Genomic DNA, 56,863 nt, shown 5'->3' on the forward strand with positions numbered 1-56,863 from the left:
GTCGCCGTGCGCGGGCTGAACCTGGGTGTCGAGTTCACCGGCGGCCGGCTCGTCGAATACGCCGCCACCGCCGGGTTGAATGCCGACACCGCCCGTGACGCGGTCGAGCAGGCCGGGCTGCAACGCGCGGTCGTCACCACCTCCGGTGACGGCGCCATCAGCGTCCGCGCCGGCACCTTCAGCGACGACACCGAGGCTGAGGTCCGCTCCGCGCTGGCCCAGGCCGCCGGCGGCGACGTCCAACGGCTCCGGGACGAGAAGGTCGGCCCGACCCTCGGAGCCGAGCTGCGCCGCAATGCCCTGATCGCCCTCGCCGTGGCGCTCACGGCACAGCTGATCTACCTGGCCATCCGGTTCCGCCGGCAATGGGCGGCGGCCGCGGTGCTGGCCATGCTCCATGACGTCCTGCTGGTGGTGGGGGTGTTCGCCTGGCTCGGCCGGCCCGTCGACGGCATCTTCCTGGCCGCCCTACTGACCGTCATCGGTTATTCGATCAACGACTCGGTGGTCAACTTCGACCGGATCCGGGAGTTGGTGAAGGCTGACCGGAACGTTCCGTTCGCACGGCTGGTCAACACCGGAAGCCTGCAGACCGTGCCCCGAACCGTGAACACCGGCCTGGGGGCGATCTTCATCCTGACCGCCCTCGCCGTGCTGGGCGAGGCGTCCCTGGTCGACTTCGCCCTCGTCCTGCTCATCGGGATCGTCGTAGGCACGTACTCCACGGTGTTCCTCGCCGCGCCGTTGGCGGTCACCTTCGAGTCCCGCCCCGGCGGCCTCGCCGCCCGGCGTGAACCGGTCACGGGCCGATCGCTGCGCGCAGGGCCGCGAACTCCACCGCGAGATCCGCCAGCTGGAAGTGGGCGTTGAGGCCGCTCGGGTTCGGCAGCACCCACACCGGCACGCCACCGATGGTCTCCTCCTGCGGCCCGATCTTCGCTGACCGTCGCCCGAACGCGGCACGATAGGCCGTCACCCCGAGCACCGCGACGAAACGGGGCTCGATCCGGCGTACCAGATCGGCCAGCAGTTTGCCGCCCTCGACCAGCTCTTCCGCCGCCAGCTCGTCGGCGCGGGCAGTGGCCCGCGCGACGACGTTGGTGATGCCGAGGCCCAGGGCCGGCAGCAGATGCTGTTCGGACGGGTGCAACAGCCGGTCGGTGAAACCGCTCGCATGCAGCGTCGGCCAGAACCGGTTGCCGGGCCGGGCGAAGTGGTGGCCGGTCGCGGCCGAGTACAGGCTCGGGTTGATCCCGGAGAAGAGCACCCGCAGACCGGGTCCGATCAGGTCAGGGATGGTCCGATCGGCGGCCGCCGCCACCTCGTCCGGCGTCGGCTTACGAAACCCGGCGACCGCAACCGCCACCTGCCGCCGGGCCGGCGCCACCTGCCGCCGGCCCGGCGCAGGCTCGGTGGACGGGTCGCTCACAGCGTGCGCAGCGACCCGCCGTCGACCGCCACCGCCGCCCCCGTCACATAACTGGCCGCCGGGGAGAGCAGGAACGCCGCCACCCGCCCGTACTCCGGCGGCTCCCCGATCCGCCGCAGCGGAATCGCCCCGGCCACCTCGGCCATCGCCGTCGCCGGGTCGCCGGAGGCCGCGAACAGCTCCCGGTTGCGGTCGGTCATGAACCGGCCCGGCAGGATGCTCAGCACCCGGATGCCGCGCGGACCGAACTCATCCGCCATGTCCTTGGCGGCCATCGCCAGCCCGGGCCGCAGGCCGTTGGACAGACCGAGACCGTTCAGCGGCATCTTCACCGACGTCGACAGCACCAGCCCGATCGCGCCGCCCTCCGGCAGGGCCGACGCGAACGTCCGCGCCGCCCGGACCGACCCCAGGAAGACCGTGTCGAACGCTTCCCGCCACTGATCGTCGGTCATGCTCGCCGCGCTGCCCGGGGCCGGCCCGCCGACCGAGACCAGCGCGCCGTCGAGCCGCCCGAACCGCTCCTGCGCGACGTCGACCAGCTCGCGCGGTGTGGCCGGGTCGCTGAGGTCGGCTGCCACGCCGACCGCGTGGTCCGCGCCCAGCTCGGCGACGGCCTCGTCGACCCGCTCCGCCGACCGGGACGAGATCACCACCCGGGCGCCGTCGGCGACGAGGGCCTGCGCGGTGGCGAAGCCGAGCCCGCGGGAAGCCCCGGTGAGGATGTAGACGCGATCAGCCAGCCCGAGATCCATGCGTCGATCCTGCCATCTCCGGCCGGTGCTCGTCCGCCTCCGCCCGGCCGGGCGGCACCCCCCACCGCAGGGCCTCCGCCGTCGCCGCGTCCGCCGGCAGGAACGCTTCGATCGCCAGCTCGGACAGGGTCACGTCGCGGGGTGTGCCCAGCACCGACGTGATGCTGAAGAAACTGAGACCGGCGAAACGCAGCGGCACCACCAGTCCGTCCGGCTCCGCCGCGACCAGGCCGCCGGGATATCCGGCCAGCTCCGCGCGCAGCTCCCGCAGAACCGGGTCGCCGGTCGCCGCCGCCTGCCGGTCCAGGCGGTGCAGGACGTGCGTGCGCCACTCCGCCAGATTCTCGATCCGCGGCGCCATCCCGTCCGGGTGCAGGGCCAGCCGCAGCACGTTGACCGGCGGTTCCAGCAGCGACGCGGCGCAGCCCGCGGTGAGCCCGCCCACCGCGGCGTTGGCATCCACCATGGTCCAGTGCCGGTCCACCAGCACCGCCGGACACGGTTCGTGCCCCGCGAGCACCCTGCGCAGCGCCGTGAGCACCGCGGACAGCGGCGGCGCGTCCAGTTCGGACTGCGGGAACGCCGGCGCGAACCCGCCCGCCAGCAGCAACTCGTTGCGGGCCCGCAACGGAACCTCCAGCTCCTCGGCCAGCCGCAGGATCATCGCGCTGGTCGGCCGGGACCGCCCCGTCTCCACGAACGACAGATGCCGGGTGGAGACGCCTACCCGCGTGCAGAGGTCGAGCTGGCTCATCCGCCGCTGGTCGCGCCAGTGCCGGAGCAGTCGTCCCACGTCGCTACGTCGATCACCCATGGCATGTGCCTTACCGCACCCTTCGCGCACTTCACAACCCCGCGGGAGTACGCGCCATCCGAAGTCCCGTGGCATCAAGCCGATCCAGGCGACGGGTCACGCTCCGCGAGGGTCCGCCGGGCAGGGCTGCCCACTCCCGCTCACCCCGCTCCAGGCGCCCCGCCCACCAGCCCCTCCCACAGCAGTGTGGTGATTTGCGGCGCGCAGCGAACCCGAACTCACCACAGTCCAGTGCCACGGGTGCTGTGTGTGAAGTTGGGGTGCGGAGCGGGGCCGAACTTCACACGCACGTCAGCGGCGGACGGCCTCTTCGACGACGTCGAGCACGCGGGCCAGCTCACCGGCCGGGCGGCCCGTCGCCAGGTGCAGCACGAGTCCGTCGTACGCCAGCTCGAGGAACTGGGTCAGCACCTCCACCGGCACGTCTTGGCGCAGCACCCCTGCGTCACGCTGGCGCTGCAGGCGCTCGCGGGTGGCGTCGGCGATCGCGGCCGACCGCTGCGCCCACCGTTTGGCGAACGCCGGGTCGGTGCGCAGCCGGTGTGACACCTCCAGTTGGGTGCCGAGCCATCCGGCCGTGTCGCCCTCGCTGTTGCCGGCGCGGGCCAGCAGGTCGCGCATCACCTGGACGAGACCGTTGCGGGTGACCGTCTCGACCATCGCGGCGGCGTCGTCCTCGGCCACGGCCAGGAACAGCGACTCCTTGTCGCGAAAATGGTGGAAAATCGCTCCGCGGGACATGCCCGTCGCTTCTTCGAGCCGGCGGACCGTGGCCCCCTCGTACCCGAACCGGGCGAAGCACGCGCGAGCCGCGGTGAGAATCTCGTGGCGGCGCGCGTCCAGCTGGTCCTGACTTACCCGGGGCACGAGCTGATCGTGTCACGGTGCCCCACGCGGTTGCAATCCGTACGTACGGCTTCGTAAGCGTGGCAGTCCCTCGATCGGATGATGCGAATTTCCTCATCGTGTCCCGGTTTTGTTAACACTCCTGGACTGTTCGCTTCTGTCGCCGCTCACGTAAAGTGCCCGCGTGCCTTTAGTCCTGCTCGCCCTGGATGACACCCTGCTCGACCGCAGCGGTGCCTTCCGGCTGTGGGCGAAAGGATTCCTGGACGAGATCGCCGCCCCGCAGGAGGACCTCGACTGGCTGGTCTCGGTGGACGCCGACGGGCTGACCTCCCGCTGGGACCTCGCCGATCTGATCCGCGACCGCTACCAGCTGCGCATTCCGGCGATCGACATGGTCGAGGAGCTGAAGGAGGGCCCGCTCGCCTTCGAGCGGCTGGACCCGATGGTCAGCTGCGCGCTGGAGATCGCCGGGGACGCCGGGCTGGTGCCGGTCGTGGTGACCAACGGCCCGGCCGAGCACCAGGAGGCGCGAATCCGGCGCACCGGCCTGGACCGCTATGTGGCCGACTGGGTGATCTCCGAGCAGTGCGGGGTCAGCAAACCCAACCCGCGGATCTTCGCGCTGGCCGCGCAGCGGGTGCGGATGCGCCTGGCCGGGGCCTGGGTCGTGGGCGACAGCCCGGAGGCCGACATCGGCGGCGCGGCCGCGATGGGCCTGCCCAGCGTCTGGCTGCACCGCGGACGGGAGTGGGTGGACAACCGGTTCGCGCCGACCCGTGTCGTCGGGAACGTGATCCAGGGCATCTCGGCCATCATGGCCGCCCGATAAATCAGTTGCGCCGTCCCGGCTGATCCGAGAGAGTCGTCCCGCACGAGCGAGAGACCTGACGAGAGAGAAGGGGGTGGACTCCATGGCCGTCTTTGTGATGCCTGCTGTCCGGCTTCCCCTGTCTGCTTCTTTCTCTGAGGAGATCCTCCAGTGCGCGAGCACGAGTCCTACAGCTCTACCATGCGCCGCGGGCGCCGCAAGTTCGACGACGACGAATCAGACTTTCTGAAGCGCGGCCGGCCCGAGCCGGCTCTCCAGACCGACCCGGATCTGCCCGACGAGGGCGACCGCTGGTCGACCTGGGACGGCGCTCTGCACGGCCCGGAGCCGCGCCCCGACTGGATCCGCACCGAGTACGGTGCGGTCGACACCGAGCTGGGCATGCTCAAGACCGGCAAGGAAGCCGACGTCTTCCTGGTCCGCCGGGCCGTCCCGGGCACCGACAAGATCAGCATGCTGGCCGCGAAGCGGTACCGCGACGGCGACCACCGGCTCTTCCACCGCGACGCGGGTTACCTGGAGGGCCGCCGGGTCCGCCGGTCCCGGGAGATGCGGGCGATGACCAACCGCACCTCCTTCGGCAAGGAACTGATCGCCGGGCAGTGGGCGGTTGCCGAGTTCGGCGCGCTCAGCCGGCTGTGGCAGATCGCTCAGGAGGGCGGGCTGGTCTGCGTGCCGTACCCGGTGCAGCTGATCGGCACCGAGTTGATGATGGAGTTCATCGGCGACTGGGAGACCGGCGAGGCCGCGCCCCGGCTCGCGCAGGTGCGCGCCGATCCGGACGAACTCGCCGACCTGTGGCGGCAGATGACCGACGCGCTGTCGGTGCTGGCCAGGGCGCAGGTGGCGCACGGCGACCTCTCGCCGTACAACCTGCTGGTGCACGACGGGCGGCTGGTCCTGATCGACCTGCCGCAGATCGTCGACGTGATCGGCAACCCGCGCGGCGGTGAGTTCATCGCCCGTGATGTGCACAACGTCGCGAACTGGTTCCGTTCCCGGGGCCTGACCGTCGACGCCGACGAGGTGGTCGAGCGTCTGCTTTACGAGGCGGGTCTGCTCTGATCACCCGCCCACGGCACGGCCCGCGGCCGCCGCGACCACGGCGGCCGCGACCGCGGCCGGTCAGGCTGCCTTACTGCAGGTAGCCCTCCACCTCGCCGACGCCGTGCGCCTGCTCGGCATCCGGGTCGTTCCCGGCCGCGCGGGCCGCACGGCGACGACGCAGCAGATCCCAGCACTGGTCCAGCGACTCCTCGAGATCCTTGAGCCGGGCGTGCTCCTCGTCCGACGAGATCTTGCCCTCGGCCAGCTGCCGGCGCAGCGTGTGCTCCTCTTCGACCAAGCCGTTGATCCGGCTCAGCACCGTCTTGTCATCCATTCCCGAAGCCTATTCACCCACGGCCGGTGTGTCCGCGCCGACCCGTGCGAGGATCTTCCGGTGACGCTCGAGGCGCAGCGGCAGCACATGCTCGCCGGCCGGATGTACAACGACCTCACGACCGAACTGGTCGAGGCGCGGCAGCGGACGGTGCTGCTGACCGACGAGTACAACGCGAGCTTCGGCCGGCCGCAGGCGGAACGCGAGGCGATCCTGCGGCGCCTGCTCCAGCAGGCCGGGCGGGACTGCCACTTCGAGCCGACGTTCCGCTGCGAGTTCGGCTTCAACATCAGCATCGGCGACCACTTCTACGCCAACTTCGACTGCGTCCTGCTCGACGGTGGCGGCATCACCATCGGTGACCACGTCCTGTTCGGGCCGCGCGTCGGCATCTACACCTCCAACCACGCCATCGACCCCGCCGAGCGGGCTGCCGGCGCCTGCTACGCCAAGCCGGTCACCATCGGTGACCACGTCTGGATCGGCGGGGGCGTCACTGTCAACCAGGGCGTGACCATCGGCGCGAACACCGTCGTCGGCTCCGGCAGCGTGGTCACCCGCAACCTCCCGGCCGGCGTCGTCGCCACCGGCGTCCCGGCCCGCGTCCTCCGCGAGATCACCGACGCCGACCGGACCGGCTATCGTCCCTGATCCGCCGGCCGCACGGCCGAGCCGGAAGGGGAGCGCGCATGCACATCGACCTGGTCACCGTCATCGTCGAGGAGTACGACCCGGCGATCGCCTTCTTCACCGGCGTGCTCGGCTTCGAGCTGACCGAGGACTCCCCGTCGCTCACCAACGACGGCCGCCCCAAGCGCTGGGTGGTCGTGCGGCCCCCGGGCGGCGGCACCGGTCTGCTGCTGGCCCGCGCGGACGGCGACCGCCAGGCCGCCGCGATCGGTGACCAGGCCGCCGGCCGCGTCGGCTTCTTCCTGCGGGTGGACGACTTCGACGCCACCCACCGCCGGATGGTCGAACACGGCGTCCGGTTCGTCCGCGAGCCCCGCACCGAGCCCTACGGCCGGGTCGCCGTCTTCCTCGACATCGCCGGCAACAAGTGGGATCTGCTCGGCCCCGCCCGCACTGTGTGAAGTTGCGCCCACATAGCGACCGGAATTTCACACACAGCTCTAGCGCCGGAGGGCGGGACCCGCACTGTGTGAAGTTGCCCACATAGCGACCCGAACTTCACACACAGGTCTGGCGCCGGGGGTGCGGGCCTACTATGCGGCGGTGACGATCATGGATGAGCGGCAGCCGGTGCGCCGGTTGAAGGCCCGGCCGGTGACGGCGCTGGCTCTGGTGGTGCTGGTGGTCGCGGTGGGCGGCTGGTTCGGGTACCGCGAGCTGGTGCGGGACCGGGCGCCGTTCGAGGCCGGCGACGTGCGGGCGAGCGCCGTCGTGAAGTTCACCGAGTGGCCGCGCTTCGAGGTGGACGCGCGGTCGATCGGGGCGGAGGAGGAGGGGGCACGCCCGGCCGGGGCGCTCGAGGACCGGCTCTTCGTCGGGCGGCTGGAGCATCGCACCCCGGCGGTGGAGGACGGCGAGCCGCTCTTCTACCACGTGCTGGTGATCGACAAGCATCACGAGCGGGCCGCGGGGCTGGGCAACCTGGTGGGCAGCCGGCCGGCCTATCTGACGTCGCTGCCGGAGCGTTATCCGTGGCTGTCCGCGCTGTCCCGGGCGGGCGACGAGCCGCAGGGGTGGTTCGTGGAGGCGCCGGTGACGGAGTCGGGTGAGATCACCTTCGCCGGGAGCGTGCCGGACGGCAGCCCCATGACCGAGAAGGATCTGATGGTGGTGTTGGTCCTGGTCGCCCGGGACGGCACCGCGCACTGGGCGGAACCCGTCCCCGCCTGAAACCGGTCTTCTCAGCGGTGAACAGAAACGACGGACGCCCCGCCCGAAAGGGCGAGGCGTCCGCGGGCAACGCGATGATCAGCTGCGGAGCATCTTGCGCAGGACGTACTGCAGGATGCCACCGTTGCGGTAGTAGTCCGCCTCGCCGGGGGTGTCGATCCGGACGACGGCGTCGAACTCGACGCCGGTGTCCGTGGTGACCTTGACGGTGCGCGGGGTGGTGCCGTTGTTGAGCTCGGTGACCCCGGCGATGGCGAAGGTCTCGGTGCCGGCGAGGCCGAGCGACTCGGCGTTCTGGCCCTGCGGGAACTGCAGGGGGAGGACGCCCATGCCGATCAGGTTGGAGCGGTGGATGCGCTCGTAGCTCTCGGCGATGACGGCGCGGACGCCGAGGAGCATGGTGCCCTTGGCGGCCCAGTCACGGGAGGAGCCGGAGCCGTACTCCTTGCCGGCGAGGATGACCAGCGGGACGCCGGCCTCCTGGTACGCGACGCTGGCGTCGTAGATCGTGGTCTGGTCGCCGGTGAGGTGGTTGACGGTGAAGCCGCCCTCGACGCCCGGCACCAGCTGGTTGCGGAGCCGGATGTTGGCGAACGTGCCGCGGATCATGACCTCGTGGTTGCCGCGGCGCGAGCCGTAGCTGTTGAACTCGGCGCGCGGGACACCGTGCTCGGCGAGGTACTTGCCGGCGGGGGAGTCGGCCTTGATCGAGCTTGCCGGGGAGATGTGGTCGGTGGTGACCGAGTCTCCCAGCTTGGCCAGGACGCGGGCGCCGTCGATGTCCACCACCGGGGCCGGCTCGGGCGTCATGCCCTCGAAGTACGGGGGCTTGCGCACGTAGGTGGAGTCTTCCGCCCACGCGAACGTGTCGCCGGTCGGGGTGGGCAGCGACTGCCACTGCTCGTCGCCGGCGAAGACGTCGGCGTACGCGGTGCTGAAGCCCTCGGCGCCGATGGCGGAGGCGATGACCTCGTCGATCTCCTGCGCGGACGGCCAGATCTCGTTGAGGAAGACCGGCTTGCCGTCCGAGCCGGTGCCGAGCGGCTCGGTGGTGATGTCGATGTCCATCGAGCCGGCCAGCGCGTACGCCACCACGAGCGGCGGGGACGCCAGGTAGTTCATCTTGACGTCCGGGTTGATCCGGCCCTCGAAGTTGCGGTTGCCGGAGAGCACGCTGACCGCGGTCAGGTCGGCCTCGTTGATGGCGGCCGAGACCTCCTCGGGCAGCGGACCGGAGTTGCCGATGCAGGTGGTGCAGCCGTACCCGACCAGGTTGAAACCGATCTTGTCCAGGTACGGGGTGAGGCCGGACCGGTCGTAGTAGTCGGAGACGACCTTGGAGCCCGGAGCGAGGGTGGTCTTGACCCACGGCTTGCGGGTCAGGCCCCGCTCGACGGCCTTCTTGGCGAGCAGCGCTGCGCCGATCATGACCTGCGGGTTCGAGGTGTTCGTGCAGGACGTGATGGCGGCGATCACGACGGCGCCGTGGTCCAGTTCGTACTCCACGCCGTCCTCACCCTTGACCAGCGTGGGCTTGGTCGGGCGGCCGTTGCTGTTCTGCGCCGCGCTGAAGATGTGCGGCTTGTCGGCTTCGGAGTCGGTGTTGTTGGCGGGCGGGTCGCTGGCCGGGAACGACTCCTGGCTGGCCTCGTCCGCCGGGCCCTCGGCCTGCACGTAGTTCTTCAGCGCGTCGCGGAACATCGGCTTCGCGGCGCTCAGCAGGACACGGTCCTGGGGGCGCTTCGGGCCGGCGAGCGACGGGACGATCGTGGAGAGGTCCAGCTCGAGCTTCTCGGAGTAGTCCGGCTCGGCGTTCGGGTCCAGCCACAGGCCCTGGCGCTTCGCGTACGCCTCGACGAGCGCGACCTGCTGCTCGGTGCGGCCGGTCAGCTTGAGGTACTTGATGGTCTCGTCGTCGATCGGGAAGATCGCAACGGTGGAGCCGTACTCCGGCGACATGTTGCCGATGGTGGCCCGGTTCGCCAGCGGCACGGCGCTCACACCGGGCCCGTAGAACTCGACGAACTTGCTGACCACGCCGTGCTTGCGCAGCATCTCGGTGATGGTCAGCACCAGGTCGGTGGCGGTGGTGCCGGCCGGCGCCTCGCCGAACAGCTTGAAGCCGACGACCCGCGGGATCAGCATGCTGACCGGCTGGCCGAGCATGGCGGCCTCGGCCTCGATGCCGCCGACGCCCCAGCCGAGCACGCCGAGGCCGTTGACCATCGTGGTGTGCGAGTCGGTGCCGACGACGGTGTCCGGGTACGCCTGGCCGCCCCGCTCCATGATGGTGCGGGCCAGGTACTCGATGTTCACCTGGTGCACGATGCCGGTGCCCGGGGGGACGACCTTGAACTCGTTGAACGCGGTCTGGCCCCAGCGCAGGAACTGGTAGCGCTCGCGGTTGCGCTGGTACTCCAGCTCCACGTTGCGCTGGAACGCGTCCTCGCGGCCGAACAGGTCGGCGATCACCGAGTGGTCGATGACCAGCTCGGCCGGGGCCAGCGGGTTGACCTTGGAGGCGTCGCCGCCCAGGTCCTTGACGGCCTCGCGCATGGTGGCCAGGTCGACCACGCAGGGGACGCCGGTGAAGTCCTGCATCAGCACCCGTGCCGGGGTGAACTGGATCTCGACACTGGGGTCGGCGTTCTGGTCCCAGCTGCCGAGCGCGTTGATGTGGTCGGCAGTGATGTTCGCGCCGTCCTCCGTGCGGAGCAGGTTCTCCAGGAGGATCTTCAGCGAGTAGGGCAGGCGCTCATGCCCCTTCACCTTGTCGATCGTGAAAATCTCGTAGCTCGCGTCACCGACGCGCAGCTCGCTCTTCGCACCAAAGGTGTCGAGGCTGGCCACCGTCTTCTCCTTCACACCCAGCGACTGGAAGTCAAGTCTTTCGCACCGAGAGGGCGACCCTCTGGTTAGGTTTGCCTAACTCTCGGTTCACGTCTCTCGGTAAACCGTACGTCCGTCTTGCTAAGAACTGCAAGGCGGGGTCCACCTGCCGATCCTCTCAGCCCGGACCGGCGCGCTCGCCGTTTGTTTGCCGTCGTCGATAGATGGGCATACGCCGCGGCATGACGGCTCCGGCTGAACTGGACCAGCTCACCGACTTCTTCGGTCGTTACGGCTCCGCCCTCACGACGGGCGACGTGGCGGCGATCGCCGGGTGTCACACGCTGCCCGGGCTGGTGGTGTCCGACTCGTACAGCTTCACGTTCAGCTCGCCGGCCGCCGTGGCGCTCTCCTTCCTGGGCGCCGCCCCCGCGTACCGGGAGCACCGGATCGTGGCGGCGCACGCGCGGATCTTCGACGTCTTCCGCCTCTCCGCGGCCCTGGTCCTGGTGTCGGTGGAGTGGGAATACCTGGACTGCGACGGCCAGGCGGTGCCGGGAGAGAAATACCGGTACCTGATCCGGAGCGGCGCGGACGGACCGATGATCACCACGGTCATCGCGACGAAGTGATCGTCAGCTCGTTGGCCGCGGTGAACCAGGGCCGCAGCGCCGGCGTGGCCGGCAGTACGTAAGCGACCCGCTTGTCGATGATGTCGTCAGCGAGCTTCGCCAGGCGAACCGGGGGCTCGTCGCGGGCCGGGCGCACCCAGAGCGTCCAGTCGCCGGGGCCGAGATCGTCGACGGTGACCCTGCCCTGTTCCAACCGGACCTCATGCTCCTGCCCGTCCTTGCCGCGGGCCAGCAGGGCGGGATCGTCGGCCTTGGTGCCGACCAGCCGCACTCTCAGGTGCACGCCGTCCTCGTCGGCCCGGATCCCGTCCACCTCGGCCAGCGCCGGCGCATCGACGACCCGCAGGCCGAGCCCGCCGTCGTTCAGCTTGTAAGGCAGCTCGACGCGGGTCGCGTCGGGCATCTCCAGCAGGGCCCGGGTGTCGCGGCAGCCGGCCTGCACCGGGGTGCCGTCCTTCTTGAGCTGCCAGGAGCCGGTCGGCAGCGGCTCGCCGGCGGCCTCCCCGGTGGTGAGGTGATGCCATCGCGTCCCCTCGGCGTTCAGCAGCCGCACCCGGCCGTCGTCGCCCACCTCGCAGTCGACGGTCGGCATCGTCAGCGTGGGCGCCGGACCGAGAACGGTCATCGGCGGGCGTTGCCGGCGCCGGCCCCACTTGCGTTTCGCCAGCTCCTCGAAGAGCAGCTCGTAACGCTCCGCGATCGGGCCCGGGTCGTAGCGCTGCGAGCTCTGCAGCGCCCGCGCGGCCATCGCCCGCCGGCCGTCGTCGTCGTTGATCACCCGCAGCAGCGCGGCGCCCAGCGCCTCCGGGTCGCCGACCGGGCTGAGCACGCCGTCGGCGCCGTCGGTGATGATCTCCCCCGGGCCGTACGGCGCGTCGGTGCTGACCACCGGGAGGCCGGCCCGCATCGCCTCGACCAGCGTCATGCCGAACGGCTCCTGGTCGGCGGAGACAGCCGCGATCGAGCCCTTGGCCCACTCCGTCTCGATCGGCGAGTAGCCGCCCATCAGCCGCACGTGATCGGTCAGGCCGAGCTCCTGGACCAGGGCGCGCAGATTGTCCCGCTGCTCGCCCTCGCCGTAGAGCCGCAGGCCCCAGTCCGGCCGCTCGGCGACCACCTTCGCGAAGGCGCGGATCAGCACGTCGTAGCGCTTGCTGCCGACCAGCCGGCCGGCCGCGACGACCAGCTTGGCGCGGCCGTGCGAGGGCGGCACCCGGGGAGCGGGCACGCTGTTCGGGATGTGCAGCAGCCGGGTGCGCCAGAGGAGGCGCAGGTGCCGGCGGTAGTCCTCCGCGTCGCGCTCGCTCACCGTGACGAACGCGTCCAGTTTGCGGATGTGCTGCGGCATCAGCCAGCGCAGCTTCTTCCGGTGCCGGTCGCGGGTCAAATGCTCCTGACCGATCCGGACCATGTGCCGGGGCGCCAGCTGCGCGGCGTAGACGATCAGCCCCGGGCGGGTGGCGATCACCACGTCGGCGTCGCTGCCCTGCAGGTAGCGGCGATAGCGGTCCTCCACGTACTGGTCGTAGTCGGCGGACCGGAAGTCGGAGCGGGGGTAGAGCGCGGGTGGCGTGCCGCGGCCCGGAGCGTCCTTCTCGTAGTCGCGGTGTGCCGGGCGCTTCTCGGTCAGGGCCATCAGCCGGATCCGGGGATCCGCCCACAGCCGGGGCACGTCACGGCCGCGGAAGGTGCTGAGCACTTCCACGTCGTGTCCCCGCTCGGCCAGCGCCCCACCCAGGTTGAACGTCGTCTGGATGGTGCCGCCGATGCCGAAGGCGTTGTTGATCAAGAAGAGAATCTTCACGAGGTGACCACCGGAGAGCTACCGCACGGACATTGAGCCGCCACGCTAGAACGTATCCACAAATCGTGATCGCCCTGGTGACAAATCGGGCATGCGCACTTCTCCACACGCCATGAAAATGTCGTGGCCCGATGCAAGGATGGCCCGGTGACCACGATCGAGATCACTACGGCCGCTCCGCCCCGCCCCCGGACCAGTCCGCAATGGCTCATCGTGCACTATCAGCGACCCGACGAGGACTACGCCGACTGGGCGCTGCACGCCTGGGGTGATGTCGCCCCCGAGGGCGCGACCATCTATCCCGAGGGCGCGTCGTTCGCCGGGGAGGACGAGCACGGCCGCTTCGCCTGGGTCCGGCTCGCGCCCGGGGCGCGCGAGGTCGGTTTCCTGGTGGTGCACCGGTTCGGCGCCAAGGACGTGGAGATCGATCGCTGGGTCGACCTGTCCGAGACCTCGGAGGTCTGGCTGCGTGCCAACGACCGCCGGGTCGGCCTCGAGCCGCCGGCGCCGCCCCGGCCCGCGGACCCCGGCTTCGCCGTGATCCATTACCGCCGGCCGGACGGGGATTACGCCGGGTGGGGCCTGCACTGCTGGGAGGGCGTCCCGGTCAAGGACAAGACCCGCTGGGGTACGCCGGAGGCGCCCAGCCGCTTCGACGCGTTCGGCGCGGTGTTCGAGATCCCGGTGCGGCCGGACGCCGTGGGACTGCGGTTCGTGGTGCACCACGGCGACGTCAAGGACCTCCCCGACGATCAGCGCCTCGATCTGACCATCAGCCGCGAGGTGTGGATGGTCGCCGGTGTCGCCGCGCCGGTCCGCCCCGACCTGGGCACCCTCGGCCCGGAGCTGGACCCGGCCCGCTCGCACGCCGTCTTCGTGGACCGCGGCACGGTCGCGCTGCCCGAGTGGTTCGCCGCCCGCGCGGAGACCTTCACGCTGGTCACCTCGGCCGACGGCACGCTGCACCGGGACGGCGACGACCTGGCCGGCGAGGACCAGGAGCTGGCCCTGGTGCCCCGGCCCGGCGGGCTCTTCCAGGCGCAGAGCCGGCACTTCCCGCATCTGCGGGCCTACCACGCGTTCGCGGTCCGGGAGATGGCCGACGCGGCGCTGGGCGACCTGCTGCGCGGTCAGCTGCTGGTGGCCGGCCGGGACGCCGACGGCCGGGTGGTCGCCCTCACCGGCGTGCAGCTCGCCGGCGTCCTCGACGACCTCTACGCGGACGCCGCCGACGCCGAGCTCGGCCCGGTGGTGGCCGGCGACGAGCCGCCGCGCCTGGCAGTCTGGGCGCCGACCGCCCGGGACGTGCGGCTGGAGCTGTTCCGCGAGCCCGGCGACGAGCCGAAGGTGCTGCCGATGGACCGGGACGCGGTCACCGGCGTCTGGTCGATCATCGGCAAGCGCAAGTGGCTCGGCCGCTACTACCGATACCAGGTCGAGCTGTGGCATCCGGCCGCCCAGCGGGTGGTGACCACCAGCGTGACCGACCCCTACTCGCTCTCCCTGGCCACCGACTCCACGCACAGCCAGCTGGTCGACCTCGCCGATCCGCAGCTGTGCCCCCCGGGCTGGGACACGCCGGCCAAGCCACCGGCGACACCGGCCGCCCGGATGCAGATCACCGAGGTCTCGGTCCGCGACTACTCGATCTTCGACGCCACGGTCCCGGCCGCGGACCGCGGCACCTATCTGGCGTTCACCCACCCCGACTCGGACGGGATGCGGCACCTGCGCTCGCTCGCCGAGGCCGGCCTCACCCACGTGCACCTGCTGCCGGTCAACGACTTCGGCAGCATCCCGGACCGCCGGGCCGACCAGGCGACGCCCGCCTGCGACCTGGCCTCCTTCCCGCCGGACTCGCCCGAGCAGCAGCGCGCGGTGATGGCGGTCGCCGACGAGGACGGCTACAACTGGGGCTACGACCCGTGGCACTGGACCGTGCCGGAGGGCGGCTATAGCACCGACCCGGCGGGCGCCGCCCGGATCCTGCAGATGCGCTCGATGGTGGCCGCGCTCAACGGCGCCGGCCTGCGCGTGGTGCTGGACGTGGTCTACAACCACACCATGCGCGACGGGCTCGACGAGTTCAGCGTGCTCGACCGGATCGTCCCGGGCTATTACCACCGGCTGCTGCCGGACGGCAGCACCGCCGAGTCCACCTGCTGCCCGAACACCGCGACCGAGCACGCGATGATGAGCAAGCTGGTCATCGACTCGCTGGTCACCTGGGCCCGGGAGTACCGGATCGACGGCTTCCGCTTCGACCTGATGGGCCACCATCCCCGCGCCAACATCCTGGAGACCCGGATCGCGCTGGACCGGCTCGGCGAGCACGGGCGCGACATCTGCCTCTACGGCGAGGGGTGGAACTTCGGCGAGGTGGCGTACGACGCCAGGTTCGCCCAGGCCACCCAGGTCAACATGGCCGGAACCGGGGTCGGCACGTTCAACGACCGGCTACGCGACGCGGTCCGGGGCGGCGGCTCCGACCCGCGGACGCAGGGGTTCGCCACCGGGCTCGGCGGCCGGACCCCGCTGTGGCTGCACGACCAGATCAAGGTGGGCCTGGCCGGGGCCCTCGCCACCTATCGGTTCGTCACGCACACCGGGGCCGAGCACAGCGGCGCGCAGCTCGACTACAACGGCTCGCCCAGCGGGTACGCGCATTCCCCCGGCGAAGCGGTCAACTACGTCGACGCCCACGACAACGAGATCCTCTACGACGCGATGGCGTTCAAGCTGCCGCTCGGCACGCCGCCTCTGGACCGGGCCCGGATGCAGGTGCTGGCGCTCGCCCTGGTGGTGCTGAGCCAGGGCGCCGGCTTCGTGGCGCTCGGCACCGAGCGGCTGCGCTCGAAATCCCTCGACCGCAACTCGTTCAACTCCGGTGACTGGTTCAACCAGATCCGCTGGGACCCGTCGCTGGGCAACGGTTTCGGGGTGGGCCTGCCGCCGTTCGACGACAATCGCGACAACTGGGAGCACGCCCGGCCGCTGCTGGCCGAGCCGTCCCTGGTCCCCCCGCCGGACGCGATCACGCTGACCGCGGAGCGGTACCGCGAGCTGCTGCGGATCCGGCGGGACTCGCCGGTCTTCGGCCTGCCCACCGCCGACGAGGTGCAGCGGCGGGTGTCGTTCCCGCTGAGCGGGGCGGCGGAGACGCCCGGCGTGATCGTCATGTCCCTGGACGGGACCGGGCTGGACCCGCGGTGGCGCCGCGTGGTGGTGGTGTTCAACGCGACCGAGGCGGAGACCACGCAGTGGGTGCCGGGGCTCGGCGGGGCGGGTTGGCAGTTGCATCCCGAGCTGGTCGGGTCGGCCGACCCGGTGCTGCGCACCGCGGCGGTGTCGGTGCGGGACGAGGCCGTGGTGATGGAGGTGCCGGCCCGGTCGGTGGCGGTGTTCGTCAGCGACGGCGGGTGAGGCCGTTGTGTGACGATCCGGCGCCCGGGCGGCGTGGCCGCTGCCGCGCGTGCGGGGCTGCGCTACATTGCGCCGCGAAGGGCCCCGGGACGCGGTGGCCGCGGAGCGGAGGTCGTGGTGCGGTTCGTGCGGGCCCTGGGCGCGTTGGTCGTGATCGGGCTGGTCGGCGGGTGCACCTCCACGCCGGACGAGGACAGGCCGACGTTCACGCAGCCTTCCGGGGCGGCCTCGGCGGCGGCTTCGGCGCCCGCCTGGAACGAGCCCGCCTCCTACACCTACGAGATGGCGCGCGGCTGTGACGCCGCGGCGCCGCTCGGGCGATACAAAGCCACCGTGCAGGGCGGCGTGGTGACCAAGGCCGAGCGGGTCGGTGCGTCGGTGGCGTCGCCGGACGCGTCGGCGGAGGTGGATCTCGGGCCGATCACCGGCGCGGAGGGCGAGGAGATCGAGGTGCCGACGCTCGGGCAGCTGGTCACCATGGCGGAGACCGCGACCGAGGACGGCGCCGAGGTGGCGACGGAGTTCGACGCCACCGACGGGCACCCGGTGAAGGTGACCATCAACGTCACGGACACGGCGGCCGGCGCGGAGTGCTGGACCGTTTCGGCCTACCAACCGGGCGCCTGACTGCCGGCCTGGTTTCCGCCGGCCTCGTTCTCGCCGGCCTGGATCCCGTCGGCCCGGCTTTTGCGCACGCGGCCGGCCCGGCTTTTGCGCACGCGGCCGGCCCGCTTATACGCACGCGGGGCCGGCCCGGCTTACGGCTGCGGCCGGCTTCGCTTTCGCGCGGCCGGCCGCAGGTCCGTCGATGTGGGTCAGCCGGGCAGGCGCGGGCCGGCCTCACGCTGGGAAGCCAGCCACTGCTCGACCTCACCGGACGAGCGCGGCAGACCTGCCGACAGGTTGCGGCAGCCGTCGGCGGTGACCAGCACGTCGTCCTCGATCCGGACGCCGACGCCGCGCAGCTCGGCGGGGACCAGCTCGTCCTCCGCCTGGAAGTACAGCCCCGGCTCCACGGTGAGCACGTAGCCCTCCTGAAGCTTGCCGTCCCGGTACGCCTCGTTGCGCGCGTTCGCGCAGTCGTGCACGTCGATGCCGAGCATGTGCCCGAACCCGTGCAGCGTCCAGCGCCGGTAGACCGTGCTCTGCTCGCTCATCGCCTCGTCCACGCCGACCGGCAGCAGGCCCAGGTCGTGCAGGCCCTCGGCGAGCACCCGCATGCAGGTCCGGTGCACGTCGCGGAAGGCCACTCCCGGCCGGATCGCGTCCATGCCGGCCTGCTGCGAGGCGTGCACAATGTCGTACACCTGGCGCTGCAGCGGGGTGAACGTCCCGGAGACCGGCACCGTCCGCGTCACGTCGGCGGTGTAGAGGTTGTTGCCTTCGACGCCCATGTCCATCAGCAGCAGCTCGCCGGGCGTGGTGACGCCGGTGTTCCGGATCCAGTGCAGGATCGTCGCGTGCGGCCCGGAGCCGACGATCGAGCTGTACCCCACGTCGTTGCCGTCGTGCCGGGCCCGGAGCCCGAACACGCCCTCGAGCAGGCGCTCCTTGACCGGGCGGTCGGCCGGCAGGACCCGGGCCACGTCCTCGAAGCCGAGCACCGTGGCGTCGATCGCGGCCTGAAGCTGCGCGATCTCCCACTCGTCCTTGACCAGTTTCAGCTCGGAGATCACCCGGGCCAGCTCGCGGTCGCGCGGCTTCTCGCGGTTCGGCTCATATGCCAGGACGGCGCGGTCGACGTTGGCGTCCAGGCCCCGCAGCACCCGGGTGCGGCCCGGCGCCGAGTGGGCCAGCACCGGGCCCAGCTCGCCCAGCGACGCGGCCTGCACGCCCAGCTCGGCCGACTTCTCGGCGAGGGTGTGCGTGCGGCCGATCCACAGCTCGCCGTTGCGGTCCCGGAAGAACCGGTCGGTGTCCTTCGAGTTGCGCTGCCGGGTGAAGAGGATCGCGTCGTGCCCGGAACCGCTCGGGCGCAGCACCAGCACGCTGTCCGGGTCGCGGTCGCCGGTCAGATAGAAGAAGTCGCTGCCGGGGCGGAACGCGTAGTCGGTGTCGTTGGCGCGGACCTTCTCGTTGCCGCTCGGGATGATCAACGTCTCACCCGGGAAGGCCTCGGAGAGCGCCGCACGGCGCTTCTCGTAGTTCGGCGCCTCGGGCAGGGCCGTGACCGATAGCGGATCGTCCCGCCAGCCGCTGCGCATGAACGCCAGGAACGCCTCCGGGAAGTCGGGGTCGTGCGACTCCGTCTTGGCGGGCTGCGTGCCGCCGCTCTGCTCGGCCATGGGTGCCTCCGTTCTCCGGTCGTCCCGACGTTACAGCCTGCGCTGTGCGAACAGCAGAGCCCCCTTCTCCGGTCAGCCGCGACCGGGCCGGTTCCGGTAGGGCGCCTCCGCGGTCCGGGTCAGGCAGGCGAGCCGGGCGCCGGCCGTGCCCGCCGCGCCGGGCTCCGTGTGCGTGTGCTCGGCGTGCAGGACGAGCGACCACGGCGGGCGGGACTCGTCGAAATGCCACCTCTGCACGCTCGACGAGCGGCCCACGCCCTTGCCGTCCGCGGTGAGGTCGAGCCAGATCTCGTTGCGGGGGTTGGCATATGCGGGGTCGGTGGACGGCCGGTCCGGACCCGCGGCCGGGTCGATCCGGTGCTGATAGTGCGGGCCCGCCTCGGCCGGCTTGTCGGTGCAGGGCCGGGTGTGCAGGTGGGCGCCGTACGCCCGGCCGGGCACCAGCCCGGTGACCTTGAGGAGCACGCGGGTGCCGGTGGCGGTCCGCCCGACCGCGAGCCGGGCGGTCGCGCCCACCGGCACGGCTTCGGTGTCGTAGGTGACGGCGGGTGCGGCCTCGCTCCAGACACGGAACTTCCCCTGGGTGACCGGGACCGGCTCCGGCCCGGTCGCGGTCTGTGCCGCGGCGGGGGAGCCCGACAGCAGGACGAGTGGTGCGGCGGCGAACAGGATCAAGCGAGAAGTCATTCCACAATTTTCGCAAACAGGGGCATATGTGGTGTGGAAACCGCTGACCGGCTCATCAGTGGCAGGCTGATCGCCATGGGCTACGCGATGGTGATGGGTGAGGCGCTGATCGACCTGCTCGAAGCGGACGCCGACGGGGACCTGATCTACCGGCAGGCGATCGGCGGGGCGCCGCTCAACGTCGCCGTCGGGGTGGCCCGTCTCGGTGGCGAGGTGCAGTACACCGGCTCGCTCAGCGACGACGTGCTCGGCGACCGGATCGCGGCGTTCCTGCGGGAAGCCGGGGTCGGCCGGACCGGGGTGCGCCGGGTCCCGGTGCCGACCACGCTCGCGGTCACCACGTTCGAGGGCGCGGAGCCGGCCTTCACGTTCTACGGTGAGCCACCGTCGTACGCCATGCTCGGTCCGGGTGATCTGGATCCGTCGATGGTTGCCGGCGCCGCGGTGCTCTACACCGGTTCGATCTGCCTGCTGCGGGAGCCGTTCCTGTCGGCGGCGCGCGAGGCTTGGGCCACGTCCGGGCCGCTCCGGGTGTTCGATCCCAACGTCCGCCCCACCCTGCTGCCCACCGCGGCCGCCGTGGACGCGCTGCGCACCCTGGTCGAGGAGTTCTTCGCCACCGCCGACCTGGTCAAACTGAGCGCGGCCGACGCCGAGGTGCTCTACGGGACGCCCGATCCCGCCGAGGCTGCCGCCCGCATCCGTGGACGGGGCGCGGGGGCTGTCGTGGTGACCCGCGGTTCGCGGGGCGCCTACGTGGCGGCTGCCGACGGTGACGCGATGCTGCCCGCGCCTTCGGTCGCCGCCGTCGACGCGACCGGCGCGGGGGACTCGGTGATGGGTGCGCTGGTCCGGCGCCTGCTGGCGGAGGGACGGCCCGCGGGGGTCGCCGACTGGCAGCGGCACGTGCGGTTCGCGCTGGCGGTGGCGGGGCTGGTCTGCGAGCGGCAGGGTGGCGCCACCGCGATGCCGACGGCGGCGGAGCTGACCGACCGCTGGGGCGCCCTGGTCTGACCCTCCCGCGCCGACCCAACGGCACTGACTGCTGTGTGGGGACTTCGGGTGCGGAGCGCACCCGTAGTCCCCACGCTGAGCTTCGGTTGTGGTGATTTGGGGTGCGGAGCGCACCCGAAGTCCCCACGCTGGGTCGCGGTGGCTCAGACGTGGGCGGGGGACGGGGTGTCGGCGCGGCCCAGCCCGCGGACCGCCGGGAACAGCAGCAAGGCCACGCAGCCCAGCACCCCGACCACGACCGACGTCCCGAGCACCCGTTCCGCGCCGAACATTCCGGCCGCCGGTCCGGCCAGGCCCTGGCCGATCGGCAGGCTGCCGTTCGAGCCGAGCACCTCGTAGGACGTCATCCGGTTGAGCATGTCCGGCGGCACCTGGGTCTGCACACTGGTCTGCCACATGATCGACCAGAACGCCCAGACCAGCCCGTTGACCCCGGCCGCGGCCAGCAGCACCGGCAGCGTGGCGTGCAGCGCGATGGCCAGCGGCAGCAGCACGAAACCGAACATCGCCACGGCGCCGGCGGCGAGCGGGCGGCGCGGCTTGAGCCGGAGCGCGGCCAGGCCGCCGAGGACCGTGCCGGCGCCGATCGCGGACTGCATCCATCCGTACGCCGGCGCGCCCAGCTCCTCGCTGACCAGCACCGCGCCGAGCGGCACCAGCGGGCCGAACAGGAAGATCCCGTAGACCACCCAGACCAGGATCACGCTCCAGATCCACTGTCGCGCCCAGAACTCGTGCCAGCCCGCGGCCAGGTCCTTCAGCGTGGAGGAACCTGCCCGCTGCACCCTCTCCAGCCGCAGGCCGGCCAGGCAGGCGGCGCTGACCGCGAAGGTGGCGGCGTCCACGGCATAGACCGGGCCGGCGCCGAAGAACCCGAAGATCACACCGGCGGCGGCCGGCCCGAGCATCTCGGCGAGCGCGTTCGCCACCCGGATCGTGGCGTTGGCCCGGTGCGGGTCGCGGGCGACCTGCGGCACGATCCCGTTCACCCCGGGCTGGAACATCGCGGCTGCCGCGCCGCTCACCGCCGAGCAGCCGATCAGCAGCCACAGCGACGGCGTGCCGAGGAAGAAGGCGGCGGCGACACCGCCCTGGGTGATCAGGCGCACCAGGTCGGCGCCGAGCATCAGCGGGCGGGCGCCGATCCGGTCGGCGAAGACGCCGCCGAAGAGGATGAAGCCGAGGAACGGGATCATCCACGCGGCGAGCACCACGCCGACGCCGGTCGCGCCGTAGATCTGCCCGACCGCCAGCGCCGCCGCCACGGTGAGCATCGCGTCGCCGAAGACCGAGACCGCGCGGGCCACGAAGTACCGGGTGAAGTCGGCGGTCCACATGATTCGATCTTCACCCACCGGGCGGGGCACCGCTCAGCCGGGCGATTCACAAGCCGGCGCGCCGCCGGGCGGGCGGCTCAGTCCCCGAGCGCCCGCGCGATGAACTTCTGCCGGTCCAGCAGGACCCGCTCCACCCGGACCTCGGCCACCACCGCGTCCCCGTCCTTGATCTCCACCTCGAAGAGCAGTTTCCGCCCGTCCACCTTGGTCAGCGTGGCATGCGCGACCACCCGCCGCCCGACCGGTGTGGGCGCCCGGTGCTCGACCTCGGCCCGGCTGCCGACTGTGGTCACGCCGCCAGGGATGTGACGGGCCGTCGCGGCGACGGTGGCGGCCTCGGCGAGCGCGAGCACCCGGGGAGTGCCGAGCACCGGCACGTCGCCGGAGCCGAGGGACTGGGCGGTGTCGGCGTCGGTGACCGTCAACTCGACCCGGGCGTTGAGACCGGGTGCGAACTCCGGAAGCTGCATCGTCAAAGCTTACGGCTGCGGGGGCCGCTGCCAGTACGTCTCATTGTCCGGCACCGCCGGCGGAACGGCCTCCGGCGCAACGGCGTCCGGCGCAACGGTGGATGGCGCCGCGGAGGGCGGCGCGACAGCGGGCGGGCCGGACGCCGTTGCGGCAGGCCCCGCCGGCTCCCGGGCCTGCCGAGCCCGCACGGCCAACTGCTCGGCCAGCGCCCACGCCTCCGCCAGATCCCGGTCACGCGCCGTCCCGGCCCGGCCGCCGGCCGTGTCCGCATAGACCGTCGCCAGCCCGAGCATCCGCTGCAGCGGACCCTGCACGACCCGGACGCTCTGGATTCGCGCGTACGGCACCAGGCTCATCTCCCTGGTCACCCGCCCCCAGCGGGTCACGAAGACCTCCGGCGTGAGTCCCGCGCCGTAGAACCGCAGCGCGAACGGGTGCAGCCAGCGCGCCCGCAGCGGCGGCGGCGAGGTGGCCAGGGCGGTCAGGTCCACCCCGGGCAGCGTGGTCGCCACCAGGTGACGGGCGGTGGCGAGGTCACCGACCGGCATCAGCCGGTCAGAGCTCCTGTCGTCGCCGGCCTCCGGCATCGACACCCCGGCGATGTCGAGTCGCAGATAGAGCCAGTGGGCCTTGCGCCAGAGCAGCGGCCAGGTGACGCGGACGGTCTGCACCCGGTGCAGGGGCACCACCTGGCTGCGGGTCTCGACCAGGCCGAAGTGCAGCACCAGCCGGCGGTCCGGGTCGCTGGCCAGCCGGAAGTCCCAGTCGCGCAGCACACGCCGGATCGGCTGCAGGATGACGCCGGCCATCGCCGTCACGGTGCTGGCGATGCCGATGAAGGTCCACGATCCTTCCATCACGAACTGCGTGATCACCCAGGCGATACCGATCGGCAGGAAGAACGCCTGCGGCGTCAACAGCTGGCTGATCAGCAGGTCCTGGTTCCGGACCCGGAAGAGCGGGATCTCCGCGGGCGGCGCGGCCGGGTGCGGCGCCGCCGGGTCGCCGATGGTCACCGATGGAGAGGCCACGGAGGTACGACCGGAGAGCGCGAGCAGCCGCTCCCGCAGTCCCGCGGCGTTCTGCACCGTGAGGTAGGCCAGCGGCGCCTCGGTCTTGCCGCCGCCGACCACTTCCAGTCGCAGCTCGGCCAGCCCGGTCAGCTGGGCGAGCAGCGGCCGGCGCAGTTCCACGGCCTGGAGCCGGTCGAGCGGGATGGCCCGGTTGCGCCGCCAGATCAGCCCTTCGGCGATCCGCAGCTCACGGCCGACCACCTGGTAGCCGGTGTTGTACCAGCCGACCACCGAGAAGATCGCCACGGCGACCGCCAGGACGGCCACGACCATGGCGAAGTGGGCGGCGCCGAGCTGGTTGAACGTCTGCCAGGAGAGCGCGGCGACGATCACCACGATGCTCTTGGCGCCGTTGAGGAGCGGGCTGAGCGGGTGCAGCCGTTGCCGGCCCTCCGCCTCGGACACGGGCTCGGCCGGCGGCGGCCCACCCACGACGGCGGCGGGGTCCGGCTGCCCGATCTGAGGCGGCCCGACCTGAGGCGGCCCGACCTCAGGCGGCCCGACCTGGGGCGGTCCGGGGTGGGGCGGTCCGGGGTGGGGCGGCCCGGGCGGCAGTCCGGCGCTGCTCACAGGCCCTCGGCCCGGTCTTCGCCGAGAGCGGTCAGCCGGTCCCGCAGGCGGGACGCCTCGTCCGGCGGCAGCCCCGGGATCCGCGCGTCACTGGCGGCGGCCGCGGTGTGCAACTGGACGGTGGCCAGTCCGAACGAGCGCTCCAACGGACCGGCGGTGACGTCGACGTACTGCATCCGCGCATACGGCACGATGGACAGGTGCCGCACGAGCAGCCCGTGCCGCACGAGAAGGTCCTTGTCGCGTTCCGCGTACCCCCAGGCTCGCACCGCCCGCGTCGCGATGAGCGCGCGCCAGACGCCCAGAATGACCACTGCGATGATGGCGATCGGCCAGGCGGTCTGGCCGCCGAGGACCCAGCCGACGCTGAGGCCGGCCACCAGGACGGCCACCCAGACGGCCAGGCCGATGAGCTCGATGATGATCAGCTTGCTGGAGACCGGGCGCCACGCGACAGTGTCCGGCCACGGTTCCAGGGCATCGACGGTGGTGCGGGGCGGCTCGCTCACATCTCAAAGACTAGGAGATGACGGCATCCGATGCCGTGGTGAAAGGTGTGACCTCTCGCAGGAAGCCGCGCGCGTCCAGGAAGCCGCCCAGCGTGGAGCGGTGATCGGCGCAGGCCAGCCACGTTTTGCGACGGTCCGGGGTGTGCAGTTTGGGATTGTTCCACCGCAGCTGCCAGACCGCTTCCACCCGGCAGCCTTTCGCCGAACACTGCGGCTGGAGCACCTCGGGCTGAAAGAGTTCCATGCCTCCACCATAGGCAGCGCGCGAATGCGGCGCTGCGGGGGAGATTTAGCGCCGGGCGGCCACGGGGGAAGCCGCCCGGCGACGTGTCGAATGCTACACGCTTCACATCGCCGCGTATTCACCCGGTGACCGTGCCCGAACCGGCGGATCGCGCAGAAAGATCGACACGTCCGGCCCATGGCGGGACAGCTCCGTCGCCCGGCCTGCGGCGGACGGGTGCGGCCGGGATGATGGCTGGCGGAGCCTGTCGGACGCGGCATGTTTTGTCGTACGCGGCTCGTAGTCTGGCCGCAGCTCTTAGGAACCTCCCAGCCGTGTCAGGTTGGGTGTCGTGTAAGTCTTGAGCGTCGGCAGCGAACGTCGGCGGATCACGACCGTTGTGGAGGACCGGTGGCGCAGCCCAGCACGCCCGACAGCGAGACGAGTCCGGACGCCGGAGCGCCGGTGCCGCCCGCGCACGACGCGTCGCAGCTGGAACGCGCGATGTTCGAGGTCAAACGAGTCATCGTCGGGCAGGACCGGATGGTCGAGCGGATGTTCGTGGCCCTGCTGGCCCGCGGTCACTGCCTGCTCGAAGGTGTGCCGGGCGTGGCCAAGACGCTCGCCGTGGAGACCGTGGCGAAAGTCGTCGGCGGCACGTTCTCCCGGGTGCAGTTCACCCCGGACCTGGTGCCGGCCGACATCGTCGGCACCCGGATCTACCGGCAGTCCAGCGAGAACTTCGACGTCGAGCTCGGCCCGGTGTTCGTCAACTTCCTGCTCGCTGACGAGATCAACCGGGCGCCGGCCAAGGTGCAGTCGGCGCTTCTCGAGGTGATGGCCGAGCAGCAGGTGTCGATCGGCGGCAAGAGCTACGAGGTGCCGCACCCGTTCCTGGTGATGGCCACCCAGAACCCGATCGAGCAGGAGGGCGTCTATCCGCTGCCGGAGGCGCAGCGGGACCGCTTCCTCATGAAGATCCTGGTGGGCTATCCGACCGACAGCGAGGAACGCGAGATCGTCTACCGGATGGGAGTGAGCCCGCCGGAGCCGAAACAGGTCTTCACCACCGAGGACCTGATCGCCCTGCAGCGCCGCGCCGACCAGGTGTTCGTGCACAACGCGCTGGTCGACTACACGGTCCGGCTGGTGCTCGCCACCCGCGCTCCGGCCCAGCACGGCATGCCCGACGTGGCCCAGCTGATTCAGTACGGCGCCAGTCCGCGCGCCTCGCTCGGCATCGTCCGGGCCACCCGGGCGCTCGCCCTGCTCCGCGGCCGGGACTACGCGCTGCCGCAGGACGTGACCGACGTGGCGCCGGACATCCTGCGGCACCGGCTGGTGCTCAGCTACGACGCGCTTGCCGACGACATCCCGGCCGACCACGTTGTCGCCCGGATCATGCAGACCGTGCCGATGCCGTCGGTCGCCGCCCGGCAGGGCACCTCGCCGAACGGGCATCCCGCGGTCACGGTGCCCGGCGGGCCGCCGCCGAACGGCGCACAGCCGATCAGCGGCGTCCCGGCCGGCCCGTTCGACAGCCGCCAGGCCTATCCGCAGGCCGGCGGCGGATGGCCCGGCCAGCAGTGACCGGCCGCGCCGGCATCGGTCGCGCGGGCATCGGTCGCGCGGGCATCGGTCGCGCGGGCATCGGTCGCGGGAGCGGCGGCCGCGACACCTGGCCCGGGAGCTCGCCGTGACGACGGGCCCGGAGACCGCGATGCCGCTCGCAGCCGACGAGAACGCCCGGGCGGAGGCCGTGCTGGGCCGCCTCCAGCTGCTGGTCACCCGCAAGCTGGACGGCCTGCTCCAAGGCGATTACGCAGGTCTGCTGCCCGGTCCCGGATCCGAGGCCGGCGAGTCCCGGGAATACCGGCCGGGCGACGACGTGCGCCGGATGGACTGGCCGGTGACGGCCCGGACCACGCTGCCGCACGTGCGCCGCACCGTGGCCGACCGGGAGCTGGAGACCTGGATGGCGGTGGACCTGTCGGCCAGCCTCGACTTCGGCACCGCACGCTGGCTGAAACGAGACCTGGTGACCGCCGCCGCCACCGCGATCGCTCACCTCACCGTCCGGGGCGGCAACCGGATCGGGGCGGTGGTCGGCACCGGCTCGGGCATGCCGGAAAAGGGCGCGGGCGTGAGCCGGTGGCGCCGCAGATCAGCCTCCGTCCCGCCGCCACCCGTCACGGCCCCGGTGATCCGCCTGCCGGCGCGGCCCGGGCGCAAGGAGGCGCAGGGCCTGTTGCGGGCCATCGCCCGCACCCGGATCCGGCCCGGCCGCACCGACCTGGGCGCGCTGATCGACATGCTGAACCGGCCGCCGCGGCGGCGGGGCGTCGCCGTGGTGATCTCCGACTTCCTGGCCCCGGTGGAAGGCTGGGCGCGGCCGGTCCGCAAGCTGGGCGTGCGCCACGACGTGCTGGCGATCGAGGTGGTCGACCCGCGCGAGCTCGAACTGCCGGACGTCGGCGTGCTCACCCTGGCCGATCCGGAGTCCGGCGCCCTGCACGAGGTCCAGACCTCCGACCCGAAGCTGCGGCAGCGGTACGCCGAGGCGGCCGGTGAACAGCGCGCGGCGATCGCCCGGGCGCTGCGTGCCGCCGGGGCCGCCCACCTGCGGCTGCGCACCGACACCGACTGGCTGCTCGACATGGTCCGCTTCGTGGCCGCTCAGCGCCACGCCCGTACCCGAGGGACCACACGATGATCCGTTTCCTGGAACCGTGGTGGCTGCTGACGCTCCTGCCGGTGCTGGCCATGGCCGGCGCCTACGTCTGGCGGCAGTTCCGCAAACGTCAGTACGCGATGCGCTTCACCAACGTCGACCTGCTGCGCACCCTCGCGCCGAAAGGCCTGGGCTGGCGCCGGCACGTCTCCGCCGCCGCCTTCCTGCTGATGCTCGGCGCCCTCGCGGCGGCGACCGCGCGCCCGTCGGTCGACACCGAGCAGCCGCTGGAACGGGCCACCGTGATGCTGGCCATCGACGTGTCGCTGTCGATGCAGGCCGACGACGTGGCCCCGAGCCGCATCGAGGCGGCCCAGGAGGCGGCGAAGGCGTTCGTCAACGAGCTGCCGCCCAGCTACAACCTCGGGCTCGTCTCGTTCGCGAAAGCCGCTAACGTGCTGGTCGCCCCGACCAAGGACCGAACCGCGGTGATCTCCGCGATCGACGGGCTGACCCTGGCCGAGGCGACCGCGACCGGCGAGGCCGTCTTCACCTCCCTGGATGCCATCCGCTCGGTGCCCTCCGACGGCGCGGACGGCGCGCCGCCCGCCCGCATCGTGCTGCTCTCCGACGGTTACCGCACGTCCGGCCGCTCGATCGAGGACGCGGCCACCGCGGCGTCCGCCGCCAACGTGCCGGTGTCGACGATCGCGTTCGGCACCGACACCGGCGTCGTGGACATCCGCGGCTCGGTGCAGCGGGTGCCGGTGGACCGGCTGTCGCTGCAGGACCTGGCGGAGAACACCAAGGGCTTCTTCTACGAGGCCGCGTCGGTCAGCGAGCTGAAACGCGTCTACGAGGACATGGGCAGCTCGATCGGCCATCGGACCGAGCCGCGCGAGGTCACCCAGTGGTACGCGGCGGCCGGCCTGCTCCTGGGCCTGCTCGGCGCCACCATGAGCCTCCTCTGGACATCCCGCCTGCCCTGAGCGATTTCGGTCACCCTTCTTTCCACACCATGTGGGTACGCCTACCGGCCCACAAACGCAGCTGCCGCGTCCCGCGGCTACTCCGCGGCCTGGCTGCGACGCAAGCCTTTGCCGCGACCGCCGGGCGGAGCGCGGTGGCCCAGCGAGCCACGGACCGCGCCTGGTCGTCCGGGCTGTCACGCCGCTCGCGGAGCAGCCCGGCGAGTCGGCCGCGAAGCCGTGGCTGGTCGCGAGAGCTGTCTCGGGCGCCTGCGGGCAGCCCTGGGAGCCAGCCGCGGGATGTGGCCGACTGGGCAGGCCGCCGCGTGTGGCGGGCTGGGCGGTGTGGCGGGCTGGGCGGTGTGGCCGGCTGGGCGGTGTGGCCGGCTGGGCCGGCTGGGCGGGTGGCCGGCTCGGCGGGATGGCGCGCGGGGGACGGCACGGGGCTGCGGGTTGCCGGAGCCGCCGGCTCAGCCCGGCGGGGGCGGCAAAGGCTTGCGTTGCAGCCAGGTCGCGCCGTAGTCCGGGTGCGCCATTGTTGCGTTTGGCGAGTCATTGCGCGTACGACAGCGAATGCCAAGCTCTCTGCGCACGGACCGCAAGAGAAGCGGATTGCTCAGGGGGTGTTGTGCGCGAGCACGAAAAGCACGACGACCCACGCCGAGAGCAGGGTGAAACCGAGGGGCGCGACCAACTTCTTCATGATGGAACCAACTTCCGCGCTGGTGACTGAAGACTGAACGAGGTCAGGGTCACGTCGCGGCCGGAGAACCCGCGCAGGGTCGAACCTTGGACGAAGCAAGGGCGCGCGGGGAGAGAACTGGTCAGCTGAGCTGACGAGAGTCCCGGCCGCGACTAGGAGGATCGCTATCTCGCACAGCGATCACCTCCATGACTAGTCGGGCCAGAACCGTGTGGGAGCGTACTCCTTAAGCGCCGCTTAAGGAAATCGGGTCACTCTCCCGCGGCGACGAGTCCGCTCTCGTACGAGAAGACCACCGCCTGCGCCCGGTCCCGGAGTCCGAGTTTGCTCAGGATCTTGCCGATGTGGGTCTTGACGGTCTGCTCGGCCACCACCAGTTGGGCGGCGATCTCGGCGTTGGACAGGCCGCGCGCGATCAGCCGCAGCACGTCGGTCTCCCGCGGGGTGAGCGCGTTCAGCGCGACCGGGCGGGGGCGGTCGCGGTGCGGCCGGGCGGCGAACTCGGCGATCAGCCGGCGGGTCACCGACGGCGCGAGCAGCGCCTCACCGGCCGCGACCACCCGCACCGCGGTGACCAGGTCGGCGGCCGGCGCGTCCTTGAGCAGGAAGCCGCTGGCCCCGGCGCGCAGGGCCTCATAGACGTAGTCGTCGAGGTCGAACGTGGTGAGGATGAGCACTTTCGGTCCCTTGATCCGGCGGGTGGCCTCGAGGCCGTCCATCACCGGCATCCGGACGTCCATCAGCACCACGTCCGGGTTCAGGTCGCGGGCCGCGGCGACCGCGTCCGCGCCGTTCGCGGCGTCGCCGACCACCAGCAGGTCGGGCTGGGCGCCGAGCAGCGCGCCGAAGCCCTGCCGGACCATGGCCTGGTCGTCAGCGATCAGCACCTTGATCATCGCGGCTCCTGGGTTCGGGGGATCCGGGCGGTCACCTGATAACCGCCCGAGCCGTCCGGGCCGGCGGTCAGCTCGCCGCCGAGCAGCGCGACCCGCTCGCGCATGCCGATCAAACCGTGTCCTGATCTCTCTCGGACGGGCGGCCCGGTCAGCTCGTTGTGGACGCGCAGTTCGAGGCCGGCGGCGTGCGCGCGAGCCTCGAGACGGACCTGGCCGCCGGGCGCGTGGCGGGCCGCGTTCGCCAGGGCTTCCTGCACGATCCGGTACGCCGTGAGCCCGGCCGCCTCGGGCAGGTCGTCCAGCACGTCCAGGTGCGTGGTGACCGGCAACCCGGCCCGGCGTGCCGTGGTGACCAGACCCTGGATGTCCGCGTAGCCGGGTTGCGGCGTGGTCAGTGACTGATCCTGATCGGCGCGCAGCACCCCCAGCAGGCGGCGCATCTCGGTGAGCGCCTCCCGGGCCGCGCCGGCGATCGAGGTCAGTTCCTCCTTGGCCGCGTCCGGCAGGCCGGCCACCCGGTACGGCGCGGTCTCCGCCTGCACCGCGATCATCGACATGTGGTGGGCGACCACGTCGTGCATCTCCCGGGCGATCCGGGCCCGTTCCTCCAGCAGCGCCCTCTTGGCGCGCTCCTCCGCGGTGAGCTCGGACTGCTCGGCGAGCAGTTCCCGGGTGCGGCGGCGCCGGGAGGCGATGTCGCCGAACGCCGAGATCGTCACGATCAGCAGCGCGCCGCCGAAGGCGTTGGCGTCCGGCGAGAACAGGAAGACGGGCACCAGGGTGAGCGTCGTCGCCCAGACCGTGACCATCGACTCGCTGACGGCCGCCAGCCGGCCCTGCACGACCAGCAGGCCGAGGATCTGCACCGTGTTCCACGGCCACGAGGCGCTGTCCGTCGCGTTCGTCATGCCGGGCGGCGCGTCGACCACGCCGAGGAAGAGCATCACGAACGCGATCCGCCAGGCCAGCACCGGCAGGCGGGGCGCCAGCGCGACCGGCACCACCGAGCCGGCCGCGATCACCGTTCGCAACCAGGGCGGCAGGTCGGCGGTCAGGCTCTCGTACGCGATGAAGGACAGCGCCACGAGCAGCAGCAGGGCCAGCGGCGTCAAGTAGGCAGAAATCCGGCGCCGGGCCGGTGGCCTCGGCTTTTCCCTTCTGAACGTTAGGTAAGTCAGCGGCCCCATCACACCGGTGGGGGAGCGGGGGCCGATAGTCTCCATTCCGAGCAGGTTACGGCGCGGCCGGAGAGCTGTCGTGACCCTGCGGTGCCACCCGGCACCCCCTACCTGGGTATGACTCTTGTCGAAGGAGTGCGTTGTGGCTCGGACCGTTCTGGTGACCGGAGGAAACCGCGGCATCGGCCTGGCCATCGCGCAGGCGTTCGCGAAGCAGGGCGACCGGGTCGCCGTGACGCACCGTGGCTCCGGTGCGCCCGAGGGGCTGCTCGGCGTCCAGTGCGACATCACCGACTCGGCCGCCGTGGACGCCGCCTTCACCTATGTGGAGAACGAACTGGGCCCGGTCGAGGTCCTCGTCGCCAACGCCGGCATCACCGACGACACGTTGCTGATGCGGATGAGCGAGGAGCAGTTCGAGCGGGTGCTCGACACCAACCTGACCGGCGCGTTCCGCTGCGCGAAGCGGGCCAGCGCGAAGATGCTCCGGGCCCGCTGGGGTCGGATGATCTTCATCTCCTCGGTCGTCGGCCTGTACGGCGGACCCGGCCAGGTGAACTACGCGGCGAGCAAGGCCGGCCTGGTCGGCATGGCCCGTAGCATCACGCGTGAGCTGGGCACCCGCAACATCACCGCGAACGTCGTGGCGCCCGGCTTCATCCAGACCGAGATGACCGACGTCTTGCCCGACTCGCGCAAGGCCGAGATCATCAAGGCCGTACCGGCCGGCCGGCTCGCCACCACCGACGAGGTCGCCGCCGCGGTGACGTTCCTGGCGAGCGACAGCGCGGCCTACATCACGGGCGCCGTGCTCCCGGTCGACGGTGGACTCGGCATGGGGCACTGATTCCGATTGAATTGTTCAGGAGAGAATTTTGTCTGGTTTGCTGGCCGGTAAACGGCTGCTCGTCACCGGGGTGATCACCGACGCGTCGATCGCCTTCTCGGTGGCGAAACTGGCGCAGGAGAACGGCGCCGAAGTGGTGCTCACCGGCTTCGGCCGGCTCTCGCTCGTGGAGCGGATCGCCAAGCGGCTGCCCGCGCCCGCACCGGTCATCGAGCTCGACGTGACCAATCAGGAACAGCTCGACAGCCTCGCCGACCGGGTCCGCGAGCACGTCGACGGGCTGGACGGCGTGGTCCACTCCATCGGCTTCGCCCCGCAGAACGCTCTCGGCGGCGCGTTCCTGGAGACCACCTGGGAGGAGGTCGCCCAGGCGCTGCAGGTGTCGACGTTCTCCTACAAGTCGCTCGCCACGGCCTGCCTGCCACTCATGCAGGCCGGCGGCTCGATCGTCGGGCTGACCTTCGACGCCACCAAGGCGTACCCGCTCTACGACTGGATGGGCGTGGCCAAGGCCGGGCTCGAGTCGGCATCCCGCTACCTCGCGCTGCACCTCGGCAAGCAGGGCATCCGCAGCAACATGGTGTCGGCCGGCCCGCTGCGCACGATGGCGGCCAAGTCGATCCCCGGCTTCAGCGACTTCGAGGACGCCTGGACCCAGCGGGCGCCGCTCGGCTGGAACCTGACCGACACCGAGCCGACCGCCCGCGCGGTCTGCGCGCTGCTGTCGGACTGGTTCCCGGCCACCACGGGTGAGATGGTGCACGTTGACGGGGGCTACCACGCCATCGCCGCGTAACAGGGTGCAGGATTGACGGGTGGTATACGACGCGTTCGTCCTGCTCTCCTTCGGCGGGCCCGAGAAGCCCGATGACGTGATGCCGTTCCTGCGCAACGTGGTGCGCGGGCGTGGCGTCCCGGACGAGCGCCTCGCCGAGGTGCGTGAGCACTACATGCACTTCGGCGGGGTGTCCCCGATCAACCAGCAGAACCGTGACCTGCTCGCCGCGATCGACGCCGAGTTCGCCGCCCACGGCGTCGACCTGCCGACGTACTGGGGCAACCGGAACTGGCACCCGATGCTCGCCGACACCCTCGCGCAGATGCGTGACGACGGGATCCAGCACGCGCTCGGCTTCGCCACCAGCGCGTACGGCGGCTACTCCTCCTGCAAGCAGTACTGGGAGGACATCGCCGCGGCCCGCGCCCAGGTCGGCCCGGGCGCCCCCCGGATCGCCAAGCTGCGCCAGTTCTGGGACCACCCCGGCTTCGTGGAACCGCACACCGCCGCGGTGTCCGAGGCGCTGGCGACGCTGGACCCGGCCCGGCGCGCCACCACGCGGATCGTCTTCACCGCGCACTCCATCCCGGTCAGCATGGCGAACACCGCCGGCCCGACCGGCGGGCGCTACAACGCCCAGCTCGAGGAGACCGCGCGGCTCGTGCACGCGGCGACAGCGCCCGACCTGGGGTACGACCTGGTCTGGCAGAGCCGCTCCGGCCCGCCGCAGATCCCGTGGCTGGAGCCGGACGTCAACGACCACCTCGCCCTGCTCGCCGAGAAGGGCGTCACCGACGTGGTGGTCAGCCCGATCGGTTTCGTCTCCGACCACCTCGAGGTGGCCTGGGACCTGGACAACGAGGCCAAGGAGACCGCGGCCGAGCTGGGGCTCGGGTTCGCCCGGGCCGCGACACCGGGTGTGCACCCGAAATTCGTCTCGATGGTCCGCGAGCTCGTGCAGGAACGTACCGATGATCGATCGAGGTCCACGCTCGGTACGCTCCCGTCCTGGGACGTCTGCCCCGCGGACTGCTGCCCCCCACCCGCGCGTAGAGGAGCACCCGCATGAAGGAGCGCAAAGCCATCGAGAGCTGGCTCACCGACATGGACGGTGTGCTCGTCCACGAGGGTGAGCCGGTGCCCGGGGCACCCGAGTTCGTGAACCGGATGAAGTCCTCCGGCAAGCCCTTCCTGATCCTCACCAACAACTCCATCTACACGCCGCGCGACCTGCAGGCCCGGTTGTACCGGATGGGCTTCGACGTCGACGAGCAGTCGATCTGGACGGCCGCGCTGGCGACCGCGCAGTTCCTCGCCGACCAGCGGCCCGGCGGCACGGCGTACGTGATCGGTGAGGCCGGCCTGACCACCGCGATGCACGCCGCCGGGTACGTGCTGACCGAGTTCGACCCGGACTACGTGGTGCTCGGCGAGACCCGCACCTACAGCTTCGAGGCGATAACCAAGGCGATCCGGCTGATCAGCGCCGGCTCCCGGTTCATCTGCACCAACCCGGACGCCACCGGCCCGTCCAACGAGGGCCTGCTCCCGGCGGCCGGCTCGGTGGCGGCGATGGTCTCGAAGGCGACCGGCGTGAAGCCGTACTTCGTCGGCAAGCCCAACCCGATGATGATGCGCTCGGCACTGAACGCGATCGGGGCGCACAGCGAGACCACCGCGATGATCGGCGACCGGATGGACACCGACGTGCTCTGCGGCCTGGAGGCGGGGCTGGAGACGATCCTGGTGCTGACCGGGATCAGCAGCCGGATGGAGAGCGAGACCTATCCGTACCGGCCGTCCCGGATCGTGAACTCGGTCGCCGACCTGATCGACGAGATCTGAGTGCCGCCCTGGGAGGAGTCCTACCTGGGGCGGTTACGGGCGATCACCGGGACCGAGCCGGTCATCATGACGATCGGGGCGCGCGCGGTGGTGCGCGACCCCGGCGGCCGGGTCCTGCTGATCCGGGAGACCGACGAGACTCTGGACGCGGCCTTCTTCGCGCCCGGCGAGTTCCCTGCGGACCTGTCCGGCTCGGTGCGCCCGACGCCGGCCGACCTGGAGCGCTTCGAGGCCGGCGCCTCCTTCACGCTGTCATGAACGAAGTCGTCGCCGCTGCCTGGGTCTGCGTCCGCGGTCGGCGCGTCCTCGTCGTCCGGGCCACCAACTCGGACGCGTTCTACCTCCCCGGCGGCAAGCCCGAACCCGGCGAGACGCACGCCGAGGCCGCCGCCCGCGAGGTCCACGAAGAGGTCGGCATCCCGGTCGACCCGGCCGCCCTGCGCCTGTTCACCACCATCGAGGCGCCCGCACACAACCGCCCGCCCGGCACCCGCGTCCGCCTGGTCTGCTTCCTCGGCCCGGCGACCGGCGAGCCCGCACCGGCCAACGAGATCGCCGAACTGGCCTGGTTCTCGTCGGCCGAGTCGCACCGCTGCGCCCCCGCCATCCAGCGCCTGCTCACCGAACTGGTCGAAGCCGGCCTGATCGACTGAGCGGCCGTCAGGGGTAGATCCGGTCCAGCCCGACGAGCTGCACCGCCGGGTCCGCCTCCGCCGCCTCCCGCAGCTCGGCGGTGAAGCCCGCGCCGCTGAACAACAGGAGGTGGCACTGCTCGGCCCGGATGTTGCGCCGGGAGTTCAGCAGGCCCTTGATGTGGGTCAGGCGCTCCAGGTGCCGCAGCCCGAGCGTCTCGTTCCACTTCGCCTCCCCGACGCCGAGGAGGACCTCCTGGCCGTGCCCGTCCCGGCCGAAGGCCGCGACGTCCACCTCGTGCGTGGTCCTCGCCGCGGGATCGGTCACGGTCCCTGCGGCGACGCGCACCGGGTAGCCGTCGAAGACGCCCGGATCGGTGTCCCACCGCGCCCACTGCCGGCAGATGGACTCGAAGTGCGGCCCGACCACCTTGCTCAGGAACGTGTTCTGTATCCGGGGCCACACCTGCGCGGCACGGCCGGCCCGCTCCAGGTCGCCCCAGACCGGTCGCATGACCGCGTGATAGAAGGTGATCAGCGGTTCAGCGATCCGGTAGGCGCTGCGGTTCGGCCGGAACGCGTCCTCCTCACGGTGCACCAGGCCGACGTCCTCCAGCACCCGGACCGCGTGGTTCAGGTCCGAGGACTGCCGCCCCAGGTATTTGGCGATCCCACCGCGCTGCGTGTTGCCCTCGGCGATCGCGGCGAGCACCGAGTGGTACAGCGCGGGGTCACGCACGTCGGGCTCTTCGGCCAGGATGTACCGCGCCTCCCGGAACAGGGGCCGGGCCGGGTTGAGCACTGTCCGGATCACCCAGGGGTCGAAGTCGTCCGGTCCGGCGGGCACGTCGCCCTGGGCGAACTCGTTGCGGTACGCCGGTGTCCCGCCTACCACCGCGTTGGTGAGCACGGCCGTCCGGGGATCGCCGATCTCCCAGAATCGGGCGGCGTTCCGGTAATCCAGGGTGGGCACGATCAACTCCAGGCCCGCGCGTCCGCGCAGCGGTGCGCTGCCGGAGAGCAGCCCGCCCATGAAGGACAGCGCGGACCCGCACAGCAACAGGCGCACCTGCGTGTTCTCGCGCTGGGCGGCCGGATCCAGGGCCCGCTGGATGATCGAGGGCAGGGAACGGCTCGTGCGGGCCAGGAACGGGAACTCGTCGATCACGACCGGCAGGGGACCGTTCGTCGCCAGCGCCATGGTCTGGCGGATCGCGTCGTCCCAGTGCTCGAACCGCAGCGGTGTGGGCAGGCCGAGGAAGCCGCTGATCGCGTTGCCGTACTGACGCAGCGCGTCGGCCTCGGACGACTCCGTCGCGGTGAACATGAAGCCACCCGCGCCCCGGACGAGCGCGTCGAGCAGGAACGTCTTGCCCTGGCGGCGGCGTCCGGAGATCACCCCGAGCGTCGCACCGCGCGCCGGCGCCGTGGCGAACCGGACCAGCTCGGCCCACTCGATGTCGCGGTTGAAGACGTGTGACGGCTTCTCCACGAGTGTAAGTGTAGTTACAGTAACTACGCTTACACCAAGGCGATCTCCCGGAAATACCTGGTCACGACCGCGGTGTGGATGCTGAAGCCCAACTCCGTCGGGCCGTAGAGCAGCTCCCTGCTCAGCGCCTCCTCCGTCTCCGGCGCGGGCGGCATCGCCCCCGCGCTGGGCAGCGCCGGCAGCAAGCCGAACACCAGCAGCGTCCCGTCCGGCGCGCTCACCGTGTCGTAGTGCCGGACCGCACCCGCGTCCGCCACCACCCCGGTCTCCTCGTACAGCTCGCGCACCGCCGCCGCCTGCCACGTCTCGCCGATGTCGATGAAGCCGCCCGGCAGGGCGAGCCGGCCCTTCGCCGGGGCGATGCCGCGGCGCACCGCGAGCAGGCCGGCGCCGACCGGCTGGACGGCGACCGCGACCGGGTTGGGGTTCAGGTAGCTGGTCTCGCCGCATGCCGCGCAGCGGCGTGGCCACGGCTGGCCGGTGGTGAAGCGAGCCCCGCAGTGCGTGCAGTGGGCATAGCGGTCCGGGATCACGGTTGCAACGGCGAGTTGCAGGCGGCGACCAGGGCCTGGCGGCAGGCGGCCGTGAGCGGGCGCAACGCCGCGTCGCGGGCCTGGGCCTCGTGGCCGTTGACGGCGCCGCCGGGGGCGCTGGTGCCGGCGAGCACGAGCACCTGGTCGAGGATGCTCGCCCGGGCGAAGAGGCGGCGGGAGCGCGGGTCGTAGCCGGGGGGCAGGGTGGCCGTGCTGTCCGGGCGGCGAAGCGCCTGCAGGGCGCCGGCCAGCTCGGGTTTCCACTGCGCCACGTCCAGTTTGGTGAGCTGGGTGGTGGTCTCGGCGAGGGCCGCGGTGAGCTCGGCCTCGGCCTCGGCGGCGCCCATCTGGAAGACGGCCCGGTGCTCGGGGGCGGGATGCACCCGCCACAGCACGGTCTCGAACTCCATCCCGGACCCGGACGTGTGCCGCCGCACCTCGGGGACGACGCCGAAGGACGGGGTCATCACCGCCTCCCCGGCCAGCAGGGCCGCGCCGGTCAGCTCGCCGGGGCCGGGCAGGCCACGTGGGTCGCCGGGAGCGGGCAGGACCAGCCGGATCTCGTCGGGGTGCAGCTTCGCGAAGATCGGCAGGCCCTGGCTCAGCGGGACGTCTGTCCAGGTGCCGGGTGCGTCCGCGACCAGGTGCTCCTCGTCGGTGGCGATCTCGTCGGCCAGCTCGTCGAACGGGACCAGCCCGGCGCGCCAGGCGCGCACCCAGGTCACGAACCGGGTGGACCGTCGGGCGGTCCGGGTGGCCGCCTCAGCTGCGGGTGACATGCGAGCAAGGGTACGTGCCGGTGTGGAAGCTTGTCTCGACTCGGAGCGTCACCGGCGGTGTGTCAGAGATCGCGGGTTACCGTGCGGGACATGTATGGGGAGGACGTGCTCGCCGGCAACTGGCGCCGGCGGAAGGTGATACCCGAGGTCGACGCGGAACGAGATCTCGTGGTGGAGGACGCCGGTTCGGGTTTCTGCGGCGCTGTCGTCGGCTTCGAGTTGGGTGCGGTGGTGCTGGAGGACCGGCACGGCAGGCGCCGCAACTTCCCGCTGGAGCCGGCCGCTTTCCTGCTCGACGGGCAGGTGGTGACGCTGCGCCGGCCCACCGTGGAGAAGGCGCCCACGCAGCGGCGGGTCACCGCCTCCGGGTCGATCGCGGTCGCCGGGGTGAAGGCGCAGGTGGCGAAGGCGAGCCGGATCTGGGTGGAGGGCATCCACGACGCCGCGCTGGTCGAGCGGATCTGGGGCGACGACCTGCGGATCGAGGGCGTGGTGGTGGAGCCGCTCGACGGCATCGACGACCTGGCCGCCGAGGTCGCCGGGTTCCGGCCCGGACCGGATCGGCGCCTTGGCGTGCTCGTCGACCACCTGGTTCCGGGCTCCAAGGAGAGCCGGATCGTGGCCGCGGTGACCGACCCGAACGTGTTGATCACCGGTCACCCGTACGTGGACGTCTGGCAGGCGGTGAAACCCGAGCGGGTGGGTCTGCGGGCGTGGCCGGTCATTCCGCCGGGACAGCCGTGGAAGGAGGGCGTCTGCGCCGCGGTCGGCATTCGCGAGCCGGCCGAGATGTGGCGCCGGATCCTGGCCTCGGTGCGCACCTACAAGGACGTCGAGACGCCGCTGATCAACTCGATGGAGCGCCTGATCGACTTCGTCACGGTGCCGGGCGACTGAGCTTCTCGGCCCGGAAGGCGCGGCCCAGGCGTTCGGCGGCCTCGGTGAGGCGGTCCGGCGCGTGCGCCGCATATCCGAGGACCAGGCCGCTCGGTCCCGGTCGCTGCCGATGCCAGCTGAGCGGATGCAGCTGTACGCCCGAAGCAGCCGCCCGCCCGGCGAACTCCACGTCGTCCACGTCACCGGGCAGCAGCACCACCAGGTGCAGCCCCGCCGCCACTCCGGTGACACGGGCCTGCGGCAGGTGCTCCCGCAGCCCGGCCAGCAGCGCGTCCCGCCGCCGCCGCTGGCGGGCCCGCACCGCGCGCAGGTGCCGCTCGTATTCGCCGGAGCCGAGCAGCTCGGCCAGCACCAGCTGGGGCAGCGCCGAGTTGCCGAGGTCGCTGGCGTGCTTGACGGCGAGCAGCTCGGCCTGCATCCGGCGGGGCGCGATCAGCCAGCCGATCCGCATCCCCGGCGCGAGCGATTTGGACACGCTGCCGAGGTACGCGACGCGTTCCGGCGCCGAGCCCTGGAGCGCGGCGACGGGCGCCCGGTCGTACCGATGTTCCGCGTCGTAGTCGTCCTCGATCACCAGCCGGTCCCGGGCCGCCCAGTCGAGCAGGGCACGCCTCCGTGCCGGGCTCAGCACCACGCCGGTGGGGAACTGGTGCGCCGGGGTCAGCAATGCCGCGTCCAGGCCGGTCGCCGCGAGGTGGTCGACCCGCACGCCTTCGTCGTCGACGGGCACGCCGACCGGCCGCAGCCCCCAGAACGCCATCTGGTCCCAGGCGCCGCGCGACCCCGGGTCCTCGACCGCCACCTCGTGCAGGCCCGGACCGTTCACCAGCCGGCCGCCGGGGCCGGAGCCGCGGAGAACATGGGCGAGCAGGGCGAGACCTTGCGCCACGCCGCCGCAGACCACCACGTCGTCCGCCTCGGCCCGGACCCCGCGGGTACGCGCCAGCCAGCCCACCAGCTCCGCCCGCAGCCGTGGGGTGCCGCCCGGATCGCCGTAGCCCAGGTCGCCGCCGGTCACCCGGTCCAGCACCGCCCGTTCGGCCCGCAGCCAGGCGGCCCGCGGGAACGCCGACAGGTCCGGCACGCCGGGGGACAGGTCGAGGTCGATGCCGGCCGGGGCGGACATCGGCAGCCGCAGTTCGGCGAGGGTGCGCCTGCGGTCGGCGGCCGGCCGGGGTCCCGCCGCGGTGCCCGGCCCGGTGACCACCGTCCCCGACCCGGTCCGTGCCCCGGCCAGTCCTTCGTCGACCAGCCGCTGATAGGCCTGCACCACCACGCCCCGGGAGACGCCCAGCTCCCCGGCGAGCAGCCGGGTGGCGGGCAGCCGGTCGCCGGGCGCCAGCCGGCCGACGCGGATCGCGGTGCGCAGCCCGTCGGCCAGCCACTCGGTCAGCCCTTTGGCGGGCGCCGTCTCCGGGCGCAGCTGAAGGAAGTCCGATCCGGGAATTGGTCCACTCCGTCGCATCGTGATTGGTCCTCGAACCGGACCATACTCCGGTCCAGCATCAAGGGGTGAAAGCCTTACCGATCACCGCCGGCGCCCTCGGCATGACCTTCGTCGGAGGCAGCGCCGCCGTCTCCGGCTACCTCACCGACGCGCCCTACCTGACCGTCCAGAGTCTCCGGTACGCCCTGGCCTGCGCGTTGCTGCTCGCCTACGCCCGCTGGACCCGCGCCGTGCTGCACCGCCCGCGCGGCGCCGAGTGGCTGTGGCTGCTCGGCATCACCGTCACCGGCCTGCTGTTCTTCAACATCGCTCTGGTCCAGGGCGCCGCACACGCCGAACCGGCCGTCCTCGGCGTGGCCGTCGCCTGCGTGCCGATCCTGCTCGCGGTCGGCGGCCCGCTCTTCGACGGCCGCGGTCCCGCGCCCCGGGTGCTCGCCGCCGCGGTCGTGGTCACGATCGGCGCCGCCCTGGTGCAGGGCCTCGGCCGCACCGACGCGACCGGGCTGTTCTGGGCGTTCGTGACCTTCGCCTGCGAGGCCGCGTTCACCCTGCTCGCCATCCCGGTGCTGGGCCGGCACGGGCCGCTCGGCGTGTCCGTGCACACCACCGTGCTGGCCACCGTCCTGTTCGGCGCGGCCGGGCTGGCCGTCGAAGGGCCGGCCGCTGTGACCCGGCTGCACACCGACGACGTGCTCGCCGGCGTCTATCTGGCCGTGCTGCTGACGGCCGTGGCCTTCCTGCTCTGGTACACGTGCGTCGCCCGCCTCGGTGCCGGCCGGGCGGGCCTGCTCACCGGCGTGGCACCGATCGCGGCCGCCGTGATGGGCATGGCCCTGGGCGGGCCGTCGCCGCGCCCTCTCGTCTGGCTGGGCATCGCGACCGTCGCCGCGGGCCTGGCGCTGGGCCTTACACCGACCCGCCGCCCCCTCCCCACCCAGCTCCCACCCACGCCCACCGTGCTCACCTCAACCGCCTGACCCGGCGTGGGGAGTTCGGGTGCGGAGCGAACCGCAAGTCCCCACGCACGGTCGGGCGGTTGACTGCGTGGGGACTTCGGGTGCGGAACGAACCGCAAGTCCCCACGCACGGTCGGGCGGATGACTGCGTGGGGACTTCGGGTGCGGAACGAACCGCAAGTCCCCACGCACGGTCGGGTGCTTCACTGCGTGGGGACTTCGGGTGCGGAGCGCACCCGAAGTTCACACGCAAGGTTGTGGTGGCAGGTCAGCCCGGCGGGGGCGGCAGACGCTGGAGTCGCAGGGAGGTCGCGGCCACGCTACGGGACCAGTCGTTCTGTCGTACCAAAAAGGTGTTATGCGAGGTGGTCGGGGTTGCGACGGTGAATGAACGTCGCGATGTCGAGGTGGTCGACGGCGCCCTCCGGGGAGCGCACGAACCGCATCACCTCGCCCTCGTTGTGGCCGGAGACGCCCCGCCAGCGGTCCGGGCCCTCGCGCACGAAGCGGGTGCTGTGGTGAGCCCCGGTCATCAGCAGGCCGTCGCCGTCGGTGACGATCTCGTACTCGCGGCCCATCCACCACCAGCGGCCGCAGACCTCCGCGGCCTCGCCCTGCGGCGCCGCCGGGGGACGCCAGACCGGGACCGTCTCGGGCTCGCTGTCCAGCACCGTGGTGAGGGTCCGCAGGCTGACGTCCTTGATGTGGGTGCCGGTGAGGCCGTAACAGTTGGCGAACACGATCACCCCCAGTCGGCTGCGGCGGTGCACGGCCAGGTGGGCGACGTAGCCGGGCATCGAGCCGCCGTGGCCGACGTAGACGCGCTCGCCGACCCGGTAGAGCTGCGGTCCGAGGCCGTGCCCGCCGGTCCACGACTCCAGATCGTTGAGCACCACCGGGGCGCACATCTCGTCGACGGTCTCCCGGGACAGCACCGCGGGCGCCGGGTCGGCGAGGAAGCCGGCCCACTTGGCCATGTCGGTGACCGTGGACCAGAGCTGGCCGGCGGGTGCCATCGCGCCGGTGTCCGGGCGGGGCTCCTCGTGCAGGGCGCCGCCCAGGGCGTGGACCACGTAGCCGCGGGCGTAGGGCTCGACCGGGGCGTAGGTGGTGCGCTTCATGCCGAGCGGGTCGAGCACCCGCTTGCCGACCAGCTCCGCCCAGCTCTGCCCGGTGACCTTGGTGACCACCGCGCCGAGCAGGCCGTAGGCGAGGTTCGAGTAGCGGTAGCGGCGGTACGGCGCGCCGTGCAGCTTCTCGTAGGTGAGCGACGCGAGCAGCTGGTCCACATCACCGCCGGCGTTGCGCTCCCACCACGGCCCGTCCGGTTCGCGCTGGAGTCCGGAGACGTGCCCGAGCAGCTGGCGCAGCGTGACCCCGCCGATCGGGGTGCCCGGCAGGTGCCGGTAGAGCAGGTCGTCGAGGGCGAAGAAGCCCTCGTCACGTAGCTGCATGACCAGCGTCGCGGTGATCGTCTTGGTGATCGAACCGAGCCGGTACTGGGTCTTGGGATCGGGCCTGGGCTGCTCCCCGGCGCCCGCGAAGTGCAGCACCGCCCGGTCCCGGACGACCGCGCACGCCAGCGACGGCGCCCGGCCGGACGACTGTGCCCGGGCGACGATCTCATCGATCCGGCGGCCGGTCTCCGCAAGCAGCGACACGATGGATCCTCTCCTGTAGCGAACTCGTGGGTTTAACTGTTGTGTGTCGATTCGGGTACGCCGCCGTCATTCGTCGCTGAACGTGCGCGGACGTGCCACGATCGAGGGGTGGATGTGGATGCCCTGCTCTGGATCGTCCTCGCCGTTGCCCTCGCGATCGGCGAGGCTTTCACCGCGACGATTCTCGTCATCTTCTTCGCGACCGGCGCGGTGGCCGCGGCGATCGCGGCTGCCTTCGGCGCCTCGGTGCTGGTGCAGGTCATCGTCTTCGCCGTCGTCTCCGGCGTGTCGGTGGCGGCGGTCCGGCCGATCGTGATGCGGCACGCGCGGTCCGCCCTGGAGACCGGCGACACCGCGTTCGGCATCGAGGCGATGGAGGGGATCCGCGGCACGGTCGTCGACGAGGTCGGCACCGACCACGGCATGGTGAAGATCGACGGGGAGCTGTGGCAGGCCCGGTCGTTCGACGGCAAGGAGAGCTTCCTGCCCGGCGACCGGGTGCGTGTGGTCAAGGTCCGCGGCGCCACGGTGCTGGTGTGGCACGACGACGTCCCGGATGTGTAGGAACAACTTCAGAGAGGCGTCATGGAAGTCATCCTCGCTGTTCTGGCCATAGTCATCGCCGTCTTCGCGGTGACCACCCTCGTCAAGTCCGTCCGCATCGTCCCGCAGCAGCGGATGGACGTCATCGAACGGCTCGGCAAGTACAAGCGCACCCTGTCGCCGGGCCTGAACCTGCTGATCCCGTTCGTCGACGCGGTGCGCACCAAGGTGGACATGCGCGAGCAGGTGGTCTCCTTCCCACCGCAGCCCGTGATCACCTCGGACAACCTGGTCGTCTCGATCGACACGGTGCTGTACTTCAAGGTGGTCGACCCGGTGCGGGCCACCTACGAGATCTCCCACTTCCTCCAGGCCATCGAGCAGCTCACCGTCACCACGCTGCGGAACGTGATCGGCTCACTCGACCTGGAGCGTGCGCTGACCAGCCGCGATCAGATCAACAAGCATCTCTCCAGCGTCCTCGACGAGACCACCGGCCGGTGGGGCATCAAGGTCACCCGGGTCGAGTTGAAGGCGATCGAGCCGCCGCCCAGCATCCGCGACTCGATGGAGAAGCAGATGCGCGCCGAGCGGGAACGCCGCGCCACGATCCTCAACGCCGAGGGCCACAAGCAGGCGGCGATCCTGACCGCCGAGGGTGAGAAGCAGGCCGCGGTGCTGCGTGCCGACGGTGACCGGCAGTCCCGCATCCTGCAGGCGGAGGGCCAGGCCAAGGCGATCCGGACCGTCTTCGACGCGATCCACACGGCCAACCCGTCGCAGAAGGTGCTCGCCTACCAATACCTCCAGGCGCTGCCGCAGATCGCCAACGGCACGGCCAACAAGGTCTGGATCGTGCCGGCCGAGCTGAACAAGGCCCTGGAGGGTCTCGGCGGCGCGCTGGGCGGCCTGGCCAACATGGTCGGTGACACGCCGACCGCGGCCGTCGACTCGGGCGCGGTGGAACGCGAGGCGGCGGCGGCCGCGGACGCTGCCGCGGCTGAGGCGAAGAAGATCAACGAAGAGGTACGCGCTGCGGAGGCCGAAGCCGGCGGTGGTCAGGACGCGCTGCCCGCATTGGGCGCGCCGACCGCGATCCCGCCCGCGTCCGCGCTCGGCAGCGCCGATTATCACGAGGCGGATCGGGTGGAGAAGGCCTGACGCTTCCCGGACGGCGCCGGTCCCCTGCTCGGGACCGGCGCCGACTTTTCTGATTTTTACCAGATTCGTCACAGTTCTTTGGCATGCTTCGCAGCAGGACTCCCGACCGGTGCCCCCGGCCGCTCGGCTTTTTGCCCCTGCTGCACGAGGCGGAGCCATGAGCATCAGCCAGCATCAGACAGCTAGTGGCCGGCCCCTGCGGATCGCTCCCGCGTGGGTCGGCGCCGCGACCCCGGCCGCCGGCTTCGATGTCGACGGTCACCATCTTCCGGTACGCGACGCGGTGTGGATCTGGTCGGTCCGAAGGTACGCGCGTCTCGCCCTCTGGGCCCTGCCGCTCTCCGCCGTCCTGTACGGGTGGCTCACCCTCGGCGTGGAAGGCCCACCCGGCCCGCTCGCCGTCGGACTGCTCGCCGGCTGGCTGGCCGTCATCGCCCTGATCGCCCTGGCCGGGCTGCTCGCCGGCTCGCGGACCCGCCGGTGCGCGCTGGCCGGGCTGCTGGTCACGCTGGCCGGCGCCACGCTGCTGCTGCCGCTGGCCGCGATGCCCTCCGGCGCCGTGGTGGTGAACGGCCCGCTGGCCGCCGGGCAGGTGACCGGCATGCTGCGGGTGGCCGGGTCGATTGCCGGCACCGGCCTGCTGCTGCTCGGCTGGGCGGTGTTCCGCTCCAAGCTGGTGAACCCCGCCGACGGGGTGCTGCTGATGCTCGCCGCCGTCACGATGGCCGCCGGCACCTACGTGTCCCGGCCGATCCCGACCGTCGGCGCACTGCTGCTGCTCGCCGCCGGGACGGGCCTGGCCTGGACCGGGGGACGGTTGCTGCCCCGTTCGTGACGGTTGCCGGCCGCGTTGACATAATCGCTGGCCGTGCCCGAGATACACCTGATCACCGACCCTGACGACGACCGTCTGGGCGATTACCGCGCGCTCACCGACCTGGAGCTGCGCACCAGGTGGGAGCCGCCCAACGGGCTGTTCATCGCCGAGGGCGAGCTGGTGCTGCGCCGGGCGCTGCGCGCCGGGTACCGCCCCCGGTCGTACCTGATCGACGCGAAGCGGACCGCCCAGATCGAGGACCTCGACGACGCCCCGATCTACGCCGCCACGCCGGACGTGCTGGAACGCGCCACCGGCTTCCACGTGCACCGGGGCGTGCTCGGCTCGTTCCACCGGTCGCCGCTGCTCGGCGCCGACGAGGTGATCGCCGGCGCCCGCCGGGTGGCGATCCTGGAGGACGTCAACAACCACACCAACATCGGCGCGGTCTTCCGGGGCGCCGCCGCGCTCGGCGTCGACGCCGTGCTGCTCTCACCCACGTGCGCCGACCCGCTCTACCGGCGCAGCGTCCGGGTCAGCATGGGCGAGGTGTTCGCGGTGCCGTACGCCCGCCTGGAACCCTGGCCGGACGGCCTGCAACGGGTCCGGGACGCCGGTTTCACCGTGCTCGCGATGACGCCGGCGCCGGAGGCGGTGGCCCTGCACCGGCTGACACCGGGGCAGCGGGCCCGCACCGCGCTGCTGCTCGGCGCCGAGGGGCCCGGTCTGTCCCGGCACGCGCTCGCCGCCAGCGACGTCCCGGTGCGGATCCCGATGCGGCGTGATGTCGATTCGCTCAACGTGGCAGCCGCGGCAGCGGTAGCTTTCTGGGAACTGGGCCGGGACGACGACGTCTGAGTACCGTGGAGATGTCCGGCTTGCTCGTCGTTCATCGGGGGTGTCTGTGGCATCCGGCTCGGGACCCGCATCGGATCCGCATCTGCTCGCTCTGCTGCGGGCGATCCGGCTGCGCCAGAACGCGCCGGACGCCGCCGAGGCGGGGGCGACCGACACGGCTGCGGCGCTGTCCGAGCTGAGCGGCGGCAAAGAGATCGAGAAGGTTGAGCGGGCGAACCCCTCGGTTCGGCCGTCGGCGCCGATGCCCGTCTACCGGTCCGAGCCGCCGCGGTCGTCGTCACGCCGCATCCCGCCGCGCCCGGCCTCGGCCGCCTCCGCGCCCACGCCCGAAGAGAAGATCAACCGGGGCACCGCGGACATCCTGTGGCGCGGCGACCCCGGCGCCACCCTGGGCCGCGCCGGTCTGGAGGCACGCCGGGCCGGCGACCGTTCCCGTGCCCGCCGCGACGGCGGCCTGCCCCTCACCGGCGTCAACCCCGCCGGCCCGTCCTCCCCGGTGCCCGGCATCCCACCGCTGGAGGGCCCACGCCCGATCGGCGGCGCCGGCACCGAGTTCCCGGCCTTCCAGCCCACACCGCAGTACGGTCCGCGCCCCGCCGCCCGGAAACCGCTCCGCGCCGACCGGCCGGCCGACGGCATGGACCCGGCCGACGACGCCGCGCTCCGCGACACCCAACGGCTGCTCAGCACCAGCCTGACCTTCGCCGGCGGCACCGGCGAGGTGGCCGACCGGCTCTGGCACGCGCTGCTCCAGGCACAACCCGACCTGCTCGCCGTCCTCCCCGGCACGCCGCAGACCCAGCGCGCCGAACTCGCGGAGGCGCTCACCTGGCTCGTCCATCAGATGGACGACCCACCCACCCTGGTCGCCGGGTGCACCCGGCTCGGCGCGGTGCTCGCCGAATGCGGCGTGCAGTGGAAACAGCTCCACCTGGTCGGCGCCGCCCTCGCCGAGGCGATGCGGGCCGGGATGGCCCCGGGGGCGTGGCGCCAGGACTTCGACCACGCCTGGCGCTGGACGTGGCAGCACACCTACGAGTGGATCGTGCACGGCGGGGCGCAGGTCGCGTACCAGCCGACTGTGTGGGACGCCGAGGTGGTCTCGCACGACCTGCGCCGCCCCGACCTGGCGGTGATCCGGCTCCGGCCGTACCTGCCGATGCCCTACCGCCCCGGCCAGTTCGCCCGCATCGAGGTTCCGGCGGTGCCCGGCGTCTGGCGGCCGTACTCCCTCGCCGCCACCCTGCACCACGACGACATCGTCGAACTCCACGTCCGCGCCAAGACCGAGACCGGCGTCAGCGGCACCCTCGTCCACGACACCCGCGCCGGCGACCACGTCCGGATCGCCCGCCCCGACGGCGAGATGGGCCTGCCCGCCGACTTCGGCCGCGGCGTCCTGATGATCGCCGGCGACACCGGCGTGGCCCCCATGAAAGCGATGCTCGCCGAGCTGGCCGCCACCGCCGACCCGCGCCCCGCCGTCCTGTTCTGGGGCGTGCGCGACCTCGACGAGCTCTACGACATCGACGACCTCACCGCGGTCGCCCAGGCCGCGCCCCGCGCCACCGTCGTCCCCGTGGTGGCCGAGGGCGACCCCGGCCCCTACACGTCAGGCCTGGTGACTGACGCGGTAGCCGATTACGGCGAATGGTCCGGCCACGAGGTCTACCTGGCCGGCCCACCCCTCATGCTCGCCGCGACCAGCGCCGCCCTGCAGCAACTGGGAGTCGCCACTTCCCGGATCCACCACGACGACCCCAACCAGTGACGTACGCCTGACCCCCGCCCAGACGCCGCTCCCGCTGGCTTCGCGGCGTTGCGCGTGGTCCTGGACGGCCTCTGACACGTGTAGGTGCGCAGGTTCGCGCTGCTTGTGCCTGGGCGGGTGGCGTCAGCGGACGGCGTAGCCGGGGATCGACGGCCACCGGACGGTGAGGACCACCGACTCCTCGGCGGCGTACCAGGAGTGGTCCACGCCCCGCCCCCACACCACGTAGTCACCCTGCTTGTCGAGAACCACGGTGCGCTCCGGGAACTCCATGTGGAAACACCTGCTGATCAGCACGAGCAGCGCAGTCCGATGCTCACCCCGCACCCACCGCGCCCGCCGGTCACCCCGCGGATGCCGCCCCCACTTGATCTCGACCTCCGTGCTGTGCCGCAGGTCGCCCTCCGGCTTGAAGTGCCCGAGCAGCCACCCGTGATCCGCCAGCGCGTCCGGGTCCGCATTCCCGGTGTAGATCCCATCCATCACCCGCGAAACGCTACCGCCACCCTCCCGCCCCCCGACCCCGCCCAGCTGGCAGCGCCGCATGATCCTCGGCCGTTTTCCCTGCCTGGCTGCCGGCCGAGCGCGCCCGCCCGGCGGTGGCGCATGATCCTTGGCCGCATCGGCGCGAGAGGCCGAGAGCGGCGGGCCGCCGAGGCCGGGAGCTGGTGCGGCCACCGAGGGCGGGAGCGGCGGTCAGGGGAGGCGGTGGGCGGCGACCGCCTCGGTAAGGAGCTTCAGGTAGGTCGGGGGGATGTGGTGCGGGCCGCCGGGTGTGAAGACGGTGGAGTGGGAGGCGGCGGACCAGGCCGAGGCGGGGACGGCCGCGCGGAGGGCGACCAGGACCGGCGCGTCGTCGGTGAGGAGGGAGAGGGCCACCAGGCACTCCTCGGCCTCGCCCACGCACTCGAAGGGCTTGTGGGCGTCGACGCCGAGCAGTTCCAGGAAGCCGGGGATCTGGGCGGTGCCGGCGAACAGGTCGTGGCCGAAGATGTGGGTGAGCCGTTCCCGGGGCATGTGCGGGGCCATGGCCAGGAAGACGAAACGGCACTTCGGGCAGTCACCGCACCAGCGGGCCGTCGGGTCGTGAAGTTTGAACGCCTTGTTACAACTGGTAACGACGTCGTCGTACGCTGTGTGACTGGCGAAGAGTTGGGCGATGTGCAGCTCGGAGAGCGTGCGCAGCAGTGAGAAGTACGGGTCGACCAGGCCGGTGTGCGCGGTGACGGCGGCCCGGAGCAGACCCTCGGCGAGCACGCCCTTGGACCACTGGTGGTTGACCTCGTGACCGTTCCAGATCAGGTTCGGGTCGGAGGCGGACCGTTCGTTGGACATCACCACCGGGCCGAGCCCGTGCCAGGCCGCGGTGGCGACGGCGATCAGCGAGTTGATCGCGGTCACCGGGATGTGCCCGTTCAGCGCGCCGGCCTTGTTCAGCTCGAACAGGCGGGGGTCGAGCTTGCGTCGGGCGGCCAGGGCGGGCAGGCCGGAGGCGGCGTTCACGTTCTCGATCACCGGGTTCGGGTTGACCGAGAACGGCACCGGGTCGAGCCCGGCCGAACGCAGAATTTCCAGGGTGACGATGGAGTCCTTGCCGCCGCCGACCGCGGACAGCGGCCGGCCCTGGGCCTCGACCGGTGCCGCGGCGGGGATCGTGCCGGGCGTCTCGACGGTCAGCTCGAGCACGTGCGGGAGCTGGTTGCGGTACGCGTACTCGGCGAGACCGGACGTGTAGACGGCGGTGAAGAACTCGGCGACCTCTGGGGCGACCGGCTTCGGGGCCAGCACCCGGGGCGGGGCGCCGACCTTGTAGTAGCTCACGCCGGCGACGACGTGCAGCAGGTCCAGGACGCGCAGGAACGCCTCCGGCACGTCCCGGCCGTTCGGCAGCGGGAACGTGATCGTCTCGGTGAACTCGAGCGGCTCCGGGCCGTCGAGCACGTAGTCGAACGCCGCCACGCCGGTGGTGGGGTCGAACGAGTACGTAGGGAAGCGCATCACGTCGAACTGCACCCGGAAACTCCTGTCAATCGGCCGACGGGCAATATTAGGCCGACACGCAACATCGGGCCGACGGGCAGTGTGCGGCCGACAGGGCAACAGTGGCCAGCCGGGCAATGGTAGTCCGGGTGCGGCTGCGAACCGGTTGAGGGAGACGACGTGCGCCTGGCAGATCTGCGTGGCCGCTCGGTGGCGGTCTGGGGCACCGGCCGGGAGGGCCGCGCCGCGGTGACCGCGATCGCGAAGCACGCGCCGGCCCGGCTGATCGCGGTCGACGACAGCGCGAATCATCTCTCCGTGGAATGGACCGGTGAGCTGGCCACGCTGGCGCCGCTGGCCGGGGGTGAGCACGCGTTCGCCGCGCTGGCCAGCGCGGAGGTCGTGGTGAGGTCACCCGGCGTGCCGCAGACACACCCGTACATGCTCCAGTTGCGCTCTCGTGGCATCACGGTGACCGGTGGCAGCGCGCTGTGGATGGCCGCGAACGCCGACCGGACCGTCGGCGTGACCGGCAGCAAGGGCAAGAGCACCACGTCCAGCCTGATCAGCCACCTGCTGGCCGCGGTGGGTAGACCGAACGCGTACGGGGGGAACATCGGCATCCCGCTGCTCGACCTGCCCGAGGCCGAGTTGTACGTCCTGGAGCTGTCCAGTTATCAGTGCGCGGATCTGACGGACTCGCCGCGGGTGGCGGTGGTGACCTCGCTGTTCCCGGAGCACCTGGACGCGCACGGCGGGGAGCGGGAGTACTACCGGGACAAGCTGAATATCCTGCGCCACCGTCCGGAACTGATCGTGGTGAACGGGGTTGATGAGCGGCTGCGCGACGAGATCCGCGGGGTGACCGACGCGAGTGGGTTCCCGCCGGTGCCGGCGGCCGCCGAGGACTCCCGGTTCCGGGTCGAGGACGGTGTCGTCTTCTGCAGTGACCAGGAGCTGTTCCCGCGGCAGGCGCTGGCGCTGAAGGGCCGGCACAACGAGCGGAACCTGTGTGTGGCGCTCGCGGTGCTGGACGGTATGGGCCTTGACGTCGTGGGGCTGCGGGAGACCTTGGAGGAGGCCGTACGGTCGTTCCGGGGGCTGCCGCACCGGCTCACCGAGATCGAGGACGGGTCCGGGCTGACGTTCGTCGACGACACGCTCTCGACGAGTCCGTATTCGGCGATGCACGCGATCGAGGCGTACGAGGATCGGCCACTCACCGTGTTGGTCGGCGGAACTGATCGCGGCTTGGATTACGGACCGTTACGAGAGTTTTTGGCTAGCCGGACACTGACTGTGATCGGGATGCCGGACAGCGGGCCGCGGATCCTCGCCGATCTGGCGGAGCTGCCGGGAGTGCGGACGGTGCCCTCGGAGGATCTTTTCGACGCGGTGCGGCTGGCTCGTGAGGTGACGCCGGCCGGTGGCGTGGTGCTGTTGTCGCCGGCGGCGCCGAGCTACGGGCGGTTCCGCAACTTCGAGCACCGGTCGGAGGCGTTCGCCCAGGCGGTCCAGGACACCGCCGAGTAGGCCTCACCCGAAATCCCCACGCACGCCGCGCCCCAGCGGCGTGTGTGAAGTTCGGGTGCGCAGCGCGCCCGAACTTCACACGCAGGCCGGGCGGCGGCGCGCCCGAACTTCACACGCAGGCCGGGCGGCGGCGCGCCCGAACTTCACACGCAGGCCGGGCCGCAGCGCGCCCGAACGTCACACGCAGGGCGGCTGGAGCGGTGTGTGGGGATTTGGGGCGCGTAGCGCACCCGAACTTCACACGCTGGGCGACCCGGCCGGCGGCCGGGCGATCGGTGTGGGGGCGACTGGCGTTCCTCGCGACCGGCCGGGACGCGTGGTTGCGGTTGGTGCAGTCGTCGTCCGTACGAAAAACTTTTTGATCTTGTTTCGGGTGTGACGACGAGGTTTCGCCGCGTCACCGGGATTGACCGAAAGTGCTAGGTCGCGGGGGTCGAACGGAGTGCCGAGCGTCGGCCGAAAGGCCTATGACATAACGGGTATTACCGGGGCATGTGATGGCGGCCACGTCGTAAGGGATGTTTCCGGATCGATGACCGTCATCCGGGGTGCGCGAAACATCAGTTCATCGCCGCAGGTCAGGTAACGGTTTGAAAACTTCACCCAGGCGCTTGACATGAGGGGGCGGTTAGTAAGAACTTTTACCGCGACAGTAAACAGTCCTTCCTGAAAGGGTGTCCGATGGCTGAGCCGGAGATGGACGGCGCCGCAATCACCGCGGTGGCCGACTCGCTGGTTCGCGACGCCGCCCTGAAGGCGAGCAGCTCAGCTGCCCACAACGGGAGCCCGAAGATCGCGACCGAGTTGCCCTCCGACGGCGTTCTGCTGCGGGTTCGCACGCTGCTGCCGGAGTTCACCGGCGCGCTGCAGCGGGTGGCCGAGCAGGTGCTCTCCGACCCCGCCGCCGCCTCCCGGGCCACGATCGTGGAACTGGCCGAGCGCAGCGGCACCTCGCCCGCGACGATCACCCGGTTCTGCCGGGCGGTCGGCTTCGACGGGTACGCGGACCTCCGCCTCGGCATCGCGGCGGAGACCGGCCGGGCGCGCTCGGCCGGGTGGACGGTGGACATCGGCCGTGAGATCCAGCCGAACGATCCGCTCGAGCGGGTGCTCGGCCAGATCATGGCGGCCGACACCAGGGCCATGCACGACACCGCCTCGCTGCTGGATCTGAGTGAGGTGGCGCGGGCCGCGGTGGCGATCTCCGCCGCGCCGCGCGTGAACATCTTCGGCGCCAGCGGAAGCGCGCTGGTCGGCGAGGAGATGCAGTTCAGTCTGCACCGCATCGGCATCCCGGTGTGGGCCTGGACCGACGTGCACAACGGTCTGGCCAGCGCCGCGCTGTCGAGGCCCGGCGACGTCGCGCTCGGCATCTCGCACAGTGGCGAGACCGGCGAGACGATCGAGCTGCTCGCCGAGGCGAACAGCCGGGGCGCCACCACCATCGCGCTGACCAGCTTCCCCCGATCCCCGCTGGCCGAGCTCGCCGACATCGTCCTGCTCACCGCCACCCAGGCGACGACCTTCCGGCCGGACGCGCTCAGCGCCCGCCACCCGCAGCTGGTCGTGCTCGACCTGCTCTATGTCGCCGTCGCGCAACGCACCCACGAACGTTCGCATGCCGCGTTCCAGCGCACGGCTCAGGCCGTGCACGGGCACAAGGCTGTGAAAGACGCCTGATCTCCACCAAAAAGAAAAAATTCCCCTCGGGAGGAAAAGTGAAGCGCAAGATCGCGGTAGCCGCGGCGCTCGCGGCGACGCTGTTCGGAGCCACCGCGTGTGGCGGCTCCGGGGCCGACGACGAAGGCGCCACCTCGGCGACCGGCGCCGTCGACGGCAAGGGCAAGACCATCAAGGTCTGGCTCATGGTCGACGCCGAGACGGCCTGGAAGCCGGTGGTCGAGGACGCCACCGCGCGGTTCACCGCCGCGACCGGCGCCCAGGTCAACGTCGAGTACCAGCAGTGGGCGAACCACCTCACCAAGCTGGACGCGACGCTGGCCGGCGCGGACGTTCCGGACGTCGTGGAGCTCGGCAACACCGAGTTCTCCAAGTACGTCTTCAACGGCGGCTTCGCCGAGCTGAACAAGGGCGACTTCGAGAACTCCGACACCTGGCTGTCGGGTCTCTCGGGCGCCTGCGAGCTGGACGGCAAGACCTACTGCGTGCCGTACTACGCCGGCGCGCGGGTGCTGATCTACCGCAAGGACCTGTTCCAGAAGGCCGGCATCGCCGAGGCGCCGAAGACCTACGCGGACTTCCTCACCGCCGCCGACAAGCTGCAGACCGGCAACGCCGCGGACAAGAAGTTCAGCGCGGTCTACATGCCGGGCCAGTACTGGTACGCCGCGATGTCCTGGGTGAAGTCGTCCGGTGGCGAGATCGCCACGAAGGACGGCGACAAGTGGGTCGGCCAGCTCTCTTCGCCGCAGTCCCAGGAGGGTCTGCAGAAGTGGGTCGACATGGTCAAGAAGTACTCGAAGGCTGACGTCACCAAGAACGAGAACGAGCAGGCCGGCATCTTCGCGCAGGGCTCGGGCGGCATGTTCTACGGCAACGCCTGGGAGCAGGGTGTGGCCGAGGAGGTCCGCAAGGACCCGAACGACCCGAACTCGGAGCTGGTCCCGACCAAGGTCAAGGGCAAGCTGGCCGCCGCGCCGATGCCGGAGGTCCCCTCCTTCCTCGGTGGCTCGAACCTCGGTGTGACCCAGAAGAGCGCCAACAAGGAGCTCGCCGCTCAGTGGATCAAGCACTTCACCGACGCCAAGTCGATGGACGGGCTGATCAAGGCCTCCGCGCTGCCGAACTCGACCGCGCTGCTGGACAAGGCCGCCACGGACAACCCGGCGATCGCGCCGGCCGCGCTGTCCGCGAAGGCCAGCTGGTTCCCGCCGAACGCCGAGAAGTGGGCCGACGTGGAGAAGGGTGCCGTGCTGCAGACCATGCTGACCGACATCCTGACCGGTAAGAAGACGGTCGCCGACGGCGCCAAGTGGGCCGACGAGCAGATCAACGCCACGCTCAACGAGGCCTGACGACCAGGTGGCGCCCGGCTCGCGGGCCGGGCGCCACACCTGACCAGGTGGAAGAGGATCACTGATGACCGCCGTCGACTTCCCGACGACCCCGGCGCCGCCTCAGCAGACCCCGCCGGCCCCGGCCCCGCACCGCAAGCGTCGCCCGCGCCGCAGCGAGTCCCGGGTGCCGTGGCTGCTCTCGCTGCCCACGCTGCTGATCCTGGTGGCGATGCTGGGCTATCCGCTGTTCCGCATGATCGAGCTCTCCTTCCAGAACATGCGGCTGCGCGAGCTGATCACCGACCTGGCGCCGCCGTGGGTGGGCTTCGACCAGTACTCGAAGGCGCTGACCGACGGCGTGTTCTGGGGAGTCGTGGCGCGTACCGCCGCCTTCACCGTCGTCTCGGTCACCCTCTCGGTCCTGCTCGGCCTCGGCATCGCGCTGCTGATGCGCCGGGTGCACGCCAAGGTCCGGCTGTTCATGATGATCGCGATGATGTTCGTCTGGGCGCTGCCCCAGCTGGTCGCCGCGCAGGCGTTCCGCTGGCTGACCGACTCCGACTTCGGCGTCCTGAACTACGTGATCGACAAGATCCCCGGCGTCGACTTCGCCAACCACAGCTGGTTCGTCAACCCGTGGGAGGGCTGGGCGGTCATCACCACGCTGGTGGTCTGGGCCGGCATCCCGTTCCTAGCGATCTCGCTGAGCGCGGGCCTCACCCAGGTCCCCAAGGAGCTGCTCGAGGCCGCCACCGTGGACGGCGCCTCGCCCTGGCAGGCGCTGCGCAACATCACGCTGCCGATCCTGAAGCCGCTGCTGACGATCGTCACGACGCTGTCGGTGATCTGGAACTTCGGCCTCTTCACGCAGAACTGGGCGTTGCGTGACGGCCACCCCGAGCCGGTCTACCAGACGCTGTCGACGTACTCGTACACCCAGGCCTTCGGGCAGTCCCGGTACAGCTACGGCTCGGCCATCGCGGTGATCACCGTGCTGCTCATGTTCGGCGTGATGGTCTTCTACATCCGCCAGATGTTCAAGATCGGAGAGGTGGACTGATGGCGCGCCACGACGAAGGTGTGGTCACCGTCGGCCGCAGCCGCATCGGTACGTTCTTCGCGAACTCCACCGGCATCGTCTTCGGACTGTTCATGCTGTTCCCGGTGTACTGGGTGCTCAACACGGCGTTCAAGCCGGACAGCGAGGTCCGCAGCTTCACGCCGACGTTCCTGCCGCAGAACCCGACGCTGGACAACTTCCGGTCGGCGCTGGGCGAGGAGCTGTTCCTGCCGGCCATGGTGAACGGCCTGATCATCACGGCGATGGCGGTGGCGGCGGCCCTGGTCGTCGGCTTCCTGGCCGCGCTGGCGATCGCCCGCTTCCACTTCTACGGCCGCAAGGCGATCATTCTGGTCGTCCTCGCGGTGCAGCTGGTGCCGTTCCTGGCGCTGCTCATCCCGCTCTTCCTGATGTTGCAGGGTGCGAATCTCACCAACTCGCTGGTCGGCGTGGCGCTGGTGTACCTGGTGCTGCTGCTGCCGTACACGGTGTGGACGCTGCGCGGCTTCATCTCCGGCATCCCCCGGGAGCTGGACGAGGCCGCGATGATCGACGGTTGTACCCGGGCCCAGGTGTTCTGGCGGATCATCCTGCCGCTCACCGGCCCCGGCCTGGTGGCGACCTCGGTCTACGGGTTCATCCAGGCGTGGAACGAGTTCATCATCATCAACACCCTGAACAGTCCCGAGAAGCAAAATCTGATGGCCTGGCTGTTGTACAACCAGACCGAGCGCGGTACCGCCTGGGGCCCCCTCATGGCCGGTGCGATCATCACCTCCATTCCGGTGGTGGTCTTCTTCCTGCTGATCCAGCGCAACATCGCCACGGGGCTGACCGCGGGCGCAGTCAAGGGATGAGTATTCTCCCGGAATCTTTACGAAAGGACATCGATGTCTGAGATAACGCACTCCGAGCTCGACCGCCGTACCCTGCTGCGCCGCGCTGCCGCGGTCGGCCTGGCCGCCACTCCCGCCGTGGGCATGCTGAGCGCCTGTGTGGGCGGTGGCGAGGAGGAGACGGGCAACCAGGCCTCCGGCACCAAGTCGGCGGACAACCCGCTCGGCAT

55 protein-coding genes (2 of these 55 cut by a window edge) are annotated in these 56,863 nt (G+C 71.4%); 32 read left to right on the plus strand and 23 right to left on the minus strand.

Going from position 1 to position 56,863, the window contains the following annotated elements:
* Window positions 1–870, plus strand: partial view of a protein translocase subunit SecD gene (secD, locus tag AC0NH5_RS21175; protein ID WP_474406410.1) — the 3' end only. 1,446 nt of this gene lie to the left of the window's left edge; only the last 870 of its 2,316 coding nucleotides appear in the window; its start codon lies beyond the left edge, outside the window; the stop codon is at window positions 868–870.
* On the opposite strand, the gene mug is transcribed toward secD, so the two are convergent.
* The 4 genes from mug to AC0NH5_RS21195 all read right to left on the minus strand — a co-directional run bounded on the left by mug (window position 800) and on the right by AC0NH5_RS21195 (window position 3,865).
* Window positions 800–1,387 carry a G/U mismatch-specific DNA glycosylase gene (gene mug / locus AC0NH5_RS21180; protein WP_474406638.1) on the minus strand — a complete coding sequence of 196 codons (588 nt, stop codon included), beginning with the start codon at window positions 1,385–1,387 and terminating at the stop codon, window positions 800–802. The genes secD and mug overlap by 71 nt on opposite strands.
* Before the next feature lie 38 nt (window positions 1,388–1,425).
* Entirely contained in the window at window positions 1,426–2,184 is a 759-nt protein-coding gene (locus AC0NH5_RS21185) for an SDR family oxidoreductase (protein WP_474406413.1), read from the minus strand.
* Entirely contained in the window at window positions 2,165–2,998 is an 834-nt protein-coding gene (locus AC0NH5_RS21190; RefSeq protein WP_474406414.1) for a helix-turn-helix domain-containing protein, read from the minus strand. Before AC0NH5_RS21190 ends, AC0NH5_RS21185 begins: the two co-directional genes overlap by 20 nt.
* Before the next feature lie 291 nt (window positions 2,999–3,289).
* Window positions 3,290–3,865 (minus strand): TetR/AcrR family transcriptional regulator, encoded by a 576-nt coding sequence (locus AC0NH5_RS21195; RefSeq protein WP_474406416.1) that lies wholly within the window; start codon window positions 3,863–3,865, stop codon window positions 3,290–3,292.
* Between the two features lie 163 nt (window positions 3,866–4,028).
* Here AC0NH5_RS21195 and AC0NH5_RS21200 point away from each other — a divergent pair, with 163 nt between their 5' ends.
* Window positions 4,029–4,676, plus strand: a complete 648-nt coding sequence (locus AC0NH5_RS21200) for an HAD family hydrolase (protein ID WP_474406418.1) — start codon at window positions 4,029–4,031, stop codon at window positions 4,674–4,676.
* Window positions 4,677–4,826: 150 nt separating this feature from the next.
* Complete coding sequence (locus AC0NH5_RS21205; RefSeq protein ID WP_474406420.1) at window positions 4,827–5,741, plus strand: serine protein kinase RIO; 915 nt, start codon at window positions 4,827–4,829, stop codon at window positions 5,739–5,741.
* A gap of 70 nt (window positions 5,742–5,811) precedes the next feature.
* On the opposite strand, the gene AC0NH5_RS21210 is transcribed toward AC0NH5_RS21205, so the two are convergent.
* The gene (locus AC0NH5_RS21210) at window positions 5,812–6,057 is read right to left on the minus strand and encodes a DUF2630 family protein (protein WP_474406422.1); all 246 of its coding nucleotides are present in this window, start codon (window positions 6,055–6,057) and stop codon (window positions 5,812–5,814) included.
* Window positions 6,058–6,117: 60 nt separating this feature from the next.
* Here AC0NH5_RS21210 and AC0NH5_RS21215 point away from each other — a divergent pair, with 60 nt between their 5' ends.
* The 3 genes from AC0NH5_RS21215 to AC0NH5_RS21225 all read left to right on the plus strand — a co-directional run bounded on the left by AC0NH5_RS21215 (window position 6,118) and on the right by AC0NH5_RS21225 (window position 7,917).
* The gene (locus tag AC0NH5_RS21215) at window positions 6,118–6,708 is read left to right on the plus strand and encodes a sugar O-acetyltransferase (RefSeq protein ID WP_474406424.1); all 591 of its coding nucleotides are present in this window, start codon (window positions 6,118–6,120) and stop codon (window positions 6,706–6,708) included.
* 38 nt (window positions 6,709–6,746) lie between these two features.
* Window positions 6,747–7,148, plus strand: a complete 402-nt coding sequence (locus tag AC0NH5_RS21220; protein WP_474406426.1) for a VOC family protein — start codon at window positions 6,747–6,749, stop codon at window positions 7,146–7,148.
* A 142-nt stretch (window positions 7,149–7,290) separates the two neighbouring features.
* On the plus strand, window positions 7,291–7,917 hold the full coding sequence (locus AC0NH5_RS21225; RefSeq protein ID WP_474406428.1) for a hypothetical protein: 627 nt from the start codon (window positions 7,291–7,293) through the stop codon (window positions 7,915–7,917).
* A 78-nt stretch (window positions 7,918–7,995) separates the two neighbouring features.
* Here the strand turns inward: AC0NH5_RS21225 and acnA are convergent, their stop codons facing one another.
* Entirely contained in the window at window positions 7,996–10,782 is a 2,787-nt protein-coding gene (gene acnA, locus AC0NH5_RS21230; protein WP_474406430.1) for an aconitate hydratase AcnA, read from the minus strand.
* A gap of 206 nt (window positions 10,783–10,988) precedes the next feature.
* On the opposite strand from acnA, the gene AC0NH5_RS21235 reads away from it, so the two are divergent.
* Entirely contained in the window at window positions 10,989–11,378 is a 390-nt protein-coding gene (locus AC0NH5_RS21235) for a hypothetical protein (RefSeq protein WP_474406432.1), read from the plus strand.
* Here AC0NH5_RS21235 and AC0NH5_RS21240 read toward each other — a convergent pair.
* Window positions 11,362–13,182, minus strand: coding sequence for a glycosyltransferase (locus AC0NH5_RS21240; RefSeq protein ID WP_474406434.1), 1,821 nt, complete (start codon window positions 13,180–13,182; stop codon window positions 11,362–11,364). The genes AC0NH5_RS21235 and AC0NH5_RS21240 overlap by 17 nt on opposite strands.
* A 147-nt stretch (window positions 13,183–13,329) precedes the next feature.
* On the opposite strand from AC0NH5_RS21240, the gene pulA reads away from it, so the two are divergent.
* Window positions 13,330–16,605, plus strand: coding sequence for a pullulanase-type alpha-1,6-glucosidase (gene pulA, locus AC0NH5_RS21245; RefSeq protein ID WP_474406436.1), 3,276 nt, complete (start codon window positions 13,330–13,332; stop codon window positions 16,603–16,605).
* A 114-nt stretch (window positions 16,606–16,719) separates the two neighbouring features.
* Window positions 16,720–17,232 (plus strand): hypothetical protein, encoded by a 513-nt coding sequence (locus AC0NH5_RS21250; protein WP_474406438.1) that lies wholly within the window; start codon window positions 16,720–16,722, stop codon window positions 17,230–17,232.
* Between the two features lie 188 nt (window positions 17,233–17,420).
* Here AC0NH5_RS21250 and AC0NH5_RS21255 read toward each other — a convergent pair whose 3' ends face one another.
* Both AC0NH5_RS21255 and AC0NH5_RS21260 read right to left on the minus strand, forming a co-directional pair.
* A complete protein-coding gene (locus AC0NH5_RS21255) occupies window positions 17,421–18,890 on the minus strand; it encodes an aminopeptidase P family protein (RefSeq protein WP_474406439.1) in 1,470 nt (489 codons plus the stop codon).
* Between the two features lie 72 nt (window positions 18,891–18,962).
* Window positions 18,963–19,577: a hypothetical protein gene (locus tag AC0NH5_RS21260; protein ID WP_474406441.1), complete on the minus strand. Its 615-nt coding sequence runs from the start codon at window positions 19,575–19,577 to the stop codon at window positions 18,963–18,965.
* A 75-nt stretch (window positions 19,578–19,652) separates the two neighbouring features.
* Here AC0NH5_RS21260 and AC0NH5_RS21265 point away from each other — a divergent pair, with 75 nt between their 5' ends.
* On the plus strand, window positions 19,653–20,591 hold the full coding sequence (locus AC0NH5_RS21265; RefSeq protein ID WP_474406443.1) for a carbohydrate kinase family protein: 939 nt from the start codon (window positions 19,653–19,655) through the stop codon (window positions 20,589–20,591).
* 143 nt (window positions 20,592–20,734) lie between these two features.
* Here AC0NH5_RS21265 and AC0NH5_RS21270 read toward each other — a convergent pair whose 3' ends face one another.
* The 5 genes from AC0NH5_RS21270 to AC0NH5_RS21290 all read right to left on the minus strand — a co-directional run bounded on the left by AC0NH5_RS21270 (window position 20,735) and on the right by AC0NH5_RS21290 (window position 24,795).
* On the minus strand, window positions 20,735–21,928 hold the full coding sequence (locus AC0NH5_RS21270) for an MFS transporter (RefSeq protein ID WP_474406445.1): 1,194 nt from the start codon (window positions 21,926–21,928) through the stop codon (window positions 20,735–20,737).
* Between the two features lie 77 nt (window positions 21,929–22,005).
* Complete coding sequence (locus AC0NH5_RS21275; RefSeq protein ID WP_474406447.1) at window positions 22,006–22,404, minus strand: thioesterase family protein; 399 nt, start codon at window positions 22,402–22,404, stop codon at window positions 22,006–22,008.
* Between the two features lie 3 nt (window positions 22,405–22,407).
* Entirely contained in the window at window positions 22,408–24,042 is a 1,635-nt protein-coding gene (locus tag AC0NH5_RS21280; RefSeq protein WP_474406449.1) for a PH domain-containing protein, read from the minus strand.
* Window positions 24,039–24,551 carry a PH domain-containing protein gene (locus AC0NH5_RS21285; protein ID WP_474406451.1) on the minus strand — a complete coding sequence of 171 codons (513 nt, stop codon included), beginning with the start codon at window positions 24,549–24,551 and terminating at the stop codon, window positions 24,039–24,041. The genes AC0NH5_RS21280 and AC0NH5_RS21285 overlap by 4 nt, the downstream gene beginning before the upstream one ends.
* A 10-nt stretch (window positions 24,552–24,561) precedes the next feature.
* Window positions 24,562–24,795: a hypothetical protein gene (locus AC0NH5_RS21290; protein ID WP_474406453.1), complete on the minus strand. Its 234-nt coding sequence runs from the start codon at window positions 24,793–24,795 to the stop codon at window positions 24,562–24,564.
* 390 nt (window positions 24,796–25,185) lie between these two features.
* Between AC0NH5_RS21290 and AC0NH5_RS21295 the strand changes: the two genes are divergently transcribed.
* From AC0NH5_RS21295 to AC0NH5_RS21305, 3 genes are all read left to right on the plus strand, one after another.
* A complete protein-coding gene (locus AC0NH5_RS21295) occupies window positions 25,186–26,364 on the plus strand; it encodes an AAA family ATPase (RefSeq protein WP_474406455.1) in 1,179 nt (392 codons plus the stop codon).
* A gap of 88 nt (window positions 26,365–26,452) precedes the next feature.
* Window positions 26,453–27,487 (plus strand): DUF58 domain-containing protein, encoded by a 1,035-nt coding sequence (locus AC0NH5_RS21300; protein ID WP_474406641.1) that lies wholly within the window; start codon window positions 26,453–26,455, stop codon window positions 27,485–27,487.
* The gene (locus AC0NH5_RS21305; RefSeq protein WP_474406456.1) at window positions 27,484–28,434 is read left to right on the plus strand and encodes a VWA domain-containing protein; all 951 of its coding nucleotides are present in this window, start codon (window positions 27,484–27,486) and stop codon (window positions 28,432–28,434) included. Before AC0NH5_RS21300 ends, AC0NH5_RS21305 begins: the two co-directional genes overlap by 4 nt.
* 933 nt (window positions 28,435–29,367) lie before the next feature.
* On the opposite strand, the gene AC0NH5_RS21310 is transcribed toward AC0NH5_RS21305, so the two are convergent.
* Both AC0NH5_RS21310 and AC0NH5_RS21315 read right to left on the minus strand, forming a co-directional pair.
* Window positions 29,368–30,012 carry a response regulator gene (locus AC0NH5_RS21310; RefSeq protein WP_474406458.1) on the minus strand — a complete coding sequence of 215 codons (645 nt, stop codon included), beginning with the start codon at window positions 30,010–30,012 and terminating at the stop codon, window positions 29,368–29,370.
* Window positions 30,009–31,124 carry a sensor histidine kinase gene (locus tag AC0NH5_RS21315; RefSeq protein WP_474406459.1) on the minus strand — a complete coding sequence of 372 codons (1,116 nt, stop codon included), beginning with the start codon at window positions 31,122–31,124 and terminating at the stop codon, window positions 30,009–30,011. Before AC0NH5_RS21315 ends, AC0NH5_RS21310 begins: the two co-directional genes overlap by 4 nt.
* Before the next feature lie 208 nt (window positions 31,125–31,332).
* Between AC0NH5_RS21315 and fabG the strand changes: the two genes are divergently transcribed.
* The 6 genes from fabG to AC0NH5_RS21345 are packed head-to-tail and all read left to right on the plus strand — an operon-like array spanning window position 31,333 to window position 35,313.
* Complete coding sequence (gene fabG / locus AC0NH5_RS21320; RefSeq protein ID WP_474406461.1) at window positions 31,333–32,037, plus strand: 3-oxoacyl-ACP reductase FabG; 705 nt, start codon at window positions 31,333–31,335, stop codon at window positions 32,035–32,037.
* 28 nt (window positions 32,038–32,065) lie between these two features.
* A complete protein-coding gene (gene fabI / locus AC0NH5_RS21325) occupies window positions 32,066–32,833 on the plus strand; it encodes an enoyl-ACP reductase FabI (protein WP_474406462.1) in 768 nt (255 codons plus the stop codon).
* A gap of 19 nt (window positions 32,834–32,852) precedes the next feature.
* Complete coding sequence (locus tag AC0NH5_RS21330; protein WP_474406464.1) at window positions 32,853–33,884, plus strand: ferrochelatase; 1,032 nt, start codon at window positions 32,853–32,855, stop codon at window positions 33,882–33,884.
* Window positions 33,881–34,660 carry an HAD-IIA family hydrolase gene (locus tag AC0NH5_RS21335; RefSeq protein ID WP_196415410.1) on the plus strand — a complete coding sequence of 260 codons (780 nt, stop codon included), beginning with the start codon at window positions 33,881–33,883 and terminating at the stop codon, window positions 34,658–34,660. Before AC0NH5_RS21330 ends, AC0NH5_RS21335 begins: the two co-directional genes overlap by 4 nt.
* Entirely contained in the window at window positions 34,661–34,918 is a 258-nt protein-coding gene (locus AC0NH5_RS21340; protein WP_474406467.1) for an NUDIX hydrolase, read from the plus strand. It begins immediately after the preceding gene.
* Window positions 34,915–35,313 (plus strand): NUDIX hydrolase, encoded by a 399-nt coding sequence (locus AC0NH5_RS21345; protein WP_474406469.1) that lies wholly within the window; start codon window positions 34,915–34,917, stop codon window positions 35,311–35,313. Before AC0NH5_RS21340 ends, AC0NH5_RS21345 begins: the two co-directional genes overlap by 4 nt.
* Window positions 35,314–35,320: 7 nt before the next feature.
* On the opposite strand, the gene AC0NH5_RS21350 is transcribed toward AC0NH5_RS21345, so the two are convergent.
* Genes AC0NH5_RS21350 through AC0NH5_RS21360 form a run of 3 tightly spaced genes read right to left on the minus strand, consistent with a single transcriptional unit; the run spans window position 35,321 to window position 38,096 of the window.
* Window positions 35,321–36,784: an ATP-binding protein gene (locus AC0NH5_RS21350; RefSeq protein WP_474406472.1), complete on the minus strand. Its 1,464-nt coding sequence runs from the start codon at window positions 36,782–36,784 to the stop codon at window positions 35,321–35,323.
* 29 nt (window positions 36,785–36,813) lie between these two features.
* Window positions 36,814–37,317: an NUDIX domain-containing protein gene (locus AC0NH5_RS21355; RefSeq protein ID WP_474406473.1), complete on the minus strand. Its 504-nt coding sequence runs from the start codon at window positions 37,315–37,317 to the stop codon at window positions 36,814–36,816.
* Window positions 37,314–38,096, minus strand: a complete 783-nt coding sequence (locus AC0NH5_RS21360) for a hypothetical protein (protein ID WP_474406477.1) — start codon at window positions 38,094–38,096, stop codon at window positions 37,314–37,316. The genes AC0NH5_RS21355 and AC0NH5_RS21360 overlap by 4 nt, the downstream gene beginning before the upstream one ends.
* Before the next feature lie 90 nt (window positions 38,097–38,186).
* Here AC0NH5_RS21360 and AC0NH5_RS21365 point away from each other — a divergent pair, with 90 nt between their 5' ends.
* Window positions 38,187–38,993 carry a DUF3097 domain-containing protein gene (locus AC0NH5_RS21365; RefSeq protein WP_474406479.1) on the plus strand — a complete coding sequence of 269 codons (807 nt, stop codon included), beginning with the start codon at window positions 38,187–38,189 and terminating at the stop codon, window positions 38,991–38,993.
* On the opposite strand, the gene pdxR is transcribed toward AC0NH5_RS21365, so the two are convergent.
* Window positions 38,974–40,458, minus strand: coding sequence for a MocR-like pyridoxine biosynthesis transcription factor PdxR (pdxR, locus tag AC0NH5_RS21370; protein WP_474406481.1), 1,485 nt, complete (start codon window positions 40,456–40,458; stop codon window positions 38,974–38,976). The genes AC0NH5_RS21365 and pdxR overlap by 20 nt on opposite strands.
* Before the next feature lie 47 nt (window positions 40,459–40,505).
* On the opposite strand from pdxR, the gene AC0NH5_RS21375 reads away from it, so the two are divergent.
* A complete protein-coding gene (locus AC0NH5_RS21375; RefSeq protein ID WP_474406483.1) occupies window positions 40,506–41,417 on the plus strand; it encodes a DMT family transporter in 912 nt (303 codons plus the stop codon).
* Window positions 41,418–41,752: 335 nt separating this feature from the next.
* Here the strand turns inward: AC0NH5_RS21375 and AC0NH5_RS21380 are convergent, their stop codons facing one another.
* The gene (locus AC0NH5_RS21380) at window positions 41,753–43,057 is read right to left on the minus strand and encodes a serine hydrolase domain-containing protein (RefSeq protein WP_474406485.1); all 1,305 of its coding nucleotides are present in this window, start codon (window positions 43,055–43,057) and stop codon (window positions 41,753–41,755) included.
* 114 nt (window positions 43,058–43,171) lie between these two features.
* Here AC0NH5_RS21380 and AC0NH5_RS21385 point away from each other — a divergent pair, with 114 nt between their 5' ends.
* The 5 genes from AC0NH5_RS21385 (at window position 43,172) to AC0NH5_RS21405 (ending at window position 48,207) form a co-directional block, all read left to right on the plus strand.
* Window positions 43,172–43,621, plus strand: a complete 450-nt coding sequence (locus AC0NH5_RS21385) for an NfeD family protein (protein WP_474406643.1) — start codon at window positions 43,172–43,174, stop codon at window positions 43,619–43,621.
* A 21-nt stretch (window positions 43,622–43,642) separates the two neighbouring features.
* Window positions 43,643–44,761, plus strand: coding sequence for an SPFH domain-containing protein (locus AC0NH5_RS21390; protein WP_474406488.1), 1,119 nt, complete (start codon window positions 43,643–43,645; stop codon window positions 44,759–44,761).
* A gap of 157 nt (window positions 44,762–44,918) precedes the next feature.
* Window positions 44,919–45,596: a hypothetical protein gene (locus AC0NH5_RS21395; RefSeq protein ID WP_474406490.1), complete on the plus strand. Its 678-nt coding sequence runs from the start codon at window positions 44,919–44,921 to the stop codon at window positions 45,594–45,596.
* Between the two features lie 42 nt (window positions 45,597–45,638).
* Window positions 45,639–46,436 (plus strand): TrmH family RNA methyltransferase, encoded by a 798-nt coding sequence (locus AC0NH5_RS21400; protein ID WP_474406646.1) that lies wholly within the window; start codon window positions 45,639–45,641, stop codon window positions 46,434–46,436.
* A gap of 46 nt (window positions 46,437–46,482) precedes the next feature.
* Complete coding sequence (locus AC0NH5_RS21405; protein WP_474406492.1) at window positions 46,483–48,207, plus strand: FAD-binding oxidoreductase; 1,725 nt, start codon at window positions 46,483–46,485, stop codon at window positions 48,205–48,207.
* Between the two features lie 123 nt (window positions 48,208–48,330).
* Here AC0NH5_RS21405 and AC0NH5_RS21410 read toward each other — a convergent pair whose 3' ends face one another.
* Window positions 48,331–48,690 (minus strand): cupin domain-containing protein, encoded by a 360-nt coding sequence (locus tag AC0NH5_RS21410; RefSeq protein ID WP_474406648.1) that lies wholly within the window; start codon window positions 48,688–48,690, stop codon window positions 48,331–48,333.
* Window positions 48,691–48,903: 213 nt separating this feature from the next.
* Window positions 48,904–50,205, minus strand: a complete 1,302-nt coding sequence (locus AC0NH5_RS21415; RefSeq protein WP_474406650.1) for a MurL-like N-terminal domain-containing — start codon at window positions 50,203–50,205, stop codon at window positions 48,904–48,906.
* A 162-nt stretch (window positions 50,206–50,367) separates the two neighbouring features.
* Here AC0NH5_RS21415 and murD point away from each other — a divergent pair, with 162 nt between their 5' ends.
* The 6 genes from murD to ngcE form a co-directional block, all read left to right on the plus strand.
* A complete protein-coding gene (murD, locus tag AC0NH5_RS21420; protein ID WP_474406494.1) occupies window positions 50,368–51,720 on the plus strand; it encodes a UDP-N-acetylmuramoyl-L-alanine--D-glutamate ligase in 1,353 nt (450 codons plus the stop codon).
* 681 nt (window positions 51,721–52,401) lie between these two features.
* Complete coding sequence (locus AC0NH5_RS21425; protein WP_474406496.1) at window positions 52,402–53,400, plus strand: MurR/RpiR family transcriptional regulator; 999 nt, start codon at window positions 52,402–52,404, stop codon at window positions 53,398–53,400.
* A gap of 38 nt (window positions 53,401–53,438) precedes the next feature.
* On the plus strand, window positions 53,439–54,755 hold the full coding sequence (locus AC0NH5_RS21430) for an extracellular solute-binding protein (RefSeq protein WP_474406499.1): 1,317 nt from the start codon (window positions 53,439–53,441) through the stop codon (window positions 54,753–54,755).
* A 64-nt stretch (window positions 54,756–54,819) separates the two neighbouring features.
* Entirely contained in the window at window positions 54,820–55,797 is a 978-nt protein-coding gene (locus AC0NH5_RS21435; RefSeq protein WP_474406501.1) for a carbohydrate ABC transporter permease, read from the plus strand.
* Window positions 55,797–56,654, plus strand: a complete 858-nt coding sequence (locus AC0NH5_RS21440) for a carbohydrate ABC transporter permease (protein WP_474406502.1) — start codon at window positions 55,797–55,799, stop codon at window positions 56,652–56,654. Before AC0NH5_RS21435 ends, AC0NH5_RS21440 begins: the two co-directional genes overlap by 1 nt.
* A 33-nt stretch (window positions 56,655–56,687) precedes the next feature.
* Window positions 56,688–56,863, plus strand: partial view of an N-acetylglucosamine/diacetylchitobiose ABC transporter substrate-binding protein gene (gene ngcE / locus AC0NH5_RS21445; RefSeq protein ID WP_474406504.1) — the 5' portion only. The gene runs 1,258 nt beyond the window's last position; the window shows 176 of its 1,434 coding nt (coding positions 1–176); the start codon lies at window positions 56,688–56,690; its stop codon lies off the right edge, out of view.

Source organism: Actinoplanes sp. 13 (genome assembly GCF_056134165.1).

Excerpts from the sequence above, each read along its gene's own strand:
- AC0NH5_RS21395 (WP_474406490.1), top strand. The coding sequence starts at position 44,919 with ATGAGCATCAGCCAGCATCAGACAGCTAGTGGCCGGCCCCTGCGGATC.
- AC0NH5_RS21220 (WP_474406426.1), top strand. The coding sequence starts at position 6,747 with ATGCACATCGACCTGGTCACCGTCATCGTCGAGGAGTACGACCCGGCG.
- AC0NH5_RS21440 (WP_474406502.1), top strand. The coding sequence starts at position 55,797 with ATGGCGCGCCACGACGAAGGTGTGGTCACCGTCGGCCGCAGCCGCATC.
- AC0NH5_RS21410 (WP_474406648.1), bottom strand. The coding sequence starts at position 48,690 with ATGGATGGGATCTACACCGGGAATGCGGACCCGGACGCGCTGGCGGAT.
- AC0NH5_RS21185 (WP_474406413.1), bottom strand. The coding sequence starts at position 2,184 with ATGGATCTCGGGCTGGCTGATCGCGTCTACATCCTCACCGGGGCTTCC.
- pdxR (WP_474406481.1), bottom strand. The coding sequence starts at position 40,458 with ATGCGACGGAGTGGACCAATTCCCGGATCGGACTTCCTTCAGCTGCGC.
- AC0NH5_RS21335 (WP_196415410.1), top strand. The coding sequence starts at position 33,881 with ATGAAGGAGCGCAAAGCCATCGAGAGCTGGCTCACCGACATGGACGGT.
- AC0NH5_RS21265 (WP_474406443.1), top strand. The coding sequence starts at position 19,653 with ATGGGCTACGCGATGGTGATGGGTGAGGCGCTGATCGACCTGCTCGAA.
- AC0NH5_RS21365 (WP_474406479.1), top strand. The coding sequence starts at position 38,187 with ATGTATGGGGAGGACGTGCTCGCCGGCAACTGGCGCCGGCGGAAGGTG.
- AC0NH5_RS21305 (WP_474406456.1), top strand. The coding sequence starts at position 27,484 with ATGATCCGTTTCCTGGAACCGTGGTGGCTGCTGACGCTCCTGCCGGTG.
- AC0NH5_RS21290 (WP_474406453.1), bottom strand. The coding sequence starts at position 24,795 with ATGGAACTCTTTCAGCCCGAGGTGCTCCAGCCGCAGTGTTCGGCGAAA.
- AC0NH5_RS21360 (WP_474406477.1), bottom strand. The coding sequence starts at position 38,096 with ATGTCACCCGCAGCTGAGGCGGCCACCCGGACCGCCCGACGGTCCACC.
- AC0NH5_RS21415 (WP_474406650.1), bottom strand. The coding sequence starts at position 50,205 with ATGCGCTTCCCTACGTACTCGTTCGACCCCACCACCGGCGTGGCGGCG.
- AC0NH5_RS21260 (WP_474406441.1), bottom strand. The coding sequence starts at position 19,577 with ATGACTTCTCGCTTGATCCTGTTCGCCGCCGCACCACTCGTCCTGCTG.
- AC0NH5_RS21235 (WP_474406432.1), top strand. The coding sequence starts at position 10,989 with ATGACGGCTCCGGCTGAACTGGACCAGCTCACCGACTTCTTCGGTCGT.
- AC0NH5_RS21390 (WP_474406488.1), top strand. The coding sequence starts at position 43,643 with ATGGAAGTCATCCTCGCTGTTCTGGCCATAGTCATCGCCGTCTTCGCG.
- AC0NH5_RS21210 (WP_474406422.1), bottom strand. The coding sequence starts at position 6,057 with ATGGATGACAAGACGGTGCTGAGCCGGATCAACGGCTTGGTCGAAGAG.
- AC0NH5_RS21425 (WP_474406496.1), top strand. The coding sequence starts at position 52,402 with ATGGCTGAGCCGGAGATGGACGGCGCCGCAATCACCGCGGTGGCCGAC.
- AC0NH5_RS21310 (WP_474406458.1), bottom strand. The coding sequence starts at position 30,012 with ATGATCAAGGTGCTGATCGCTGACGACCAGGCCATGGTCCGGCAGGGC.
- AC0NH5_RS21270 (WP_474406445.1), bottom strand. The coding sequence starts at position 21,928 with ATGTGGACCGCCGACTTCACCCGGTACTTCGTGGCCCGCGCGGTCTCG.
- AC0NH5_RS21190 (WP_474406414.1), bottom strand. The coding sequence starts at position 2,998 with ATGGGTGATCGACGTAGCGACGTGGGACGACTGCTCCGGCACTGGCGC.
- AC0NH5_RS21255 (WP_474406439.1), bottom strand. The coding sequence starts at position 18,890 with ATGGCCGAGCAGAGCGGCGGCACGCAGCCCGCCAAGACGGAGTCGCAC.
- AC0NH5_RS21435 (WP_474406501.1), top strand. The coding sequence starts at position 54,820 with ATGACCGCCGTCGACTTCCCGACGACCCCGGCGCCGCCTCAGCAGACC.
- AC0NH5_RS21345 (WP_474406469.1), top strand. The coding sequence starts at position 34,915 with ATGAACGAAGTCGTCGCCGCTGCCTGGGTCTGCGTCCGCGGTCGGCGC.